The following is a 49,122-nucleotide window of genomic DNA, read 5'->3' as shown; positions in this document are numbered from 1 at the left end:
AGTGTTTTCTTTCTTTTTTTTTTTTTTGGCGCCTCGGGCGGCGGCCCCCCCCCCCCCCCCCCCGCCATTACTTGAGGGTGATGGTGGTATTCAGAACGCCCGTCTCATCGTCTTCAAACCAGCGCTCAGTGACAGTTTTGGTTTGGGTGTAGAACAGAATCACCTGCTTGCCGTATGGGCCCAGATCCCCGAGCTTGGAGGCTCGGGAACCGGAGAAGCTGAACAGTGGAACCGGTACCGGAATCGGTACGTTGATGCCGACCTGGCCCACATCGATATCCTCCTGGAAGCGACGGGCTGCAGCGCCGGAGCTGGTGAACAGCGCCGTGCCGTTGCCATTGGGGTTGGCATTGATGATGGCGATGGCTTCATCCAGATTGGCCGCGTTCATTACGCCAAGTACCGGGCCAAAGATTTCCTCTTGGTAAATGCTCATCTGCGGGGTGACGTCGGTGAAGATGGTCGGGCCGACGAAGTTGCCCTTCTCGTAACCCGGAACCGTCGGGTTGCGACCGTCGAGGACCAGGGTTGCACCCTCTTCAACGCCCTTGGCAATCAGGCCATTGATACGATCCAGTGCCGAGCACGACACCACTGGCCCTACATCGGTGCCCGCCTCATGGCCAGCATTGACCTTCAGCGCGCGCGCCTTTTCCACCAGCTCAGGCAGCCACTTCTGCGCCTCACCCACCAGGATCACCACCGGCAGCGCCATGCAGCGCTGACCAGCAGCACCGAAGGATGCACCCAGCAGGTTGTTCAGGGTCTGCTGCTTGTTGGCGTCAGGCAGGACAATGCAATGGTTCTTCGCTCCCATCATGCACTGTGCGCGCTTGCCGTTGAGGCTGGCGCGGTTGTAAACGTGGGTGCCAACCTTGGTTGAGCCTACGAACGACACAGCCTTGATATCCGGGTGGTCGCACAGCAGGTTCACCGCATCAACGCCGCCGTGAATCACGTTGAGCACGCCCTTCGGAATACCGGCTTCCAGCGCCAGCTCAACCAGACGCATGGTGACCATCGGATCCTGCTCGGACGGTTTGAGAACGAAGGTGTTGCCACAGGCGATGGCCATCGGGAACATCCACAACGGAATCATCGCCGGGAAGTTGAACGGGGTGATGCCGGCACACACGCCCAGCGGCTGCAACAGGGTATAGGTGTCCACACCGGTGGCCACGTTGTTGGCCAGCTCGCCCATCTGCAGCGTACCAATGTTGGCCGCATGCTCAACCACTTCCAGCCCGCGAAATACATCTCCCTCAGCGTCCGGCAGGGTTTTGCCCTGCTCGGCAGTCAGAATGGCCGCCAGCTCCTTGATGTTTTCGCGAATCAGTTGCTGGTATTTGAGGAAAATGCGCGCACGCACGCCAATAGGAGTCTTGCGCCAGGTCTTGAATGCCTCACTGGCCGCGGCCACTGCAGCGTTCATTTCTTCAGCAGTGGCAAACGGAACACGAGCCAGAACTTCCTGGGTGGCCGGGTTCACCACATCGCGCCACTGGGTCGTCTTGGATTCTACGAACTCACCATTGATTAGCAGTTTTACGGTCGGTACTGCGTTGGTCATTGTTTTTATCTCGCCTGAAAGCCTGTGGAAAACAGCGCCCTCCCGACTGGGAGTCGTTGGATGGATGCTATCAGTGTATTTCTGTTCATCAAGCTCAAGCATTTGCAATATTATTGTGCAAATTTGCACAGCATGAGTTCATTATGGACTGGAACAACCTGCGTTTCTTCCTTGAAGTCGCCCGTACCCGCCAACTCACGGCCGCTGCACGAAGCCTTGCCGTAGAACACACCACAGTCGCCAGACGGATTCAGGCACTGGAAAAGGATTTGGGTCAGCAGCTTTTTGCTCGCGGCAACACCGGCTATCGACTGACGGAAGCCGGCCGCCGCCTGCTACCCAAGGCCGAGGCCATGGAAAGTGCCTTCTCCGCGATCGAGCGCAGCAGCAGCGATCAGCAGCATATGATGTCCGGCCAGGTGCGGATCGGTGCTCCGGATGGTTACGGCGCGGTGGTTCTGGCACCGCAGCTCAGCGCCCTGACCCGGCAATATCCCAATCTGGGTGTTGAACTGCTGGCAGTGCCGCGCACGGTTCACCTGTCGCGGCGCGAAGCGGACATCGTTATCACCCTGGAGCGCCCGGAACGCGGCCCATACATCATCACCAGGCTGAGCGACTACGTGCTCAAGCTCTATGCCAGCGCGGACTATCTGCAGCGGCATGCGCCGATCACCTGCCTGGAAGATCTGCGCGAGCACACTTTCATCAGCTACATCGATGACCTGCTCTACAGCAAGGAGCTGTTCTACCTTGAGGAAATCGGCAAGCCGCGCCATGTGGCCTTGCGCAGCACCAGCATCCTGGCCCAGCAGGAAGCCGCCGCCGCCGGAGCGGGACTGGCCATCCTGCCAGCCTTTTCCGCAGCCCGGGATAAAAATCTGCACTGCGTGTTAAGCGAGCAGATTGTCTTTACCCGGACCTTCTGGATGCTGATGCCGATCGAGCTGAAGGACATCGCCCGGATGAAAATCACCTGGAACTTCCTACGCAGCCAGGCCGATGCCAATCAGGCACTGATGATGCAGGGTACACCCACTTAAACCCCACCCTTGCCGGTAGCGCACGCGCTGCCGACCACCGATCTCCCACACACAAACTTGCACGACGCATCTTGCGCTGAACGCGGGCTCGCCATACCCTGAAATTCAAAGCAGTCCGTACTGTTTTTTAGAATAAGAACAAGATAAGGAACAGCCTAATGTCCGCAAGCCCCGTGCTAGAGCATCTGTTTAAACCCCTGCAGCTTGGCAAAAAGCAGCCTGCGCATTCGCGACAGCAACCTTCTGCGGCTCAAGGCCGGCCTTCCCGACTGAGCACCTCGCGGTCAGTACAGACGCCGACGTCTCAGACAAATTGCCTACGCTGACAGCAACGGCCGCCAGAGTCGCACCGCGGCCATCAGCGCGGCGCGTAGGCGAATACGTCTGCACGCATCTGATGGGCATCCATGCCGGCTTCGACCAGCGCATCGAGCGTGGCATAGACCATCGCCGGCGAGCCGCTGGCGTAGACGTGCAGTGAGCCGAGGTCGGGGAAGTCCTCGCGTACCGCCTCGTGCAGCAGGCCGCAACGGCCCTGCCAGCCACACTGGTCGCTGACCACCTGATGCAGGTGCAGATTGCTCAGACGCTGCCACTCGGCCCAGTGCGGCAGCTCATAGAAGTCCTCGGGCCGGCGTGCACCCCAGTACAGGTGCACCGGATGGGCGAAGCCGCTGGCGCGACAATGCTCGATCAAACTGTGCATCTGCCCCATGCCGGTACCGGCAGCAATCAGTACCAGCGGTCCATCCGGCAACTCGGCCAGATGAGTGTCGCCGTAGGGCATCTGCACCCGGGCGATGCCGGTCTCACGCAGATGTTGCAACAGCGCCAGCGTGCTGTCTTCGCGCGCCAGGATGTGCAGCTCCAGCTCACGACCTGAATGCGGTGCCGATGCCAGGGAAAAGGCCGCCATATCTCCATCCGGGCGCTGCAATAACAGGTACTGTCCGGCGTGGTAACGCGGCGCCCGGCCAGCCGGTGCCCGCAGCAGCACGCGGAACACGTCACCACCGACCTCGACACAGTCGATCAATTGGCAGCTCAGTTCGCGTACCGGCAACTCGCCGGGAGCAAGCACACCATCCCAGTGCAGCACGCAGTCTTCCAGCGGCTCAGCCAGACAGGTGAACAGCTCGCCATGATCCAGCTCGACACCGTTCTGCCGCACCCGCCCTTCCACCAGCAAGGCGGCACAGATATGGCAGTTGCCGTTACGGCAGCTTTGCGGGCACTCATAGCCCAGGCGCCGGGCACCATCGAGAATGCGCTCGCCCGGCTGTAGCACGAGGGTGACTCCGGAAGGTTGCAAGGTGACGTTCATCAGTCGATTCCCAGCTCACTCCACAACGCGTCGACACGCGCCACCACCGCCGGATCGCGCTCGATGACACGACCCCACTCGCGACTGGTCTCCCCCGGCCACTTGTGAGTGGCATCCAGGCCCATCTTCGAGCCGAGCCCGGAAATCGGCGAGGCAAAGTCGAGATAATCGATCGGCGTATTGTCGATCATCACCGTGTCGCGCTTGGGGTCCATGCGCGTGGTGATGGCCCAGATCACGTCGTTCCAGTCGCGCGCATTGATATCGTCGTCGGTGACGATAACGAACTTGGTGTACATGAACTGTCGCAGGAACGACCACACACCGAGCATTACGCGCTTGGCGTGACCCGGGTACTGCTTTTTCATGGTCACCACCGCCATGCGGTAGGAGCAGCCTTCCGGCGGCAGGTAGAAATCGGTGATCTCCGGGAACTGCTTCTGCAGGATCGGCACGAACACTTCGTTCAGCGCCACACCAAGAATCGCCGGCTCATCTGGCGGCCGGCCGGTGTAGGTGCTGTGGTAGATCGGCTCGCGGCGACGGGTAATGCGCTCGACGGTGAACACCGGGAAGGTGTCGACCTCGTTGTAGTAACCGGTATGGTCACCGTAGGGGCCTTCCGGCGCGGTTTCGCCCGGATGGATAACGCCCTCGAGGACGATCTCGGCGCTCGCCGGCACCTGCAGATCACTGCCGACCGCCTTGACCAGCTCGGTGCGATGACCGCGCAAGAGCCCTGCGAAGGCGTATTCGGAGAGGGTATCGGGCACCGGGGTGACGGCGCCGAGAATGGTCGCCGGGTCGGCGCCCAGGGCCACGCAGACCGGATAGGGTTTGTCCGGATGCTTCTGGCACCACTCGCGATAGTCCAGCGCACCGCCACGATGGCTGAGCCAGCGCATGATCACCTTGTTGCGGCCGATCACCTGCTGGCGGTAAATACCGAGGTTCTGCCGCTCCTTGTTCGGCCCTTTGGTGATGGTTAGGCCCCAGGTTATCAGCGGCGCCACATCGCCCGGCCAGCAGTGCTGGATCGGCAGCTTGCCAAGATCAACGTCGTCGCCCTCCTCGATCACCTCATGGCAGGGCGCATCCTTTAGCACCTTGGGCGCCATGGAAAGGACCTTTTTGAAGATCGGCAGCTTGCTCCAGGCATCCTTCAGCCCCTTCGGCGGCTCCGGCTCCTTGAGAAAGGCCAGCAGCCTGCCAATCTCACGCAGCGCCTCGGTACTCTCTGCGCCCATGCCCAGGGCAACTCGTTGCGGCGTACCGAACAGATTGCCAAGTACCGGAATGTCGTAGCCGCTCGTTTTTTCGAACAGCAGCGCCGGCCCCGCCTTGCGCAGGGTACGGTCGCAGATTTCGGTCATCTCCAGCACAGGCGAAACCGGGGTGCTGATACGCTTGAGCTCACCGCGCTGTTCCAGCTCACGGATGAAGTCGCGCAGGTCGCGATACTGCATGAGGTGCCTCGTGTCGGGCGGGCTTGACGCCGGGGCGCAAAGTTTAGCGCCGATGAGAGGCTTTCAGAAGGCTTGATGGCCTATGTGGAAACCACAAGGCCGGGCTCCCCGACCTTTTGGTAGTGCCATCGGATCGTAGCGTGCGAAGGTCAGGCAAGGCGCAACGACCAGCGGGAGTAACTGCCAAAGACTGGCCCGAAGGCGAGAGAGCGGCATATACGAATGTACATGAGCCTCTCGATCGGACTCGTGCCCGAGTCTGTATTTAAACGCAGCATCACCTTCGCGCAGCAGATCCTCTTACTTGCGCTTCATCGACAGGAAGAACTCGTCGTTGGTCTTGGTCGCTTTCAGCTTGTCGATCAGGAACTCGATGGCAGCGATCTCGTCCATCGGGTGCAGCAACTTGCGCAGGATCCACATGCGCGACAGCTCTTCCTCACCGGTCAGCAACTCTTCGCGACGGGTGCCAGACTTGTTGATGTTGATCGCCGGGAAGGTGCGCTTCTCGGCCACGCGGCGATCCAGGATCAGCTCCATGTTGCCGGTGCCCTTGAATTCCTCGTAGATCACCTCGTCCATCTTCGAGCCGGTCTCGATCAGCGCGGTAGCGAGGATGGTCAGACTACCGCCCTCCTCAATGTTACGCGCCGCGCCAAAGAAGCGCTTGGGCTTCTCCAGGGCATGAGCGTCGACACCACCGGTGAGCACCTTGCCCGAACTTGGAATCACGGTATTGTAAGCACGCGCCAGACGGGTGATGGAATCGAGCAGAATGACCACGTCCTTCTTGTGCTCAACCAGACGCTTGGCTTTCTCGATTACCATTTCGGCAACCTGCACGTGACGGGTCGGCGGCTCGTCGAAGGTCGAGGCCACCACTTCGCCGCGCACGGTGCGTTGCATCTCGGTTACTTCTTCCGGACGCTCGTCGATCAGCAGGACGATCAGGTGCACTTCCGGGTTGTTGCGGGTGATGTTGCTGGCAATGTTCTGCAGCATGATCGTCTTGCCCGCCTTCGGCGGCGCGACGATCAGACCACGCTGACCCTTGCCGATCGGCGCGCACAGGTCGATCACACGGCCGGTGATATCCTCGGTGGAGCCGTTGCCGGCCTCCATCTTCAGCCGCTCGTTGGGAAACAGCGGGGTGAGGTTCTCGAACAGAATCTTGTTCTTGGCGTTTTCCGGGCGGTCGAAGTTGATGCTGTCGACCTTGAGCAGAGCGAAGTAACGCTCGCCTTCCTTGGGCGGACGAATCTTGCCGACGATGGTGTCACCGGTACGCAGGTTGAAGCGGCGGATCTGGCTGGGAGACACGTAGATGTCGTCGGGACCGGCCAGGTAGGAGGAGTCGGCGGAGCGAAGGAAGCCGAAACCGTCCTGGAGAATCTCCAGCACGCCGTCACCGGAAATCTCTTCGCCGCTTTTCGCGTGCTTCTTGAGCAGGGCGAAGATGATGTCCTGCTTGCGCGAACGGGCCATGTTTTCCAGACCAGCCTGGTCGGCCATATCCAGCAGTTCGGCAATCGGCTTTTGCTTGAGTTCGGTCAGATTCATAGGAATGACATGATCATTAAGAGGAGAAGGAAGCTGTTAGCTTGAGAAGCCGCGCGCCGTAGAGAAGGCGACAGGATCGCGAACGAATTCGTATGGAAATGAATCGGCGATGGCGTGCAGAAAGCTGCACGGAGGATGCAGCGACTCCAAATCTAACACCGACAATTGCCGGCGTCCAGCCCATCTGCGAAAAACTGCCGCTGACGCAATAGCGGCGGTCTGCAATCTGCCCAACTGGACTCTGTGGCACGGCCCGCCAATGCGGGCCGTGCTCCCCTGTCGAAGCATTTGTCTCGACAGGGTAGGCCCCTTACAGGCCAGACATTTTCTTGATGACTTCAAGCAGCTCGTCATCAGAGCAGTCGTTGCAGGTGCCTTTCGGTGGCATGGCGTTGATGCCGGAAATGGCCTTCGCCAGCAGGCCGTCGAGACCGCCCTGATGATCCGCGCGCTCTTTCCAGGCTGCGGTTTCGCCGATCTTCGGAGCACCCAGTACGCCAGTACCGTGGCAGGCGTTGCAGTGCTTGACAATGATGTCGTCAGCACTACGTGCGCCACCACCTGCCGTTGCAGCCACAGCCTCAACGCCCTTGCATTCCTGACCCGCGATGCAAACCTCACCTACCGGCTTCAGGCGCTCGGCAATGGCTTCATCGGTCGTGGCCTGAGCAGTCACTGCCCACAGGGCCAATACGGCAGCCGGTACTGCCAGCATTTTTTTCATCGGATTCACGGTATACCCTCTTCGTGGCTAGTCACGCCCGCGGCCACGGTTTCGCGAGCGGGCGACAGTATAACGGCAAGGTTGCAAGGCCGAAACAACCCAGATCGTCCAGATTGTCGCAGCCAGCTGCCCGATTACCGGCAGCCCGGCCGCCCGGGCCGGGCGTCTGGTCAGAAGTTTGCCGGTGTAGTAGCGCTGATAAGACGCGCCGGAACATCGAAGGGATTGCGGAAACGATGCGGCCTGCTGCTCTCAAAGTAGTAGCTATCGCCCGCCTCGAGGACGAATACCTCATTGCCGACGGTCAGCTCCAACCGCCCTTCCACCAGCATTCCGGCCTCCTCGCCTTCATGGGTGTACATCTCATCACCGGTATCACTACCGGCCGGGTAGGTTTCATCGAGGAAAGCAATCGCACGGCTGGGGTGCGCCTTGCCGATCAGCTTCATGGTGATGGCGCCGCTGCAGATGTCGGTCAGCTCGGAAGCCCGGTAGACCACCTGGGTCTGATTCTCCTGCTCCATGTCGAGGGAGAAGAACTCGACCAGCGACATGGGAATGCCACTGAGCACCTTCTTCAGCGAACTGATGGAAGGACTGACACTGTTCTTCTCGATCATTGAGATGGTGCTGTTGGTAACGCCCGCACGCTTGGCGAGTTCACGCTGGGATAGGCCTTTGAGCTTGCGAATCGACTGCAGTCGAACACCGACGTCCAATGCTGGAGTCCCCCTTTGGGTGTGGTACGGAAAGTGTCGGTATCATGGCACAGCGTTCAGAATTTACAACACTCGTTTTCACGAGCAGCTCCACAGTTCGTCGACCAAACCGCCACCTTCCACAGCACAACGCAGGGCGCCCGGCTCGAGCGCCCATCACCACTCCGGGCTCACCCCTGATAGTGCAGAGGCACGCGACGCAGGTTGCAGAAGATCTGGTAGGGAATGCTACCGGCGGCCATCGCTACGTCACTGGCCAGCACCTGCTTGCCCCACAGCTCGACCCGGCTGCCCAGACCGGCATTCGGCAAGTCGGTCAGATCCACCGTCAACATGTCCATGGAGACACGACCAATCAGGCGAGTCATTTGACCATCGACGGCAACCGGCGTGCCGCTCGGCGCATGACGCGGGTAACCATCGGCATAGCCCATGGCAACCACTCCCACACGAGTGGGGCGCTCGGCCACGAAACGCGCGCCATAACCCACCGGCTCACCGGCAGGCAGCTCGCGCACACTGATGATCTTCGACTCCAAGGTCATCACTGGCTGCAGACGCGCGGCCTGCGCCTGATCCACCTCGAAGGGGGTAGCACCATACAGCATGATGCCCGGGCGTACCCAGTCACTCGGCACCTGCGGCCAGCCCAGCACGGCGGGCGAGTTGCGCAGGCTGACCTCGCCATCCAGACCGACACTGGCCTGCTCGAAGGCGCTTAGCTGCTCCAGAGTGCGTTCGCAGTCGGGCTCATCGGCACGGGCGAAGTGACTCATCAACACAACCTTGCCCACATTCGCGCAAGCCTGCAGACGACGGTAGGCCTCGGCATACTCGGCCGGATGCAGCCCCACCCGGTGCATACCACTGTCCAGCTTGAGCCAGACGGTCAGCGGCTTGCCAAGGCGCGCCTGCTCGATAGCCTGCAGTTGCCACTGGGCGTGCACCACGCACCAAAAATCGTGCTGCTCGATCAACGCCAGCTCGTCCGCCTCGAAGAAACCTTCCAGCAGCAGGATCGGAGCACGAATGCCCGCTTCGCGCAGTGCCAGTGCCTCTTCAATACAGGCCACGGCAAAGCCATCGGCTTCCTCCTCCAGCGCATGAGCACAGCGCACCGCACCGTGGCCATAGGCGTCGGCCTTGACCACAGCTAGCGCCCGGGCGCCACTCAGTTCACGGGCCAGACGATAGTTGTGACGCAAAGCTTGCAGATCAATCACAGCACGAGCAGGACGCATAACGGATTTCCTTCTAACTATTGTTCTAGACCGGGTTGCGCGGCAGAGCCTCTTTGAAACGGCCCATGACCGCGCAAAAAAAACCCGGCGGGAGAGCCGGGCGAAAAGCCAACACAAAAACGGTTCGGAACCGCCTGCGCGATTCCGCGGCAGGATTCTGGGCAGCAGCGTCAGAGCGCTGCCACCACGCACATTTCCACCAGTACGTCCGGACGGTACATCCGCGCCTCGACGCAGGCCCGTGCAGGTGCAGCGCCATCGGCAACCCAGGCATCGTACTCAGCATTCAGTCCGTCGTAGTCGGCCATGTCACGCAGGAAGATGGTCAGCGACAGAATCCGGCTCTTGTCGGTACCGGCCTCAGCCAGCATGCGGTCGATGTTGGCCAGGGTCTGACGGGTCTGCTCGCGGATGTCGCCATCGAAATCGTCGGCCAGCTGACCGGCGAGATAGACGGTGCCGTTGTGAATCACCACTTCGCTGTAGCGTTTCTCGACGTGCATGCGCTGGATGGACATGGAAGGCTCCTTGGTACTGATGGCACCCGCTTCAAAGCCGGTGCCGGCATCACTCAGAAATTCGGTTTGGTTTCAACACCGCGAGACTTGATCGCGGCTCGGTGGCGCATCCAGCTAAAGCCGATGGCCAGAATCAGGGCAAAGCCCACGTAGCCCAGCAGCGGATAGACGGTACCAACCAGCTTGCTGAAGCCGCCCAGGCTCAGAGCTAGGCCGATGCAGACGGTCACCGCACTGAACACCTTGAAGCGCCCCGACTCAGGCTTAGCGAAGCGAGCACTGAAGGCAAAGAACATCCCTACCGCAGTGCTGTAGACCATGCACACCAACGCTACCGACATCACCACCGAAAGCACCGGAGAAACACGCTCGGACAGCGCCAGGGTCGGCATTTCCACGCCCTGCAACTGGTTGATGTTGGCGAACAGGCCAATGTTCAACACCAAAATCAGCACTCCCAGGCCCAGGCCACCCAGCACGCCACCGAAAGCGGCAGCCCTGGGCTGGCTGGTCAAGCCACCAATCACCGCGAGCATGGGGAAGCCCACCGCGATGTTGAAGGAAGCGTACAGCAGGGCACCGACCAACCAGTTGCCGCTGACCGTCTTGTTGTTCTCCCGGGCGACTGCATCGAGCGTCTCGATGGAGGCGTTGTAACTGAAGATGGAGTAGGTGGTGATGATCAGCACCATCGCCAGCAGGAACGGCATAACGGCACTGATCAGGTCGATGATGCGCTTGACGTTGAGACATAGGGTGGCAATGACCAGCGCGCACATCAAAGCACCGCCGAACAACGGCGGCAGACCGTATTGCTGGGCGAAGATCGAACCGGCGCCAGCCAGCATGACCACGCCGACACCGTAGAGGAAGAACGACAACACAACGTCAATCAGCCAGCCGACACGCTTGCCGAACAGGCTGTAAAGAACTTCCTTGTGCGAGTCTGCCTGCATCTGCGAGCTCATGCGGGCAATCTGCATGCCCAGAAAGGCAAACAGCACTCCGCTCACCAAGGTACCGGCAACACCAATCAGACCGTAACCGGTGAAAAACTGGAGTACTTCCTGACCAGACGCAAAGCCACCTCCGATAACAACGGACATGTAGGCAAGTGCAATCTGGATCGACTGTTTATTCATTACGACAACTACTCTTTCTTGGACTTATAAAGGCAAAGGCGCCGAACGGCTCTTGCCGCTATCTCATGAGAGGAAAAGCCATCTCCCTGCAGGTTTACTGGACAATAGCGGCAGGCCACAGATTGCACCTGCGCGCCGACGCCGACCCGAGGGCCAGCGCCGATCAATGTGAAATGTCGGTGACAGTCACGCCTGCCACTTAATGGGCGGGAGCTGCACTCTCGAGGCCGGCCTGCTTTGTGCGGGAGCCGTAGCGAGAAATGTCCAGCCCCTCGGTGCTGATCTGCGGGCGCTTGTTGGCCATCAGGTCGGCGAGGTAACGACCCGAACCGCAGGCCATGGTCCAGCCGAGGGTGCCATGACCGGTATTGAGGAACAGGTTACGGTAGGCGGTGGCCCCGACAATCGGCGTGCCGTCCGGCGTAGCCGGACGCAGACCAGTCCAGAAAGTGGCCTGTGTCACATCGCCGCCTTCCGGATAGAGATCGTTGGTGATCATTTCCAGGGTGGCACGACGCTTCGGATTCAGGCTCAGGTCAAAACCGGCGATTTCGGCCATGCCGCCAACACGGATGCGGTCATCGAAACGCGTGATGGCCACCTTGTAAGTTTCATCGAGGATGGTCGAGGTCGGCGCCATGTTCGGGTTGCTGATCGGCACGGTCAGCGAATAGCCCTTGAGCGGATAGACAGGCGCGCGGATACCCAGAGGCTTGAGCAGTTGAGGACTGTAGCTGCCAAGTGCCAGTACATAGCGGTCGGCAGTCTCCAGCTTGCCATCGATCCAAACACCGTTGATGCGGTCGCCAACGGCATCCAGACGCTGGATGTTTTGCCCGAAGCGGAACTCCACACCCAGCGCCTTGGCCATCTCGGCCAGCTTGGTGGTGAACATCTGGCAGTCGCCAGTCTGGTCGTTGGGCAGGCGCAGAGCACCGGCCAGTTTGTGCTTGACGCCGGCCAGGGCCGGCTCGACGCGGGCGATACCCTCACGATCAAGAACTTCATAGGGCACACCGGAAGCTTCCAGTACGGCGATGTCCTTGGCGGCGGCATCAAGCTGGGCCTGGGTGCGGAACAACTGGGTAGTGCCGAGCTGGCGACCTTCGTAGGCAATGCCGGTTTCGGCACGCAGCTCGTCAAGGCAGTCGCGGCTGTACTCGGACAGACGCACCATGCGTTCCTTATTCACCGCATAACGGCTGGCAGTACAGTTGCGCAGCATCTGTGCCATCCACAGGTACTGGTCAATGTCGCCGGTAGCCTTGATCGCCAGCGGCGCGTGCTGCTGCAGCAGCCATTTGATGGCCTTCAGCGGCACGCCCGGTGCAGCCCAGGGAGAAGCGTAACCAGGAGAAACCTGGCCGGCATTGGCGAAGCTGGTTTCCAGCGCCGGACCATTCTGACGGTCGACCACTACCACCTCGAAGCCCTGACGAGCAAGGTAGTAAGCACTTGCGGTACCAATCACACCGCTGCCGAGAACCAGAACACGCATCTTTATCTCCCCGCCGCGCACATGACGCAAGCGTTACAGGTCATTGTTGTCGATGCGGGGAGTATAGGAAGACTGCCGCAGTGCTTTTCACCATATACACAGCTATATTTGGCGAGAATTCTTGGCAAAAAGCCGTTTTGCAGAGGCGGATTCCCCATGAGAACACAACATCAAAGCCGTCGAGAGCTGGATAAAATCGATCGCAACATCCTGCGCATCCTGCAGGAGGACGGTCGTATCAGCTTCACCGAACTGGGCGAGCGCGTCGGTCTTTCCACCACTCCCTGCACCGAACGGGTACGCCGCCTGGAGCGCGAAGGCATCATCATGGGCTACCACGCCCGCCTTAACCCCCATCATCTGAAGGCCAACCTGCTGGTGTTCGTCGAAATCAGCCTGGACTACAAGTCCGGCGATACCTTCGAAGACTTTCGCCGCGCCGTGCTGAAGCTGCCGCACGTACTGGAATGCCACCTGGTGTCCGGCGAATTCGACTATCTGGTCAAGGCCCGGATCAACGAGATGACCAGCTATCGCAAGCTGCTCGGCGACATCCTGCTGAAACTGCCGCACGTGCGCGAATCGAAGAGCTATATCGTCATGGAAGAGGTGAAGGAAACCCTGGCGCTACCGGTGCCGGAATAAGCAGAGAGGCAGCCTGACGGCGCGAACCGCTGCCTCAACTGTCCGCGGGGCTCCTCCCGGCACTTGGCGTCGGCGCAACTCGCGCTTATGCTGCGTTTAATTTTCCAAACAATAAAATCAGGATTTCGCACATGAACGCCCCCGTTCACCAGCCCGTCCACAGTCCTCAACACGCCGCTTCCTACTATGCCGCCAGCGTCAATCGCCAGCAGGCCTACCCTCCCCTGGACACTGAAGTAGTCGTGGACGTGTGTGTTGTCGGCGGCGGCTTCAGCGGCCTGAATACCGCCATCGAGCTGGCCCAAAAGGGGTTGACGGTGGCCCTGCTGGAAGCACGCAAAATCGGCTGGGGTGCCAGCGGACGCAACGGCGGTCAATTGATCCGAGGCGTAGGCCATGATGTCGAGCAATTCGAGTCCATCGTCGGTCGCGACGGCGTACGCCAGTTCAAACTCATGGGGCTGGAGGCCGTAGAGATCGTCCGCCAGCGCGTCGAACAGTTCGGGATCGACTGCGACCTGACCTGGGGCTACTGCGACCTGGCCAACAAGCCGGATCACTTCGATGGCTTCAGCAAGGACAAGGCCGAGCTGGAGAGCCTGGGCTACCGTCACGAGTTGCGCCTTGTGCCGAAGGAGCGCATCCACGAAGTGGTCGGCTCCGACAACTATCACGGCGCCATGATCGACATGGGCTCGGGTCACCTGCACCCGCTCAACCTGGCGCTCGGCGAAGCCGCGGCGGCGCAGTCACTGGGCGTACGGCTGTTCGAGGAATCACCGGTAACACGCATTGACTACGGTAGCGAGCTGCGCGTGCACACACCACAAGGCATGGTGCGCGCAAAGAATCTGGTACTGGCCTGCAATGCCTATATCAACGATCTCAACCCGACACTGAGCGGCAAGGTACTGCCCGCCGGCAGCTACATCATCGCTACCGAACCACTGTCCGAGGCTCAGGCACGCCAGCTGATCCCGCAGAACATGGCGCTGTGCGATCAGCGCGTGACGGTCGACTACTACCGCCTCTCGGCGGATCGCCGCCTGCTGTTCGGCGGTGCCTGCCATTACTCCGGACGCGACCCGGCGGACATCGCGGCCTACATGCGACCGAAAATGCTCAAGGTATTTCCGCAACTGGCCAGCGTGCGCATCGATTACCAATGGGGCGGGATGATAGGCATCGGCGCCAACCGCCTGCCGCAGATCGGCCGGCTCAAGGATCAGCCCAACGTGTTCCACGCCCAGGCCTACGCCGGCCACGGCGTCAATGCCACGCACCTGGCCGGCAAGCTGCTGGCCGAAGCCATTGCCGGACAGGAAAGCCGCGGTTTCGACCTGTTTGCTCAGGTGCCGCACATGACCTTCCCGGGCGGAAAGCATCTGCGCTCGCCACTGCTGGCCCTAGGCATGCTCTGGCACCGCATGAAGGAACTGCTCTAGGTTCCGGCCCACCACAGGCCGGACAGCAAGACATATGCTCCGAAGCGCTACACTCTCGCAGACCGGCAGACATCCGAGTCTGCCGGCCTGCCACCCCAGACAAGCTACTGTACAAGCACTGAGGCAGAATCTTTGACTGCGGACGGGCGTCAGAACGATACGGGACGCCTCACAGGGAGATCAGCGTGCGCCATGTTCTGCTTCTCTGCCTGCTGCTGGCCGTAAGCGCCTGCAGCACCACCCCGGCGATCCACACCAGTCAGGCCCTGGCACCGCAAGCCTCGGACTTCGGCCGCCATCTACAGCGCCTGGCCGAGCGTCATCCGGGGCAATCCGGCTTCTACCTGCTTGATGACAGCGAACAGGCCTTCGCCGCACGAGCCGAGTTGATCCGCGCCGCCGGCAGCAGTCTCGATCTGCAGTACTACATCATGCACGACGGTCTCAGCACCCGCACCTTGATAGACGAAGTGCTGCAGGCTGCTGATCGCGGCGTACGTGTGCGTATCCTGCTGGACGATACCGCCAGCGACGGCCGCGACTACGAAATCTCGCTCCTCGCCGCACACCCCAACATTCAGGTTCGGGTATTCAATCCACTCCATCTGGGCCGCACCATCGGCGTTACCCGCGTCCTGGGCCGGGCGCTGCAACTGGGCCGACAACATCGGCGCATGCACAACAAGCTGTGGCTGGCCGACAGCAGTGCCGCCATCGTCGGCGGACGCAACCTCGGCGACGAATACTTCGATGCCGAGCCCACGTTCAACTTCACGGACATCGACCTGCTCGCCGTCGGCCCGGTAGCCGAGCAGCTGGCGCATAGCTTTGACCAGTACTGGAACAGTGCTCTGAGCAAGCCAATCCGGCAGTTTCTCTACTGGCCGGCAAGCAGCCGCGACCTGAGGCAGGCCCGCAAGCGGCTGCAGGCTTACCTGACTCGCGCCAGTCTGAAACAGCCAGAGCTTTACCAGCAGTTGCTTGGCTACCGCGAGCAACCGCGTCTGCCTCAGTGGCTGGAACAACTGACCTGGGCACCTGGCTGGGCATTGTGGGATGCCCCGGCGAAGGTACTGGCCGACGGCGAACCAGATGCGCAACTGCTGATGGCCAGTCAGCTAGAACCGAAACTAAGCGACCTGAGTCAGGAACTGCTTCTCGTCTCGGCCTACTTCGTCCCCACCCGCGACGGCACCCGCTACCTTGTCGATCAGGCCAACCGCGGGGTGGCCGTGCGTATTCTCACCAACTCGCTGGAAGCTACCGATGTGCCGGCGGTTCATGGGGGTTATGCGCCCTACCGGCGCAAACTGCTGGAACATGGCGTACGCCTGTTCGAGATGCGGCGCCAGCCGGGCAACGGCGGCAGCGCTCCCTACAGTTTCAGCGGCAGTTCTGAATCGAGTCTGCACAGCAAGGCCATCGTGCTGGACAGACGCTATGCCTTTATCGGCTCGCTCAATTTCGACCCGCGCTCGATTCTCTGGAACACCGAAGTCGGCGTGCTGGTAGACAGCCCGGAACTCAGCGAACAGGTTCGCCGCCTGGCTTTGGAAGGCATGCGACCGGGGATCAGCTACGAGGTGCTGCTGGTCGAGGGCACGCTGCGCTGGCGGGCGGAAGACAACGGCCAGGTGCACGAGTTGTCTCGCGAGCCGGGCAGTCTCTGGCGGCGCATCAATGCCTGGTTCGCCGAGCGCATCGGCCTCGAACGCATGCTCTGACCGAACAGCCGACTATTGCTGGCGGTTATCGACTCTGCTCCGCCAGCGGCATCAAACCATTGCCACGCCAGGCCAGCCAGACGAACACCAGAGCACCAAAAGCCATCATCATCGGCAATGCATGGCCGCTGAGCCATTGGCTGACAGCTCCGGTCAGCAGCGGCCCGACCAGGCAACCAAGCCCCCATAGCTGGGCGACATGGGCATTGGCCCGCACCAGTTCATCATCCCGGTAGCGCTCGCCGATCATGATCAGCGACAGGGTGAACAGGCCACCGGCCGTGGCTCCGAAGGCCACCAGCAACGGCCAGATCAGCGGGGTATGCAGCAACACCGGGATCGACAGACTGGACAACAGCAGCACCAGGCCACAGCAAAGGAACAGACGCTGCCGCGACATACGGTCAGCCAGCCAGCCGATTGGCAGCTGCAGCACCGCATCACCAACCACCACCACGCTGACCATGAACAAAGCCACCTCCTGGGTGAAACCCTGGCGCAGGCCGTAGATCGGCAGCAGAGTCAGCATCATCGCCTCAAAGGCGGCAAACAGCATTACCGCCCAGGCAATGGCCGGTAGTCGTCTGCAGAACTGCAGCAGACCACGGCCAGAGCCACTGTGCGCGTCCACCGTGGGGGCACCGGTACGTCCCAGCAGCACCAGCGAGCCACCGATCAGCAAACCGACGCCCGTCCAGAAGCCGCTGTCGGTGTCGGTGCCCAGGGCCGTCAGTAGCAACGGACCACACAACTGGCTCAGCGCATAGCCGGAGCCATACAACGCCACCAGCCGGCCACGCCATTTCTCCACCACTAACTGGTTGATCCAGCTCTCGCCCAGGATGAACACCACGGTCAGCGCCACACCGATAAACAGACGCAGTGCCAGCCACACGGCATAGTTCTGCAGCAACGCCAGACCGGCCACCGACAGTGCACCAAGCAGCAGGCACAGCTGCATCAACAGCGTGGTACCCAGACGCGCTGCCAGGCGACCGGCCAGCGAAGCACCGAGCAGCACACCGACTGCCGGCGTGGCCGCCATTACGCCGATGGAGAAGGCGTCATAGCCCCAGCTTTCCAGGCGTAGCGAGACCAACGGCATGGTCACGCCGAGGGCCAGGCCGATACTGATGACTGCGGCACATACCGCGAAATAGGTACCCCAACGCATTGCCGGAAGTCCTTGCGCGAAAACCAAGCGGCCGGGCTCCAAGGAAACCCGGCCGCAGGTGTGGCTCACAGAGCCGGCCCGGAGGAGCGGGCCTTAAAAGCAGACGACAGGCCTACCTCGACGAGGCCCATCACCGGAAAGATCTTCTGGGCTAGGGTCAGACAAGGCGCCCCGCAGCTTTTAAGCGCAGCGTACTGCTGTACGTGAGCATTGAAAGCGAGGACGCACGCCGTATGGCCGACGACCAGGAGATCGTCCTGCAATCGTTAAAGCTTGATCCAGGTAGCCTTCAGCTCGGTGTACTTGTCAAAGGCGTGCAGCGACTTGTCGCGGCCGTTGCCCGACTGCTTGAAGCCACCGAACGGCGCGGTCATGTCACCACCGTCGTACTGGTTGATCCACACGCTGCCGGCACGCAGAGCCTTGCCTACCAGGTGGGCACGCGACAGGTTGCTGGTCCATACCGCAGCAGCCAGGCCGTAGATGGTGTCGTTGGCGATGGCCACGGCTTCTTCCTCGCTGTCGAAGCCGATCACCGACAGCACCGGACCGAAGATCTCCTCGCGGGCGATACGCATGGCATTGGTCACACCGTCGAACACGGTCGGCTCGACGTAGGTACCACCGGTTTCCTCCAGCACGCGGTTACCGCCGGCCACCAGCTTGGCACCATCTTCCTTGCCCGCCTCGATGTAGCGCAGCACCTGATTCATCTGGGTGGTATCCACCAGCGCGCCGACGTTGGTCGCCGGATCCAGCGGGTTGCCCGGTTTCCAGGCCTTGATCGCTTCGACCACCATGGGCACGAACTGATCCTTGATCGAGTTTTCCACCAGCAGACGCGAGCCGGCGGTGCAGACCTCACCCTGGTTGTAGGCGATGGCACTGGCGGCGGCCTGGGCGGCGGCCTTCAGGTCAGGGGCGTCGGCGAAGACGATGTTCGGGCTCTTGCCGCCGGCTTCCAGCCAGACACGCTTCATGTTCGACTCGCCGGCGTAGATCATCAGCTGCTTGGCGATCTTGGTCGAACCGGTGAACACCAGGGTGTCGACATCCATATGCAGGGCCAGGGCCTTGCCGACAGTGTGGCCGAAGCCCGGCAGGACGTTGAACACACCGGCCGGGATGCCGGCCTCGATCGCCAGCTGGGCAATGCGGATGCCGGTCAGCGGCGATTTCTCGGAAGGCTTGAGGATCACCGAGTTGCCTGTGGCCAGGGCCGGGCCGAGCTTCCAGCAGGTCATCAGCAGCGGGAAGTTCCACGGCACGATGGCGGCGACCACACCGACCGGTTCACGAGTGACCAGTCCCAGTTCGTTATGGGCAGTGGCGGCCACTTCGTCGTAGATCTTGTCGATGGCCTCGCCGCTCCAGCGGATGGCGCGGGAAGCAGCCGGCACGTCGACGGCCATGGAATCGCCGATCGGCTTGCCCATGTCCAGGGTTTCCAGCAGGGCCAGCTCCTCGGCGTGGGCATCGATCAGGTCGGCAAAGCGGATCATGATCTGTTTGCGCTTGACCGGTGCCAGACGCGACCACACGCCGGATTCAAAAGTGGCGCGAGCGTCCTTGACGGCCAGTTCGGCGTCGGCGCTATCGCAGCTGGCCACCTGGCCAAGCAGACGGCCGTCGATCGGGCTGATGCAGTCGAAGGTGGCACCGGACTCGGCCGCCCGGTACTCACCATGAATAAAGGCGCGGGTTTCGATGGTCAGGGTCTTGGCGCGCTGTTCCCATTCGGCACGAGTCAGGCTAGTCATTCCGGCATCCTCTAAGGGGTGAAGGGGAATCCCGCAGGACCCCACAGTCATTGATTCTGCTAAAGCCAGCGAACTGGCGACACTGCTCGCCACACTAAACCAGAGCGCCAGAACTTTTCAATATTTTTGACAAAGGCAAGTAAATGCCCTTGTCATGTTCGTTATATTAAACATAGACTGCGGACGCATCGCGCCTGCCGCGGCTCTGCCGCCAGGCGATTGCCGTCACCGACCCTTACGGAAAAGCCAGATGAATATTGAACAGATCGTCGACTTCGCCCAGGCCGGAACGGCCGCCGAACACTACCGTCCCGCAGCGGAGAAAGTGCTCAAGGGCGACCCCGAACAAAGCGTGCGCAACCACTACTCCAGCCCCTGCGGCCAATTCAGTACCGGTATCTGGGAAGGTGCCGTGGGACACTGGAAGGTGAACTACACCGAACACGAATACTGCGAAATTCTCCAGGGCGTCTCCGTCCTGCGCGACGCTGAGGGCAATGCCAAGACGGTACGCGCTGGCGACCGTTTCGTGATCCCGGCCGGCTTCTCCGGCACCTGGGAAGTAGTGGAAAACTGCCGCAAGGTCTATGTGATCTTCGAACCCAAATAACGGAAGGCGCCCTGCGCCCTCCATCCGGATGCTTGTCACTCTTTGACCCGCCTGATGCGGGTCTTTTTCTACCTGCAAACCGCGAACAAAAAAGGCCCGCACCAGGCGGGCCTCAAAGGTAACGGGCGCATGAAGGGATGCGCCCGGCAGGCTTACGCCAGCTCGTCGAAGCACTCAGCGACGATGGCGATGCCTTTTTCCAGTTGCTCATCGGGAATGGTGACGGGCATCAGGAAACGGATAACGTTGTAATAGGTGCCGCACGACAGCAGGATCAGGCCTTTTTCACGGGCACGCGCAACGATCTTGCCAACCAGCTCGGCAGCCGGCTTGTGCACGTCGCCGCCTTCGAACAGCTCGATGGCGACCATCGAACCCAGGCCGCGCACGTCGCCGATGACCTTGTGCTTGGCGGCAATGTCGCGCAGGCCAGCCTTGAGCTTCTCGCCCACGGCATTGGAGCGCTCAAGCAGGCTTTCCTCCTCGAACACCTTCAGCACGGCCAGAGCCGCAGCGCAGGCGATGGGGCTGCCAGCATAGGTCCCGCCCAGACCACCGGGGGCGATGGCGTCCATGATCTCGGCCTTGCCGCACACACCGGAGATCGGGAAGCCGCCACCAACCGATTTGGCAAAGGTGGTCAGATCCGGAACGATGCCCAGTTGCTCGGTAGCGAAGAAGGTGCCGGTACGGCCGGCACCGGTCTGTACTTCGTCGGCGATCAGCAGAATGCCGTGCTGGTCGCACAGGGCGCGCAGGCGCTGCATGAAGGCCGGCGAGTTGACGTAGAAGCCACCTTCACCCTGCACCGGCTCGATGATGATCGCGGCGATGTCACTGGGCTGGGCGTCGTTCTTGAAGATGCGCTCGATACTGGCGATGGCGTCGTCTTCGCTGATGCCGTGCAGCGGGCAGGGAGCCAGGGCGCGGAAGATGCCACCCGGCATCAGGCCCATGCCTGCCGAGTAGGGCACGACCTTGCCGGTCAGACCCAGGGTCATCATGGTGCGGCCGTGGTAGGCACCGGTAAAGGCAATCACTCCAGCGCGGCCAGTGGCGGCACGGGCGATCTTCACGGCGTTCTCAACCGCTTCGGAGCCGGAAGTAACCAGCAGGGTTTTCTTGGCGAAGTTGCCCGGTACGCGCTTGGCGATCTCTTCGCACAGCTCGATGTAGGGTTCGTAGGCCAGGACCTGGAAGCAGGTGTGGCTGAGTTTGCTCAGCTGCTCCTGAACGGCGGCTACCACCTTCGGATGCAGGTGACCGGTGTTCAGCACGGCGATACCGCCGGCGAAGTCGATGTACTCGCGGCCTTCGACGTCCCATACGGTGGCGTTCTCGGCACGCTCGGCGACGATCGGGTGAATCTGACCCACGCCGCGCGGTACGGCGGCTTGGCGGCGTTGCAGCAGGGATTCGTTGGTCTTGCTCATGGTGTCCTCATGGCCGTCATCGGTCGGCTCGGTTGAAGGATGAATGTTCCGGGCGGTGGATCGGCTCAGCATACGATGATCGACTGGGCCGGGCCGCCGGGAACGCAATACGTCAGGTGTTGCAAACCGGGGCGCCGCACGCTCTTTCGTACCTTGCCCCGTCTGGAAACCGAAGTTTCCGAATCAGATGCCGCCCAGGCACATGTACTTGATCTCGAGGTAGTCCTCGATACCGTACTTGGAACCCTCGCGGCCCAGGCCCGAGGCCTTCACGCCACCGAATGGCGCCACTTCGTTGGAGATCAGGCCAGTATTGATGCCCACCATGCCGTACTCCAGCGCTTCGGCAACGCGGAATACCCGACCCAGATCACGGGCGTAGAAGTAGGAGGCCAGGCCGAACTCGGTGTCGTTGGACATGGCGATGACTTCAGCCTCGTCCTTGAAGCGGAACAGCGGCGCCAGCGGGCCGAAGGTTTCGTCCTTGGACACCAGCGCATCCTTCGGCACGTCGACCAGGATGGTCGGCTCGAAGAAGGTGCCACCCAGGGCGTGCGGCTTGCCACCGCTGACGATCCGGGCGCCCTTGCTCACCGCGTCGGCGATATGTTCCTGCACCTTGGCCACGGCCTTCTCATCGATCAGCGGGCCGGTAGTGATGCCGTCCTCCAGACCGTTGCCAATCTTCAGCTTGGCTACAGCCGCCTTGAGCTTCTCGACGAAGGCGTCGTAAACGCCGTCCTGAATGTACAGACGGTTGGCGCAAACACAGGTCTGGCCGTTGTTGCGGTACTTGGAGATCAGCGCCCCTTCCACGGCGGCATCCAGGTCGGCGTCGTCGAACACGATGAACGGCGCGTTACCGCCCAGTTCCAGCGACACCTTCTTGATGTCGTGGGCACACTCGGCCATCAGTTGGCGACCGATCTCGGTGGAGCCGGTGAAGGTCAGCTTGCGCACGATCGGGTTGCTGGTCAGCTCACCGCCAACTTCACCGGCGCTGCCGGTAACCACGCTGAACACGCCTTTCGGGATGCCGGCGCGCTCGGCCAGTTCGGCCAGAGCCAGGGCGGAGAACGGGGTTTGCGAAGCGGGCTTGAGCACCATGGTGCAGCCGGCGGCCAGAGCAGGGCCGGCCTTGCGGGTGATCATCGCCGAGGGGAAGTTCCACGGAGTGATGGCGGCGGTCACGCCGATCGGCTGCTTGATCACGATCAGGCGCTTGTCCGGCTGGTGGCCGGGGATGACGTCGCCGTAGACGCGTTTGGCTTCCTCGGCGAACCACTCGATGAAGGAAGCGGCATAGGCGATCTCGCCCTTGGCCTCGGCCAGCGGCTTGCCCTGCTCGGTGGTCATCAGGCGCGCCAGGTCGTCCTGGTTGGCCATGATCAATTCGAACCACTTGCGCAGCTTCTGCGCGCGCTCCTTGGCAGTCAGCGCACGCCAGGCCGGCAGGGCCTTCTCGGCGGCTTCGATGGCGCGACGGGTCTCGGCGCGGCCCATCTTCGGAACATGACCGATGATTTCGCCGGTCGCCGGGTTGTTTACGGCGATGGTCTGACCGCTGTCGGCATCCAGCCACTGGCCGTCGATATAGGCCTGTTGGCGCAGCAGCTGGGGATCTTTCAGTTGCATGGCAGTCTCCTTCAGTTCCGACACCCGGGCGTCGGCATAAGTCGTTGGAGTCATGGGACTAGTCCCGCAGGCCCGTTGGGTGAGCGAAGCAGAACCTGATTAAGGGATTCATTGCCGTTAGAGCACGGCCGGACGCACCGTTTGAAATCTCAAACGAATCCTAGGGTCGAAGGGGGTAAAGGGCAATAGCTCGTTCGAAAAAGTTAACAAAAATATCAACGCTCCTATGGGCGAACCAGAAATCGGTAGAATTTGCACGAACGTTCAAAATTGCGAACGCTTGCGAACGTGGACGCCCAGCCTCCAGATGCGTATGATTGCGCCCCGCAATGCCTCCCTCTTCACTCCGGAACATCCCGGCTTGAGAAGAGATACGGGCGATGGTCAAATAGCCCGCCGCAACGCATACGCACCTGTAGCTCAGCTGGATAGAGTATTGCCCTCCGAAGGCAAGGGTCGTGGGTTCGAATCCCGCCAGGTGCGCCATCTCTTAATTGACTGGCAAACCCCTTCTCAAGGTCTCGCCGATCAAACCTCTGGGTTGATTCACGACCCGAACCGCTCTCAGCCTAATTCTCAGAGCGTCACTAGAGCCGCCCTCTGCAGCGCTTTCGCCCGTTCGAATAGAGAGCGCTTGCAACCGCGTTTACTGCGTACGGCTGCGTAGGACTCGGCGCAAATGCACCGCTTATAGAAAGGCGCGCCTCAATCAGCCTTAGTCGGCGCTTCGCCGAACAGCTCGGCGAGGCGGGCGCGGTCGGCGTCGAAGCCGGCTTCGGCCTTCTCGCGCGCCTCCCGGTAGCGGTCGATGTCGCGCTGCAGACGCTCAAGCTCACTCTTCAGGCTGTCGATCTGCGTCAGCAGATTCTCCGGCACCGGGCGTCCAGCGCGCTCGTGATTGGCGGCCTGACTCTGCAAATTGGCCTGCTGAGTGCGCACAGACTGGAGATTGCCGCGCGCCACACTGGTCACACCATCAAGTTCGGCAAGCTTGCGCTCGCGGGCCCGGTCGACGTCCTCCAGGCTGGAGTACAGACGCAGCAACTGTGCGTCACTACGGGCCCGGGCCTTCTCGGCCTTCATGCGAGCCAACTCTTCGGCGGTAGGCGCCGGCGGCACGACCCGCAGCACGCGCCCCTGGTTGTTCAGCACCTCATAGCCCCTGCCAACGAACTCGGGCGGTACACCCTGCCGGCTGAGCACCGTCACCCCGTTGTCATCGATGTAGCGATACAGCTCGGTAGCCATGCCCGACAGTGGCAGTAGCAGACCCAACAGCAGCGTACAGCGAGTCAGGAACGGGGCGGGCATAAGGTAACCTTGTGCTAGATACCGTACTCTGCGCGATAGGCTTCGACGGCTGGAAGATACTGCTTAAGTTCAGCATCCCCGGCCAGATATTCCAAGACCTGCTCTAGTGACACGATGCTCACTACGGGCATCCCGAAGTCGCGTTCCACCTCCTGGATAGCCGACAGCTGACCTTGTCCGCGCTCCTGACGGTTGAGGGCGATCAGCGTACCGGCAGCCTGCGCTCCCTGGTTCTGGATGATCTGCATGACCTCGCGGATTGCCGTACCGGCGGTGATAACGTCGTCCACGATCAGCACCCGACCCTGCAACGGCGCCCCAACTAGTGTGCCGCCTTCACCATGATCCTTGGCCTCCTTGCGATTGAAGCACCAGGGCAGATCACGGCCATGGTGCTCGGCCAGCGCTACTGCAGTGGCGGCGGCCAGCGGAATGCCCTTGTAGGCCGGACCAAACAGCACGTCAAAATCGATGCCACTGTCGACGATCGCGGCCGCGTAGAAACGGCCCAGCTGAGCCAGCGCCAGACCGCTGTCAAACAGGCCTGCATTGAAGAAATAGGGACTGGTACGCCCGGACTTGAGAGTGAACTGACCGAAACGCAGCACCCCGCGTTCAATGGCAAAACGAATGAAATCGCGTTGGTACGCTTGCATGACGAAAGTCCCGAACGGCACAGTTTTAGCTAAATGGAGAGAGCTCGGGTATCATACACGCACGTGTTTTTGGGGGCCATTTATGCGGATCATCAGTGTGAACGTGAATGGTATTCAGGCTGCGGCCGAGCGTGGACTGCTCAGCTGGTTGCAAGCCCAGAATGCCGACGTGATCTGCCTGCAGGACACCCGAGCCTCCGCCTTTGAACTGGACGACCAGGCCTTCCAACTGGATGGCTATTTCCTTTATGCATGCGATGCGGAAGTGCCTAGCCAAGGTGGCGTGGCACTCTATTCGCGGTTGCAACCCAAGGCGGTAATCACCAGCTTAGGCTTTGAAATGGCCGACCGCTATGGACGCTACCTGCAGGCCGATTTTGACAAGGTAAGTATTTCCAGCCTGCTCCTGCCATCGGGCCGGGGCGGTGACGAGAACCTGAATCAGAAATTCAAGTTCATGGATGACTTCACCCATTATCTGGACAAACAGCGCCGCAAGCGCCGCGAGTTCATCTATTGCGGCTCGCTGTACGTGGCGCACCAGAAGATGGACGTGAAGAACTGGCGAGACTGCCAGCAGTCTCCGGGCTTTCTCGCGCCCGAACGCGGCTGGCTGGACGAAGTAATCGGCAATATGGGCTATGTCGACGCGCTGCGCGAAGTGAGCCGCGAAGGCGACCAGTTCAGTTGGTGGCCGGATAGCGAGCAGGCGGAAATGCTCAACCTGGGCTATCGCTTCGACTACCACCTGCTGACACCCGGTATGCGCCGCAGCGTGCGCAGCGCCCGTCTGCCGCGCCAGCCACGCTTCTCCCAGCATGCACCGCTGATCATCGACTACGACTGGATACTCACCGTCTGAGCAACAGACAGAAAAAAGCCGGCGAGCTGCCGGCTTTTTCATTCCCTGCGCGCTACTTCACCAGACGCCAGCTAAAGGGATAGCGGTAGTCCTGGCCATCATTGGCCTTGATGCCTGCGATAATGGTCAGCACCAGAGCCGCCAGACATACCAGCAGCAGTAGCGGGAAGCCGATCACCACCACCATCAGGACAAAGCACAGCAGCGTCGCCAGCGCCACGCTGATCTGGAAGTTCAGCGCCTCCTTGCCCTGCGCATCGACGAACGGATCAAGATCCTTCTTCAGTTGCCAGACGATCAACGGCCCGAGCAGGTTGCCAAAAGGAACGATCAGCCCGAGAAATGCGGCGAAATGGCAGAACATCGCCCATTGCCGGGCCTCGCGGCCAGGCGTCGGTTGCGGAACCTGGAACTCTTCACTCATGCGTCACCTCCTTGCGTTGCGGTAAGGCGCATCAGCCGGCCAGAGCCGCCTGCTGCAGGGTGAAGATCTCGCTCATACCCTTCTGCGCCAGCGCCAGCATGGCATTGAACTCCTCCGGCTGGAAGGGCGCCCCCTCGGCGGTGCCCTGTACCTCGATGAAACCTCCGGCACTGGTCATCACCACGTTGAGATCGGTTTCCGCGGCAGAATCCTCCAGATAGTCCAGATCCAGCACCGGCTCGCCCTGGTAAATGCCGACCGACACGGCGGCGATCATCTGCTTGAGCGGCTCACCCTTCAGTGCACCGCGTTTTTTCAGTACGCCCAGCGCATCCACCAGTGCCACCATGGCCCCGGTGATGGATGCCGTGCGGGTGCCTCCGTCGGCCTGGATCACGTCGCAGTCGACATACAGGGTATTCTCGCCCAGCTTGCTCATATCCAACGCAGCGCGCAGCGAACGACCGATCAGGCGCTGGATCTCCAGGGTCCGGCCACCCTGCTTGCCGCGGCTGGCTTCACGCTGGTTACGCTCGCCGGTCGCCCGCGGCAGCATGCCGTACTCGGCGGTCAGCCAGCCCTGCCCCTGTCCTTTGAGAAAGCGCGGCACACCGGACTCAACACTGACGGTGCAGATCACCTTGGTATCGCCAAACTCCACCAGCACCGCCCCTTCGGCATGCTTGGTGTAGTTGCGGGTGATACGGATCGGGCGCAACTGATCGGCGGCGCGGCCACTGGGACGTTTCATCGAGCGATACCTGCTTCGTTAAGTAAAAAACAGCCCACATTATAAAGGCCGGGCAAGTACCGGACACTTGCAAATCACACAGGTGCTGCTGGCGCCTCCTCGGAAAGACCTCCAGCCCACACCATCCGGGCCTTACAGCGATACCGCCGCAGGCGACAGTGCACCACGACCACAGGCTGAATTGGGCTGGCCGGCACACTGCGCTACAATCCTGCGTTTTTCCAGCCGACTTCCGCGAGGTATCCATGGTTCACAGCATGACGGCCTTTGCCCGCAACGAGCAGGCAACCGCTCACGGCACCCTGAGCTGGGAGCTGCGCTCGGTCAACCATCGCTACCTGGAGCCGCATCTGCGTCTACCCGAGGCCTTTCGCGAACTCGAAGGCGCCGTGCGTGAAGCACTACGCCAGGGACTGTCGCGCGGAAAGGTGGAGTGCACCCTGCGCTTTGCCGAGGAGGCCGGCGCCAAACAGCTACAGGTCGACAACGAACGCGCCCGCCAACTGATCGCAGCCGCCGAGCACGTAGCCGCACTGATCGCTCAGCCGGCGCCGCTCAACCCGCTGGAAGTGCTGGCCTGGCCTGGCGTACTGGTGGCCGATGCCGCCGACCCGCAAGCCCTGAATGCCGCGGCCTTGCGTCTGTTCGGCCAGGCTCTGGAAGAGCTCAAGGCCGGTCGCGCACGCGAAGGCGCAGAGCTGGCCAAACTGCTCAACGAGCGCCTTGATGCCATCCTCCAGGAAGTAGCCGCACTGCGTGAACTGGTGCCACAGATGCTTGCCGGCCAACGCGCCAAGATTGAGGCCCGCTGCGCCGAAATGCAGGTCGAGCTGGATCCGCAGCGTCTGGAGCAGGAGCTGGTACTACTGGCGCAGAAGAGCGATGTGGCCGAGGAGCTGGATCGCCTGACGACCCATGTCGGCGAAGTTCGCCGCGTCCTCAAAGCCGGCGGTGCCGCCGGACGGCGCCTGGACTTTCTCATGCAGGAGCTCAACCGCGAGGCCAACACGCTCGGCTCCAAGGCCTTCGACCCGCGCAGCACACAGGCGGCGGTCAACCTCAAGGTGCTGATCGAACAAATGCGCGAGCAGGTGCAAAACATCGAGTAACCGCAGCTCCGGCTGCTATCTTTCGTCCAACGTTTCTTCCAGGATTTTCTTCATGGCCACCACCGGCACCCTCTACATCATTTCCGCCCCATCGGGCGCCGGCAAGACCAGCCTGGTCAAGGCGCTGGTCGACAGCGAACCCCTGATCCGCGTCTCGGTGTCGCACACCACGCGCGCCATGCGCCCGGGCGAGGTGGACGGGGTCAACTACCACTTCGTCGACCACGCGCAGTTCAATGCCATGCTCGAGCGCGGCGAATTCCTCGAGCATGCACGGGTCTTCGACAACCTTTACGGCACCTCGCAGAAGTGGGTCGAACAGACCCTGGCCGAAGGCTTCGACCTGATTCTGGAGATCGACTGGCAAGGCGCCCAGCAGGTGCGCCGGCTGATGCCGCAGTCCCGCTCCATCTTCATCCTGCCCCCGACCCAGGAAGCCCTGCGCCAGCGCCTGACCAACCGCGGCCAGGACAGCGGCGAGGTGATCGAGCGACGCATGCGCGAAGCAGTCAGCGAAATGAGTCACTACGTCGAGTACGACTACCTGATCATCAACGACGACTTCACCCACGCCCTGAACGACCTGAAGGCGGTCTTGCGCAGCAACCAGCTGCTGCAAGCCCGGCAACAGCAGCGTCACACCGGCTTGCTACAGGAGCTGCTGGCGTAAATCAGCGCTTCCATTGTCGCTGGTGATTTTTTAGACTATTCAGTCCGCTCGCCCGCTTGGGCCAAGCTTATCCGCACATGTTACGAGGAACACCATGGCTCGCGTTACCGTCGAAGATTGCCTGGACAACGTTGATAACCGCTTCGAACTGGTCATGCTCGCGACCAAGCGTTCGCGCCAGCTGGCCACCGGCGGCAAAGAGCCGAAGGTAGCCTGGGAAAATGACAAGCCCACCGTAGTCGCCCTGCGCGAAATCGCAGCTGGTCTGGTGGACTATGAAGTCGTCGCTCAAGAGGACATCGTCGAGGAAGAGCCGCTGTTTGCCGCCTTCGAGGAAGAGGCCAACGAGCCTCTGTAAGACGATGATGCCCGGTCGAAGTCGCTGGCCCGCAGCCAGCCATGCGGGGAGTTCCATATGGCTGGCATAGAAGCACTTGCCGAGCGGCTTTCGACCTACCTGGGCCATGACCAGGTCAATCTGGTTCGTCGTGCCTACTTCTACGCCGAACAAGCACACGATGGCCAGCGCCGCCGCAGTGGCGAAGCCTACGTAACTCATCCACTGGCCGTGGCCAGCATTCTTGCCGACATGCACATGGATCATCAGAGCCTGATGGCCGCCATGCTGCATGACGTTATCGAAGATACCGGCATCGCCAAGGAAGCACTCAACGCGCAATTCGGCGAAACCGTGGCCGAGCTGGTCGACGGGGTCAGCAAGCTGACCCAGATGAACTTCGAAACCAAGGCCGAGGCGCAGGCCGAGAACTTCCAGAAGATGGCCATGGCCATGGCCCGCGACATCCGCGTTATCCTGGTCAAGCTCGCCGACCGCCTGCACAACATGCGCACCCTCGATGCCATGCCGCACGAGAAGAGCCGGCGCATCGCCAAGGAAACCCTGGAAATCTACGCACCAATCGCCAATCGCCTGGGCATGCACAACATGCGCGTGGAGTTCGAGGACCTGGGCTTCAAGGCCATGCATCCGATGCGCTCCGAGCGCATCCGCGCTGCCGTACGCCGGGCCCGCGGCAACCGTAAGGAAATCGTCGTCAAGATCGAGGAGTCGCTGACCGCCTGCCTGCAGCGCGAAGGTCTGGAGGGCGAGGTGAGTGGCCGCGAGAAGCATCTCTACAGCATCTACAAGAAGATGCGCGGCAAGCGCAAGGCGTTCAACGAAATCATGGATGTCTACGCCTTCCGCATCGTCGTGGACAAGGTCGACACCTGCTATCGCGTGCTCGGCGCCGTGCACAACCTGTACAAGCCACTGCCCGGCCGCTTCAAGGACTACATCGCGATCCCCAAGGCCAATGGCTATCAGTCGCTGCACACCACGCTGTTCGGCATGCATGGTGTGCCTATCGAAATCCAGATCCGCACCCGCGAGATGGAGGAAATGGCCAATAACGGCATCGCCGCACACTGGCTGTACAAGTCCAGTGAAGGTGAAACGCCAAAAGGCAACCATGCCCGCGCGCGTCAGTGGGTCAAGGGTGTGCTGGAACTGCAGCAACGCGCCGGTAACTCCCTGGAGTTCATCGAGAGCGTGAAGATCGACCTGTTCCCGGACGAGGTCTACGTGTTCACGCCCAAGGGCCGCATCATGGAGTTGCCGAAAGGCTCCACTGCGGTCGATTTTGCCTATGCGGTGCATACCGACGTCGGCAACACCTGTATCGCCTGCCGCATCAACCGCCGCCTGGCGCCACTGTCGCAACCGCTGGAAAGCGGCTCGACGGTAGAGATCGTTACTGCGCCGGGAGCCCGCCCGAACCCGGCCTGGCTCAATTTCGTGGTCACCGGCAAGGCACGCACCCACATCCGCCATGCACTCAAGCAGCAGCGCCGCTCCGAGTCCATCAACCTCGGCGAACGCCTGCTGAACAAGGTGCTGGCAAGTTTCGACACGCACCTAGACAAGATTGCCGCCGAACGCGTGCAGGCGGTACTGGACGAGTACCGTCTGGAGGTTATCGAAGATCTGCTGGAAGACATCGGTCTGGGTAACCGCATGGCCTATGTGGTCGCTCGCCGTCTGCTGGCTGAGAGCAGCGAGGATGCTCTGCCCAGTAGCGGAGGCCCACTGGCTATCCGCGGCACCGAAGGCCTGGTGCTGAACTACGCCAAGTGCTGCACACCGATTCCGGGCGACCCCATCGTCGGCCATCTTTCCGCTGGCAAGGGCATGGTGGTTCACTTGGAAAACTGCCGGAACATTCTCGATATCCGCCACAATCCTGAAAAGTGCATCCAGCTCAACTGGGCCAAGGACGTCACTGGTGAGTTCAATGTCGAACTGCGCGTCGAACTGGAACACCAGCGCGGCCTGATTGCCCTGCTGGCTAGCAGCGTCAACGCCGCCGATGGCAACATCGAGAAGATCAGCATGGACGAGCGCGACGGCCGCATCAGCATCGTACAGCTGGTAGTCAGCGTGCATGATCGTGTCCACCTGGCCCGCGTAATCAAGAAGCTACGCGCGCTCAAGGGCGTAACCCGTATCACCCGAGTGCGCGCCTGAAATAACCTCCCTTTTATTTACCCCGTAGGCTGGGGGCTCGATCCAGCCAGTTCTCATAAGGAGCGATTTATGAGCAAGACTGTCATCAACAGCGACAAGGCCCCGGCGGCCATCGGCACCTACTCCCAGGCCATCAAGGCCGGCAATACCGTTTACGTTTCCGGCCAGATTCCCCTGGATCCAGTCAGCATGGAACTGGTTGAAGGCTTCGAAGCCCAGACCGTACAGGTGTTCGAGAACCTCAAGGCCGTGATCGAAGCCGCCGGCGGCTCGTTCAAGGACATCGTCAAGCTGAATATCTTCCTCACCGATCTGTCGCACTTCGCCAAGGTCAACGAGATCATGGGGCGCTACTTCGAGCAACCCTACCCGGCCCGTGCCGCCATCGGCGTAGCGGCTCTGCCGCGCGGCGCTCAGGTGGAAATGGACGCCATCGTGGTGCTCGACTAAGCCACCCCCGGCGGGGCCTGCGCCCCGCCCCTCGTTTCAGGGACGGAGAACGCCATGCGCCTGCTTCCCTTGCTAATCTGCAGTATCCTGCTGGCCGGCTGCGCCAGTAACGCAAAGCACACCCCCGACGGGATCTGGATCAATCAGGCAGCCATCGACGCCGCAGCCGAAAGCGGTCGTCTGCGCGAGTCCCTGCTCGCCTATGGGCCGAACCTGGAATGGCAGATCGCTTCCCAGCACCAGCAGGCCAGTTACAGCAACGGATTCGAGCTGGCCGAAGGTCACCTGACAGCACTGGCTGATGGCCACTGGCAGGTCAGCTTCTATGGCGACTACCAGGAACAGCTGCATGTAGCGGGCAACCGACTGACCCAGATCGCCAGCGGCTACTGGCCCGAACAACACTTCATCCGCCTGACTGATTCGACCGGCACTCCACCGCCTCTGGGCGCCAGCTTCGAACAGACCCTGTACCGAGCCTATCTGGGGGGTGACTGGCTGATCGAACAGGGCCCCGGCCAGGGAGGACTGGTGCGCTTCTCGCCAAAGGGGGAGGTTGCGGGACTGCCGGGTGCCGAGCGCTACGCCCTGTGCCTGGCCGGCGACTGCGCGGCAATGAGCGGTGAACATGACAGTATCTGGCTGCAACTAGGTGATCAGGGCAGTCCCTGGCTGTTCGTCCACGAAGGCAATCAGCTGCGCATTTTCGAGGCGGAAAACCGCGCTCAATTCGACGAAATGCCGCAATATCAACCCGGTCCGCAGCGCTGGCGACTGAAACGTCGCTAGCCCCCTTCAGCGACCGGCCAAGATCTCCGCATAACCCTCGCGGTAACTCGGATACCGAGGCTCCCAGCCCAAAGCCCGGGCACGTGCGTTGCTGCAGCGCTTGCTGCCGGCCCTGCGTACGCGCTGCTGCTCACTCCAGTGACTGACGCCCAGTTGCTCGCGCAACCAGCCCACCACCTCATGCAGCGCCGCCGGTTCATCATCGACGCCCAAATAACAGTCGTCCAACGTCACGCCTCGGGCTGCAGCCTGCAACAAGGTGGCCAGCAGCCCGGCAGCATCCTCGACGTGGATGCGGTTGGCATACAAGGGTGGCTGTGCGTCGACCCGATAGCCCTGACGGACCTGCCCCAGCAGCCACTCCCGGCCCGGCCCATAGAGCCCGCTCAGCCGCACCAGCGTAGCCGGGATACCGCTGTCCAGAGCCACTCGCTCGGCCTCGCGCATCACTTGCGCCGCATAACCCTGCGCCTCGGCTGTGGCGTTCTCATCGATCCACTCACCCTCCTGTTGCCCGTATACCCCTGTACTGGAGGTGAACAGCAGGCGCACGGGGCGCTGCCTGTGCTGCGCCAGCCAGCCCAGGACGCGCTGCAAGCCCTCGACATAAGTACTGCGGTAGCCGGCCTCGTCGTGCTGGCTGGCCGCTGCGGCATACACCACATAGTCCAGCGGCTCCTCAGGCCAGGCAAGTGGGCAGGCATCGACGTGCAAGTCGCCGGCCAAAGGAAGAATGCCTGTCGGCAGCACAGCAGCATTGCGACGCAGACCGTACACGCGCCAGCCCTGCGCCTGCATGCGCAGGGCAAGGCGACTGCCGACATCACCGCAACCGGCAATCAATAGAGAAGCAGGGGTAGCCATTGGAGACTCCAGGCAAATGACTTGGGCGACAACGTTCGATTATCACCGACGACAACATCGGGTGGAGCAAAAACACCAGAGTTACTATATAAATAATTATGTGTTAGATTCTCATTCAATAATCAATCTCAACAACCATTGCGATGCAACGCTCCTCTGGCATCGATCATTGCTCCGGGGCCCACGCTATGAAATCTCCTATCCTTGCTAATGCTCCCCTACGTCTGCTGGCCGCCCTGCTGTTTGGCCTAACCCTGTCCACCAGTGCCCTGGCCGAGAACATCACAAATACCTCCCAGACGCCAACCGAGCAGGCGTCGCTCGCCGCAGGTCCGGCCCCTGCTGACACGACAGATCCAGCCGTCGGGCCCATGGCGGAAACACAACAGGCAGCCATGGCGCACGACCTCTCGCCCTGGGGCATGTACCAGGGTGCCGACCGGGTGGTAAAAGCCGTAATGATCGGACTGCTGCTGGCCTCGGTACTCACCTGGACCATCTGGCTGGCCAAAACCTTCGAGCTTGGTGCCGCCAGGCGCCGCCTGCGCCGGGAGCTGCCATCGCTGCAGTCCGCTCGCAGCCTGCAGGATGCAGGCAAGCGGATGGATGGTGATGTGTGCATCTCCCATCGCCTGGTACAGGATGCCTTGGAAGAAGTGAAACTCACCGGTGTTGTCCTCGAAACCGATGGACTCAAGGAACGTATCGCCTTTCGTCTCGAACGCCTGGTTGCCGCCAGCGGCCGGCAGATGAGCCAGGGCACGGGTGTACTGGCCACTATCGGCGCCACCGCTCCTTTCGTCGGCCTGTTCGGAACCGTCTGGGGCATCATGAACAGCTTCATCGGCATCGCCAAAACGCAGACTACCAACCTGGCCGTGGTCGCCCCGGGAATCGCCGAAGCACTGCTGGCCACGGCTCTGGGCTTGGTTGCGGCGATCCCGGCTGTGGTGATCTATAACGTTTTCGCCCGCTCCATCGCCAACTACAAGGCGCTGGTCGGAGATGCCTCGGCCCAGGTACTGCTATTGCTCAGCCGCGACCTTGATCGCCGCCCGAGCGAACGCCAGGCGCCACATATCGCCAGGGTGAGCTGAAACATGGCTCTTCATCTGCACGAGGGCGACAGTGCCCTGGAAAACAGCGAAATCAACGTCACCCCCTTTATCGACGTAATGCTGGTGCTACTGATCATCTTCATGGTGGCCGCGCCGCTGGCCACAGTAGATGTTCCCCTAGACCTGCCCGCTTCCAGCGCCAAGCCGGCGCCACGCCCGGACAAACCGATCTACCTCAGCCTACGCAACGATGCCAGTCTCTATCTGAACAATGAAGCGATCACTCAGCAGCAACTGGCACAGGCTCTGGATCAACTGACCGGCGCCGATCGCGACAAGACCATCTTCGTGCGCGGTGACAAGGCCGTGGAATACGGCCACCTGATGGAAGTCATGGATACCTTGCGCAGCGCTGGCTACCTGAAGGTAGGCCTGGTGGGCCTGGAGACGGTCGGCAAACCATGAGTCGCGTGCGCACGCTGTCCGGCTGGAGCCTCAGCCTGCTTCTGATACTCAGTCTGCATGCTCTCATCGGCCTCTGGGCCATGTACTGGACCGTGCAGGCCGAGCCGCTCGAGTTGCCGCCCGCTGCCATGATGATCGAGCTGGAACCGCTGCCGGCCCCGCCTCCGGCGCCTACGGCTGTGCCGGAACCAGAGCCGGAACCACTACCGGAAGTGGCCGAGGCGCCCAAAGCGCCCCTGGCCGTGCCGCCCAAGCCCAAGGTGCAACCCAAACCGCAACCACCCAGGCCCAAACCGACAAAACCGGAGCCCCCTCAGAAACAGGAAGCCGAGCCTGCTCAGGAAGTGGCCAGCCAGCCCCGCGAAACGCCACGTGATAACAGGCCGGCTGCGCCGCAAACATCCTCTGCCAGCACTCCCAGTGACGCGGAGCGTAGCTGGCAAAGCCAGTTGTTCAACCACCTGGCGCGCTACAAGCGCTATCCCGAGGATGCTCGCCGACGCGGTCTGAAAGGTATCAACCGGTTACGCTTCGTGATTGACGGAAACGGTCGGGTGCTGAGCTACGAACTGACCGAGAAAGCTGGCAGCGCCGTTCTGGATCGCGCCACCCTGCAAACCATTCGCCGCGCCCAGCCGCTGCCGCGTCCGCCCGCCGAGCTGCTGAACAATGGCACGCTGGAAATCGTCGCGCCCTTCGTCTACGCACTTGAACAGCGCTGAATACAGCCCTTCGTCCAGACTGGCGAAGGGTGCTTGGTTCCATTGACTACACCCGCTATGCTTGTGGCGGTTCAATGGATAAAGACTATGACTCTCACCGAACTGCGCTACATCGTCACCCTCGCTCAGGAACAGCATTTCGGCCGGGCAGCCGAGCGCTGTCACGTCAGCCAGCCGACCCTATCGGTCGGCGTAAAGAAGCTGGAAGACGAGCTTGGGGTGCTGATTTTCGAGCGCAGCAAGAGCGCGGTACGCCTTACCCCGGTTGGAGAAGGCATCGTCACCCAGGCACAGAAGGTGCTGGAGCAGGCGCAGGGTATCCGCGAGCTGGCCCAGGCCGGCAAGAACCAGCTGGCCTCGCCACTGAAGATCGGCGCCATCTACACCGTCGGCCCCTATCTGTTTCCGCATCTGATTCCGCAGCTGCACCGGGTCGCACCGGACATGCCGCTGTATATCGAGGAAAACTTCACCCACGTCCTACGCGACAAACTGCGCACTGGCGAGCTGGACGCGATCATCATCGCTCTGCCGTTCCAGGAGGCCGACGTGCTGACCAAGCCTCTGTACGACGAGCCGTTCTACGCGCTGCTGCCGGCCGGACACCCCTGGGCATCGATGGAGACCATCGACACCAAGCTGCTCAATGACAAGAGCCTGCTATTGCTGGGTGAAGGCCACTGCTTCCGCGATCAGGTGCTGGAAGCCTGTCCAACCCTGCGCAAAGGCGGTGATGATCACGGCAAGCACACCACAGTGGAATCCAGCTCACTGGAAACCATCCGCCACATGGTGGCTTCAGGCCTTGGCGTATCCATCCTGCCGTTCTCTGCAGTGGACAGCCATCACTACGCACCTGGCGTGATCGAAGTGCGTCCACTCAGCGCACCCGTGCCTTTCCGCACCGTGGCCATCGCCTGGCGCGCCAGTTTTCCCCGGCCCAACGCCATCGAGGTGCTGGCCGACTCCATTCGCCTGTGTTCGGTGGCTCGCTCGCAGGCCAAGGGCAGCGCCTGAGGGCAACCGTGAGCGAACTCGCCACTATCCCGCTTACCACGCTCAAGGGCGTGGGGGCGGCCATGGCCGAGAAGCTGGCGCGGGTCGGCCTGGAAAACCTGCAGGATGTTCTCTTCCACCTGCCACTGCGCTATCAGGATCGCACCCGCATCACCCCCATCGGCGCACTGCGTCCCGGGCAGGATGCGGTGGTTGAAGGCATCGTTGCCGGAGCCGACGTGGTCATGGGCCGTCGGCGCAGCCTGCTGGTGCGCCTGCAGGATGGCAGCGGCACCCTGAGCCTGCGCTTCTTCCACTTCAGCCAGGCACAAAAGGAAGGTCTCAAGCGCGGCACGGCACTGCGCTGCTACGGCGAGGTGCGTCCGGGTGCCACCGGGCTGGAGATCTACCACCCCGAGTACCGTGCGCAAAGTGTCACGGAGCCGGCGCCTGTGGAGCAGAGTCTGACGCCCATCTACCCGACCACCGAAGGCCTCACCCAGCAGCGCCTGCGCCAGCTCAGCCAGCAGGCACTGGCGCGTCTCGGCCCGCACAGCCTGCCAGACTGGCTGCCACAGGAACTGGCCCGAGACTACCGCCTGGCACCACTGGATCAGGCGATCCGCTATCTACACCGGCCACCACCGGACGCCAATCTCGAAGAACTCGCTGAGGGCCGCCACTGGGCCCAGCACCGCCTCGCCTTCGAGGAGCTGCTGACACATCAGTTGTCGCTGCAGCGTCTGCGCGAGCAGGTACGTGCCCAACAGGCGCCGGTTCTGCCGCCAGCGAAGAAACTGCCGCAACAGTATCTGCAAAACCTCGGTTTTGTCCCCACCGGCGCGCAACAGCGGGTCGCCGCCGAAATCGCTTATGACCTGTCCCAGGCAGAGCCCATGCTGCGCTTGGTGCAGGGCGACGTTGGCGCCGGCAAGACAGTAGTCGCCGCACTGGCCGCACTGCAGGCGCTGGAAGCCGGCTATCAGGTTGCGCTGATGGCACCCACCGAAATTCTCGCCGAACAGCACTTTCTCAACTTCAGCAAATGGCTGCAACCACTCGACATCGAAGTAGCCTGGCTGGCTGGCAAGCTCAAGGGCAAGGCTCGCGCAGCGGCACTGGAGCAGATTGCCGGCGGCTGCCAGATGGTGGTCGGCACCCATGCGCTGTTTCAGGATGAGGTGAAATTCAAGCGCCTGGCTCTGGTGATCATCGACGAACAGCACCGCTTCGGCGTGCAGCAGCGCCTGGCTCTGCGTCAGAAAGGCATCGACGGCCGCCTCTGCCCGCACCAATTGATCATGACGGCCACGCCAATCCCGCGCACCCTGGCCATGAGCGCCTACGCTGATCTGGACACCTCGATCCTCGACGAGCTGCCGCCCGGGCGCACACCGGTGACTACCCTGGTGATCGCCGACAGCCGCCGCCTCGAAGTGATCGAACGGGTACGCAACGCCTGCCTGCAAGGCCGCCAGGCCTACTGGGTATGCACTTTGATCGAGGAATCCGAGGAGCTCACCTGTCAGGCCGCCGAGACCAGCTTCGAAGAGCTTTGCGTCGCGCTTGGAGAACTTCGGGTTGGACTTATCCACGGTCGAATGAAGCCGGCGGAGAAGGCCGCAGTAATGGACGAATTCAAGCGCGGCGAGCTGCAGCTGCTGGTGGCCACCACCGTCATCGAAGTCGGCGTCGACGTGCCCAATGCCAGCCTGATGATCATCGAGAACCCCGAGCGCCTCGGCCTGGCCCAGTTGCACCAGTTGCGCGGCCGAGTCGGCCGGGGCAGCGCCGTCAGCCACTGCGTACTGCTCTACCATGCGCCGCTGTCGCAGCTGGGACGCGAGCGCCTGGCAATCATGCGCGAGACCAGCGACGGCTTCGTCATTGCAGAAAAGGATCTAGAGCTGCGCGGCCCAGGCGAGATGCTCGGCACCCGACAGACTGGCCTGCTGCAGTTCAAGGTGGCGGATCTAATGCGCGATGCCGACCTGCTACCTGCCGTACGTGATGCCGCACAGCGATTGCTGGAACACTGGCCACAACATGTGGCTCCATTACTGGAACGCTGGTTGCGCCATGGCCAGCAATACGGTCAGGTATGATTTCTCTCACAGGGCAATCCGCCCCACCAAACGCCGATTCTCTGTCTGCTGGTTATACTCGAGGCAGATGCGCCAACGCCGGGTACCCATATGATTGATGCTGCCTTAGTGCCGAACACCAACCTGCAACCGCCGGCCGTGATCGTGCAACTGCTGGAGAAACTCGCGATTCCCTTCCAGGTCTGCCTGGAGCAGGCGGATCTACCGGACAATGCACGGCTGCAGGCCGTGTTACTGGAAGATGCGGTAGGTGCCCTGCTGGTACTTTTCCCACGCGACCACATGCTGGATCTTTCGAGCCTGAGCGAACTGACCGGGCGCCAGCTGGTGGCCGTCAGACCGGAGCGCATGGAGCGCATGCTGGCCAAACACAACCTGTCACTACTGCCAGGCCTGCCGCCGCTAACCAGCTCGCCTTGCCTCTATGAAGAGCGCCTGCTGTACCCCCCCGCCCTGCTGGTGGAGTCCGGACAACCGGGTGTCCTGCTGGAAATCCCCGTCGAAGCCTTCCGCAGCCTGCTGAGCAAGGCCAGCGCTGCGCGGTTCGGCCAGCCGGTCAGCTCCATCCGGCCGAACCTCGACCGTCCGGACGACGACCGCGCCGAGATCACTCAGGCGGTTCGAGCCTTCACCGCACGCCGGATCCAGCAACGCCTGGAGGAAACCATCGAGATTCCGCCACTGGCCAAGACCGCACAGCGGATCATCAAGCTGCGTGTGGATCCGGACGCCACTCTGGACGACATCACTGGCGTAGTGGAAACCGATCCGGCACTGGCAGCCCAGGTGGTCAGCTGGGCCGCCTCACCCTACTATGCCGCACCAGGCAAGATCCGCTCGGTGGAAGACGCAATCGTCCGCGTGCTGGGCTTCGACCTGGTGATCAACCTCGCCCTCGGCCTGGCCCTGGGCAAGACCCTCAGCCTGCCCAAGGACAATCCGCAGCACGCCACACCCTACTGGCAGCAGGCCATCTACACTGCTGCCGTGATTGAAGGGCTGACCCGTGCCATGCCACGGGCACAGCGCCCGGAGACCGGGCTGACCTACCTGGCCGGGCTGTTGCACAACTTCGGCTATCTGGTGCTGGCCCATGTCTTCCCGCCGCACTTTTCGCTGATCTGCCGACACCTGGAGGTCAATCCGCATCTGCCACACAGTTATGTCGAACAGCACCTGCTGGGCATCACCCGCGAGCAGATTGGTGCCTGGCTGATGCGTCATTGGGACATGCCGGAGGAAATTTCCTGTGCCCTACGCTTTCAGCAGGATCCCGGGTTCTCCGGCGAACATGCGGTGTTCCCCAACCTGGTGTGCCTGGCAGTCAGCCTGCTGCGCAATCACGGTATCGGTGCCGGCCCCCAGAGTGAGATCGATGACGAGCAGTTCGATGCCCTGGGCCTGACCCGGGAGAAGGCCGAGGAGGCGCTAAACCGGGTGCTTAGCGCGGAAGTCGCGCTGCGCGAACTGGCCTCGCAATTCCACGGCTCTCACTGAGGCGTCGGGCGCGCACTGGTTGCAGTACGTAACCGCTCACGACGCTCACCGAACAGCAAAGGCACAGCTTCAAGGCTGGCGCCAAGCAACTGACTGACACTGGGGTGTTCGTACAGCGCGGCATATTCTGTCAACTGATCGCTGGGCATCTGCCGGTAGGCATAAAGCATGAACGACTCGACGCCTTGGGCGCTGGACTCGCGCAGCGCCCGCGCCTGCTCCTGGGTACGGGTCTGCAGTTCAGCCTCGTCGAGATCCTCACCCTGCGCCAGCAACACCAGCAGCGCCTGGGTCTTGCCCACTTCGTAGCGCAGCAGGCTGGCCAGCTCGGTGGTGAGCGCCGCCGCATCCAGCCGCCGCACCAACTCCAGGCGCACACCGCGTGGAGGCTGCTGGCTGAGCCTCTGGCGGTATTCGCTCAGCCCCCGCGGATCCTCGCCCACTGCCCGCTCCGCTGCCGTGAAGCGTCGAGCCAGTGGACTATCAAGAAGACTGTGCACCTGTTCCACTGCAGCGGAATCGACCGACCCGCTCACCCGACGGGCCAGATCTAGGCACAACTCCTCCGGGACGAACAGGGGCGCCAGCTGTTGTTGCTCGACCGTCTCCAGTCCACGCTGCAGCAACGGCAGGCTCTGCTCACAGAGCAGATACACACCAGCCAGCTCGAACAGCGGCAGCAAGGCTTGTGGCGGAACCGGTTCGGCACGCACCGGAACCATCAGCAAGGACAGCAGGGGCAACAGAGCGAAGCGCATGGCCTGGTTTTCCGTAAGGCACATCACCAGCCTAGCCAAAGCCGTAGCAACGGGCCAGCAGCCATGGTGCAGAAGCGATCTCAGGCCGCCTTTTTCGTGCTCTCGGTATTCTTTTTCGGCGCCAGATACTTGGTCAGTCCCTGAAACCACATGACCAGCGCCGGATTGCCCTGAATCTGGATGTCCTTGTTCTGGATGCCCTGCATAAAGGCCAATTGCTTGTTCTTCGCCGTCATGGTAGCAAAGCCGTAGACCGCATCGCGAAAACCGATGGCAAAAGCCGGCTCGCTGGCCGGCCCACGACGGCTGCTGACACGCTGACCGGAAACAATGAAGTGCCGCGCCACCTTGCCGTCGAGGGTGTACAGCTGAAACACCAGATCGCGCCCTTCGAGCTGCTGGCGGAATGCGGCGTTATCACGACTGGCCTTGGCCATCAGGCGGCCCAGCATCCACAGAAGAAAACGAAATTTCATGCACGGCCCCTCAGAATCGAAGATGATGGGCGCACATTGTAGTGCTTTTTCCTCACGACTACATCCGCTTCACCCCACCGAAATGGCGTCAGGGAAGCGAAGAAAAATGCATCGGAAAAGACAGGTACGAACAAGCCGCGGCAAATCGCCCGGCAGGAAACCCGGAGCCGGGCGGCTCCGGGCAGGCGGGCTCAGTTAACTGCGTCCTTCAGGGATTTGCCCGGTTTGAAGGCAACGGTATTGCTGGCCTTGATCTTCACCGGCTGACCGGTTTGCGGATTTTTCCCCGTCCGCGCGCCACGGTGGCGCTGAACAAAGGTGCCGAAGCCAACGAGAGTCACGCTGTCCTTGCGGTTCAGTGCGGCGGTGATTTCTTCCAATATGGCGTTGAGTACACGATTGGCCTGATCCTTGGTCAGATCGGCCTTTTCGGCGATGGCGGCGGCAAGTTCCGGTTTACGCATACATGGATGCCTCTTTGACGGTTTTTTGTTGTTGTGTCCGTGCTGTTCTTCCAGAACAGCGCCCAAGGCGCCGCAACAGCTCTGCGCTGCGGCAGACCCAGGGAGGATGGCATGACGTTCGACGCGACGCCAGCCTCACCCGACAGTTTGATGGGACAATTTCGCGGCGTATCCGACAGAACGACCGCCGATCATGCCAGCACGGCAGGCAACTCCCGGTTGAGCGCCAGTCTGTCCTGCACTGCCGCCCCAGTCAGGGCATATCCCAGCAGAGCACCGGACTCGTCCCGACACAGCGCCCGGATGTTCTCACCGGCTCCCTCCACCGTCCATTCACCGTGACGAGCGCGTGGCGGCGGGGAGACCACCAGCGGACAGGCGGGAGTTTTCACCGTGACCGGCATGGGGCCGTAGGCGACCGCCATCGGTTCACCAGCCAGGGTGCGTGCCAGAGCCCGTGCGCAGGCCATCAGCGGCATCACATAGAGCAAATTGAGGCCGTCCACCTCGGCGCAATCACCGAGCGCGTATATGTTGTCGTGGGAAGTGCGCAGCTGGCGATCCACCACTATCCCACGATTAACCTCAAGGCCTGCCGCTGCAGCTAGAGCGATACGTGGGCGCAGACCGACTGCCGAAAGTACTGCATCGCACTCGATCATTTGGCCATCGGACAACCTGCCCAGCAAGGCGTCCCCCGCATGATCCAGGCTGGCCAGCATCGGCCCAAGATAAAAGCGCACGCCGATCCCCTGCAAACCGGCCTGTACAGCCGTGGCGGCCGACGGGGGCAATAGTCCGGGCATCACCTGCTCACAGGGGGCCACCACATCCACTTCGTAGCCACCGGCACGCAGGTCGTTGGCAAACTCACAGCCGATAAGTCCGGCGCCGAGTATCAATACCCGGCGCTTGCCAGTCAGTGCAGCGCGCAAGCGCGCGTAGTCCTCCAGATCATTGAGCGGGAAGATCGAGTCCTGAGCATCACCCGCCACCGGCACGCGAATCGGCTCAGCCCCCCAGGCCAGGATCAGATCGCGATAATTCACCACCTCCTCGCCAATCCACACTCGCCGCTGTCGCGGGTCGATACCGGTTACGGATGTGTGAGTACGGATCTCCGCCACGAGCTGCTCGGCCATGGCACCGGCTTCGCTCATCACCAGCCCCTCGGCGTCCTTGTTCTTGGCGAAGCCGGTGGACAGCATCGGCTTGGAATAGAAGCGGCCGTCATCGGCACTGATCAGCAGCAGCGGCGTCTGCGTATCGAGCTTGCGCCACTCCCTGGCCAGGTTATAGCCGGCCAGGCCAGTTCCGATGATCACGACGGGGGCACTCATGCGTTCATTCCTCACAACAAAACTCTGCGGCACTACACTGGCTGCCACTACCGGAAGAAGCACACCCTACTGGATCAGTTCACGCCTGGCCAGCCGGCACCCGCACTACTCTTCTAAAGCGTCCCACAGCCCTGTTCCCGGTATACGGTTACTGTCCTATCCGAGGCGGAGCACCTTGGCCAGCACCACCTTGGGGCCCTTCATTTTCTTGACGATAATGCGCAACCCCTCGGTTTCCAGCACCTCATCCTCCTCCGGCATACGCTTGAGGCTGTCATAGATCAATCCGGCCAGTGTCTCCGCCTCGATGTGATCCAAATCGACACCAAGCAGACGCTCGACCTTGGCCAGCGGCGTATCCCCCCGCACCAGCAGCTTGCCCGGCTGGTAGGCAAGGATGCCGCGCTCGGCCTTGCGGTGCTCATCCTGAATGTCGCCAACCAGCGCCTCCAGCACATCCTCCATGGTCAGGTAACCGATCACCTTGCCGTCGGCCTCCTCGACCACCGCGAAGTGCGCACTACCCTGGCGGAAACGTTCGAGCAACTGGGTCAGCGGCATGTGTCGGTTGACTCGCTCCAGCGGGTGCATCAGCTCATCCAGCTCAACGGACTGCGGCCGCGTATCCAGACGCGACAGATGCAGCAGCAAATCCTTGATATGCAGCACCCCGATAAATTCGCCAAGGTCTTCATCGAAGATTGGGTAGCGGCTGTATTTGTGTCGCCGCAGTACCTCAAACACCTCGTCAAGGCTTGCGCCAAGCTCGATGAACACCAGATCCTCACGCGAGTTGGCCCAGTCCACCACCTCCAGCTCACTCAGCTCCACGGCCGAGGCGAGTACACGCATGTCCTGATCCTCGCTGGAACTGGCGCGACTGGAATGCAGGATCAGCTTCAGTTCCTCGCGACTGTAGTGATGTTCGTGGTGAGATCCCGGCTCGCCCTGCCCGGCAATACGCAGGATGGCGTTGGCACTGGCATTGAGCACGAAGATGGCCGGATACATCAGCCAGTAGAAGGCATATAGCGGTACCGCCGTCCACAGCGAAAGCATTTCCGGCTTGCGAATCGCCCAGGACTTGGGTGCCAGCTCGCCAATGACAATATGCAGATAGGAAATGATCGAGAACGCGGTAAAGAAGGCAATGCCATGAATCACCTGTGGCGACTCGATGCCCAGCGCGTAGAGCAAGGGAGTCAACAACTCGGCGAAAGCCGGCTCACCGACCCACCCAAGGCCCAGTGAGGCCAGGGTAATACCCAGCTGACAGGCCGACAGATAGGCATCCATCTGATTGTGAACGGTGCGCAGTATGCGCCCACGCCAGCCGTGCGCCTCCGCCAGGGCTTCGACCTTGGTGGCACGCAGACGAACGATGGCAAACTCGGCGGCGACGAAGAAGCCGTTGAGCACGACCAGGAAAAGGGCAAACAGCAGCAGACCGAGATCGGCCCATAGCGTGGAGACGGAAAGACTGGTAGACGGATCCATGAACGTAGGTAAAGGCCAATGACCGTCCTAGGTTGGAGGCAGTACACAACGATTGCAAGCAAAGGCAGCTTCAATGCCTGTCAGGCACCACCTGCGCAGAGGCAAAATGACAGCTGAAGATGCTGCCGCGTCCGACCTCGCTGACAACCCTCAACTGACCACGGTGGCGCAACAATACGTGCTTGACGATTGCCAATCCCAGCCCGGTGCCACCGGTGGTGCTGGCCCGACTCGAATCAACCCGGTAGAAACGCTCGGTAAGACGCGGCAGGTGCTTGGCCTCGATACCGATACCGGTATCTTCGACCAGCAGTTGCGCGCCATCTTCGTCGGTTCGCCAGCAGATACGAATTTCACCACCCGCCGGGGTGTACTTCACGGCATTGAACACCAGGTTGGAAAAGGCACTGCGCAGCTCACCCTCGCTTCCCTTCAGACACAGCAACGGATCGGCATCCAGCTCAATCCGATGCTGCCCGGCCGATAGGGCCTGCGCATCATGCACGACCACCTGCAACAGGCGGTGAACAGCAACCGGCTGGTTGTCAGAGGGATAATCGGTAGCCTCCAGCCTGGCCAGCAGCAACAGATCATTCAGTAACGCCTGCATCCGCGTACTCTGCTGCTGCATCTGCTGCAATGCCCGCTGCCAACGCGGATTGACCTCCTCGACATTGTCCAGCAGCGTCTCCAGATAGCCACTGATCACCGTCAACGGCGTACGCAGCTCGTGTGAAACATTGGCCACGAAGTCCTTACGCATCTGCTCCAACTGGTGCAGCCGCGTCACATCACGTACCAGCAACAGGTGCTCCTGATTGCCGTAGCGGGTAACGTACACCTGCAAGCGCAGGCGATCATTTAGTGGCGAAGGGATTTCCAGCGCGTCGGCATACTGTCCACGCTCGAAGTAATCCTTGAAGCGGGGATTTCGCACTAGGTTGGTGATGGGCTGACCACTGTCCTGTGGTGTCTTCAGACCGAGCAGGGTCTCCGCAGCGCGGTTCCACCACTCCAGATTGCCCTGGCTATCGAGCATCACCACTGCATCCTTGAGCGCCGCGGTAGACTCCTGAACACGGTCGATCACTGCCTGCAGGCGCCCACGCGCCTTCTGGTTGCGCCGCTGCAGATGGTAGATGCTGTCGAATACCTCCCCCCAGAGGCCGTAACCATCAGGCGGCGGCTCATCCGGACGATGCTCAAGCAACCATTTGTGCAAACGCAGCAATTGGCTAAGCGTCCAGCCGAGGTGAAGCGCAAGCCCTGCCGCCATGGCCCAGCCATACTCTCCGGTGATAAAGCCGAGCAGTAGGCAGCCAGCTATCAGCAGCAACATTCGGCGCACCATGGCGCCACGCCAATCCTGATTCAAGATGAGGCGCATCCTTGTGGGACAACGGGCCAGCCAGACACTAGCTCAGGCTCAGCCCTTGGTGGAGAAACGATAGCCGGTGCCACGCACGGTCTGCACCAGATTCTCGTAGTCACTACCCAGCGCCTTGCGCAAACGCCGGATATGCACGTCGACAGTACGTTCTTCGACATAGACGTTGCCGCCCCAGACCTGGTCAAGCAACTGACTGCGGGTGTAGGCACGTTCCTGGTGAGTCATGAAGAACTGCAACAGGCGGTATTCGGTCGGCCCCATCTCCGCCGGCTGACCGTTGATGGTAACGCGATGGCTGAGCGGATCGAGCACCAGCCCGCCAATCTCGATTGGAGTCTCGTTGTCACCAGCCCCTGCACGTCGCAGCACCGCCTTCAGGCGGGCCACCAGCTCACGAGGCGAGAAGGGCTTGGTAATGTAGTCATCGGCGCCCACTTCCAAACCCTGAATCTTATTGTCCTCCTCGCCTTTGGCCGTGAGCATAATGATCGGGATGTCCCCGGTCAGCTCATCGCGTTTCAGCCGTCGGGCAAGCTCAATGCCTGTGGTGCCAGGCAACATCCAGTCGAGCAGGATCAGACTGGGCTTGCGGTCGACGATGGCGGCATGAGCCTGCTGGGCATTCTCAGCCTCCAGGCAGACGTAACCGGCCATTTCCAGCGCCACCGCAATCATCTCGCGAATCGGCGCCTCGTCGTCAACGATCAGGATGTTCTTGCCAACCATGGGGTTGAGCCTCATTCATAAAACTGTCGTAACCAGCATTAGATAACGAAAATATTGCAGCGGTATGACAGCTATAGGGCGCATCAGGCGCCTAGCGCATAGTCCAAGGCAATGCCAAGGAAAATCGCCAGACCGGCCCAGTGGTTGTGCAGGAATGCTCGAAAACAAACCAGCGGCTCGCGTCGGCGCGTTACCCAGAACTCCCAGATAAAGCAGCCAGCAGCAACCAACAGGCCGAGATGAAAGTACAGGCCAAGATCGAAGCGGGCACCGGCCAGCAGCAGACACAGCAGCGACAGCCCCTGCAATACGAGGATGATCAGACGGTCGGCCTCGCCAAACAGAATGGCGGTGGACTTCACCCCGATCTTCAGGTCGTCCTCACGATCTGCCATAGCGTAATAGGTGTCATAGGCCACGGTCCAAAGCAGGTTAGCGATGTACAGCAACCAAGCCTCCGGTGGCAGACCACCAGTCTCGGCAGTGAAGGCCATCGGCATACCCCAGGAGAAAGCCGCACCAAGTACTACCTGTGGATAGAAGGTGTAGCGCTTCATGAATGGGTAGCAGGCCGCCAGAGCGAGCCCACCGAAGGACAGCCATAGGGTAGTGCTGTTGGTAAACAGCACCAGCACGAAGCTCAGTGCCACCAGCACGGCAAACAGCAGCAACGCTTCTCGTGGCGTTACCCGACCGCTGGCCAGCGGACGTTCACGGGTGCGACTGACATGACCATCGAAGTTACGGTCGGCATAATCGTTGATCACACAACCGGCCGCACGCATCAGAATCACTCCGCTCACGAAGATGAACAGATTCTTCAGGCTCGGCATGCCTTCAGCTGCTACCCAGAGCGCCCAAAGCGTAGGCCACAGCAACAGATAGATGCCGATGGGCTTTTCCAGGCGCATCAGCTGGATAAAGTCCCAGGCGCGTGGATGCAGGCGGTTAATCGATTGCAGCAGGCGGGTATACATATGGCGTCTCCGAACCGGTTGAGCCGATTATACGGAGCCTGGCGCCCTCGAGGCATTGGGCACCATCGTAAAGCCCTATGGGGTAGCGCCGATCACCGTCCAGAACTCCGGCAAAAACACCTCGGTCACCAGCACACCGAGACTGGCACGGCTGAAGCATGAGCGCCGGCCCCAGAGCCTTGACTGACGCACCTCAGGAGGCAGCCAGTCCGCGGGATAGTGGCAGACCTGCAACTGGCCACGCTCGAAAGCGCGATCGCTGAACAGCAACTCGCCCAGCGAGCGACTGCCCAACTCGGCCAAGTTGAGGCCGGATCCCTCCAGAGCAGCTCGTGTAGCTACGCTACGGGCAAATACCCAAGGCTGACCGTGGCCACGCAGATATACCTCTCGCACCCAGCCCTGGCAAGACTCGCTCACCCCCAGAGCGGCACATTCATCCCCGCGCAGCAATTGCCAGCCTTCGTACAGCGGGGTGACGGAGAAAGCGCCAACAGACAGCGCCGTCAGGCGGCGGGTCAGTGAATCCTCATTGAACAACCACTCGCAAACATCCTCGACTGGCAAAGGCTGAAGCTGCGCAGCAGTCAGCCAGCAGGGCGAATCGGTGGAACCAGCATGCGGCACGAGAAAGTCACCACGCATTTAAAGCGCACAAGTCTAACACGCCGGGCCATCACTCAACCGTCCGACGTACATAGCATGCGCCTTCGACTCCAAGAGTTCTTTGGCTGCATCAGAACTGCATTGGATCGCTTCGACGATCAGGGCCCAGAGAGTTGGCGGCGGCGCGCCATCGGGGCTCGACAAGCGGTTTGACGCCCCGCCGCATTTTTTGCGCAGACAGAAGAACGCCCAGTCTGCGTTAGCAAACTGGGCGTTCGTATAGGAGCTTGACGATGACCTACTCTCACATGGTGAAGCACCACACTACCATCGGCGATGCGTCGTTTCACTTCTGAGTTCGGGATGGGATCAGGTGGTTCCAACGCTCTATGGTCGTCAAG

The 49,122-nt window shown here is 61.4% G+C and carries 46 protein-coding genes, 1 tRNA gene and 1 rRNA gene; 19 read left to right on the top strand and 29 right to left on the bottom strand.

All coding sequences use genetic code 11. The annotated features are described in order from the left end of the window. Positions 1-67 precede the first annotated feature (67 nt). Complete coding sequence (locus NCCP436_RS16135; RefSeq protein ID WP_220804989.1) at positions 68-1,570, bottom strand: CoA-acylating methylmalonate-semialdehyde dehydrogenase; 1,503 nt, start codon at positions 1,568-1,570, stop codon at positions 68-70. 143 nt (positions 1,571-1,713) lie between these two features. Between NCCP436_RS16135 and NCCP436_RS16130 the strand changes: the two genes are divergently transcribed. Beyond that, positions 1,714-2,613, top strand: a complete 900-nt coding sequence (locus NCCP436_RS16130) for a LysR family transcriptional regulator (RefSeq protein ID WP_220804988.1) — start codon at positions 1,714-1,716, stop codon at positions 2,611-2,613. 358 nt (positions 2,614-2,971) lie between these two features. On the opposite strand, the gene NCCP436_RS16125 is transcribed toward NCCP436_RS16130, so the two are convergent. The 9 genes from NCCP436_RS16125 to dadA all read right to left on the bottom strand — a co-directional run bounded on the left by NCCP436_RS16125 (position 2,972) and on the right by dadA (position 12,805). Continuing rightward, a complete protein-coding gene (locus NCCP436_RS16125) occupies positions 2,972-3,937 on the bottom strand; it encodes a CDP-6-deoxy-delta-3,4-glucoseen reductase (RefSeq protein WP_220804987.1) in 966 nt (321 codons plus the stop codon). Next, complete coding sequence (gene ubiD / locus NCCP436_RS16120; protein WP_220804986.1) at positions 3,937-5,403, bottom strand: 4-hydroxy-3-polyprenylbenzoate decarboxylase; 1,467 nt, start codon at positions 5,401-5,403, stop codon at positions 3,937-3,939. Before ubiD ends, NCCP436_RS16125 begins: the two co-directional genes overlap by 1 nt. A 300-nt stretch (positions 5,404-5,703) precedes the next feature. Next, positions 5,704-6,963, bottom strand: coding sequence for a transcription termination factor Rho (gene rho / locus NCCP436_RS16115; RefSeq protein ID WP_220804985.1), 1,260 nt, complete (start codon positions 6,961-6,963; stop codon positions 5,704-5,706). 310 nt (positions 6,964-7,273) lie between these two features. Further along, positions 7,274-7,696 carry a cytochrome c5 family protein gene (locus NCCP436_RS16110; protein ID WP_220804984.1) on the bottom strand — a complete coding sequence of 141 codons (423 nt, stop codon included), beginning with the start codon at positions 7,694-7,696 and terminating at the stop codon, positions 7,274-7,276. A 161-nt stretch (positions 7,697-7,857) separates the two neighbouring features. Further along, a complete protein-coding gene (locus tag NCCP436_RS16105) occupies positions 7,858-8,406 on the bottom strand; it encodes a cupin domain-containing protein (RefSeq protein WP_220804983.1) in 549 nt (182 codons plus the stop codon). Between the two features lie 170 nt (positions 8,407-8,576). Continuing rightward, positions 8,577-9,647 (bottom strand): alanine racemase, encoded by a 1,071-nt coding sequence (alr, locus tag NCCP436_RS16100; protein ID WP_220804982.1) that lies wholly within the window; start codon positions 9,645-9,647, stop codon positions 8,577-8,579. 170 nt (positions 9,648-9,817) lie between these two features. Further along, positions 9,818-10,165 carry a RidA family protein gene (locus NCCP436_RS16095; protein WP_220804981.1) on the bottom strand — a complete coding sequence of 116 codons (348 nt, stop codon included), beginning with the start codon at positions 10,163-10,165 and terminating at the stop codon, positions 9,818-9,820. Between the two features lie 53 nt (positions 10,166-10,218). Beyond that, complete coding sequence (locus NCCP436_RS16090; protein ID WP_220804980.1) at positions 10,219-11,307, bottom strand: hypothetical protein; 1,089 nt, start codon at positions 11,305-11,307, stop codon at positions 10,219-10,221. Between the two features lie 199 nt (positions 11,308-11,506). Then, on the bottom strand, positions 11,507-12,805 hold the full coding sequence (dadA, locus tag NCCP436_RS16085; RefSeq protein WP_220804979.1) for a D-amino acid dehydrogenase: 1,299 nt from the start codon (positions 12,803-12,805) through the stop codon (positions 11,507-11,509). A gap of 156 nt (positions 12,806-12,961) precedes the next feature. On the opposite strand from dadA, the gene NCCP436_RS16080 reads away from it, so the two are divergent. From NCCP436_RS16080 to NCCP436_RS16070, 3 genes are all read left to right on the top strand, one after another. After that, on the top strand, positions 12,962-13,450 hold the full coding sequence (locus NCCP436_RS16080; protein WP_220804978.1) for an AsnC family transcriptional regulator: 489 nt from the start codon (positions 12,962-12,964) through the stop codon (positions 13,448-13,450). A 131-nt stretch (positions 13,451-13,581) separates the two neighbouring features. Next, entirely contained in the window at positions 13,582-14,895 is a 1,314-nt protein-coding gene (locus tag NCCP436_RS16075) for an FAD-binding oxidoreductase (protein WP_220804977.1), read from the top strand. Between the two features lie 179 nt (positions 14,896-15,074). Beyond that, positions 15,075-16,619, top strand: a complete 1,545-nt coding sequence (locus tag NCCP436_RS16070; protein WP_220804996.1) for a phospholipase D family protein — start codon at positions 15,075-15,077, stop codon at positions 16,617-16,619. A 25-nt stretch (positions 16,620-16,644) separates the two neighbouring features. On the opposite strand, the gene NCCP436_RS16065 is transcribed toward NCCP436_RS16070, so the two are convergent. Next, a complete protein-coding gene (locus NCCP436_RS16065; protein WP_220804976.1) occupies positions 16,645-17,793 on the bottom strand; it encodes an MFS transporter in 1,149 nt (382 codons plus the stop codon). A 266-nt stretch (positions 17,794-18,059) separates the two neighbouring features. After that, entirely contained in the window at positions 18,060-19,553 is a 1,494-nt protein-coding gene (locus NCCP436_RS16060; RefSeq protein WP_220804975.1) for an aldehyde dehydrogenase, read from the bottom strand. A 250-nt stretch (positions 19,554-19,803) separates the two neighbouring features. On the opposite strand from NCCP436_RS16060, the gene NCCP436_RS16055 reads away from it, so the two are divergent. After that, positions 19,804-20,163, top strand: a complete 360-nt coding sequence (locus NCCP436_RS16055; protein ID WP_220804974.1) for a cupin domain-containing protein — start codon at positions 19,804-19,806, stop codon at positions 20,161-20,163. A gap of 152 nt (positions 20,164-20,315) precedes the next feature. Here the strand turns inward: NCCP436_RS16055 and gabT are convergent, their stop codons facing one another. Together gabT and gabD are read right to left on the bottom strand one after the other, a co-directional pair. Next, entirely contained in the window at positions 20,316-21,596 is a 1,281-nt protein-coding gene (gene gabT / locus NCCP436_RS16050) for a 4-aminobutyrate--2-oxoglutarate transaminase (protein WP_220804973.1), read from the bottom strand. Positions 21,597-21,779: 183 nt separating this feature from the next. Then, the gene (gene gabD / locus NCCP436_RS16045; protein ID WP_220804995.1) at positions 21,780-23,231 is read right to left on the bottom strand and encodes an NADP-dependent succinate-semialdehyde dehydrogenase; all 1,452 of its coding nucleotides are present in this window, start codon (positions 23,229-23,231) and stop codon (positions 21,780-21,782) included. A gap of 409 nt (positions 23,232-23,640) precedes the next feature. On the opposite strand from gabD, the gene NCCP436_RS16040 reads away from it, so the two are divergent. Continuing rightward, positions 23,641-23,717: transfer RNA gene (locus tag NCCP436_RS16040), tRNA-Arg, on the top strand. Between the two features lie 219 nt (positions 23,718-23,936). On the opposite strand, the gene NCCP436_RS16035 is transcribed toward NCCP436_RS16040, so the two are convergent. Continuing rightward, complete coding sequence (locus tag NCCP436_RS16035; protein WP_220804972.1) at positions 23,937-24,542, bottom strand: DUF4124 domain-containing protein; 606 nt, start codon at positions 24,540-24,542, stop codon at positions 23,937-23,939. Positions 24,543-24,556: 14 nt separating this feature from the next. Next, positions 24,557-25,198, bottom strand: coding sequence for an orotate phosphoribosyltransferase (pyrE, locus tag NCCP436_RS16030; protein WP_220804971.1), 642 nt, complete (start codon positions 25,196-25,198; stop codon positions 24,557-24,559). An 82-nt stretch (positions 25,199-25,280) separates the two neighbouring features. On the opposite strand from pyrE, the gene NCCP436_RS16025 reads away from it, so the two are divergent. Beyond that, a complete protein-coding gene (locus tag NCCP436_RS16025) occupies positions 25,281-26,060 on the top strand; it encodes an exodeoxyribonuclease III (RefSeq protein ID WP_220804970.1) in 780 nt (259 codons plus the stop codon). Positions 26,061-26,112: 52 nt separating this feature from the next. On the opposite strand, the gene NCCP436_RS16020 is transcribed toward NCCP436_RS16025, so the two are convergent. After that, positions 26,113-26,484 carry a DUF4870 domain-containing protein gene (locus tag NCCP436_RS16020; protein ID WP_220804969.1) on the bottom strand — a complete coding sequence of 124 codons (372 nt, stop codon included), beginning with the start codon at positions 26,482-26,484 and terminating at the stop codon, positions 26,113-26,115. 31 nt (positions 26,485-26,515) lie between these two features. Beyond that, positions 26,516-27,235, bottom strand: a complete 720-nt coding sequence (gene rph / locus NCCP436_RS16015) for a ribonuclease PH (RefSeq protein WP_220804968.1) — start codon at positions 27,233-27,235, stop codon at positions 26,516-26,518. Between the two features lie 245 nt (positions 27,236-27,480). Here rph and NCCP436_RS16010 point away from each other — a divergent pair, with 245 nt between their 5' ends. The 6 genes from NCCP436_RS16010 (at position 27,481) to NCCP436_RS15985 (ending at position 32,780) form a co-directional block, all read left to right on the top strand. Beyond that, entirely contained in the window at positions 27,481-28,344 is an 864-nt protein-coding gene (locus NCCP436_RS16010; protein ID WP_220804967.1) for a YicC/YloC family endoribonuclease, read from the top strand. A 52-nt stretch (positions 28,345-28,396) separates the two neighbouring features. Next, entirely contained in the window at positions 28,397-29,014 is a 618-nt protein-coding gene (gene gmk, locus NCCP436_RS16005) for a guanylate kinase (RefSeq protein WP_220804966.1), read from the top strand. A gap of 94 nt (positions 29,015-29,108) precedes the next feature. Next, positions 29,109-29,372, top strand: a complete 264-nt coding sequence (gene rpoZ / locus NCCP436_RS16000; protein WP_003242550.1) for a DNA-directed RNA polymerase subunit omega — start codon at positions 29,109-29,111, stop codon at positions 29,370-29,372. 57 nt (positions 29,373-29,429) lie between these two features. Further along, entirely contained in the window at positions 29,430-31,541 is a 2,112-nt protein-coding gene (gene spoT, locus NCCP436_RS15995; RefSeq protein WP_220804965.1) for a bifunctional GTP diphosphokinase/guanosine-3',5'-bis pyrophosphate 3'-pyrophosphohydrolase, read from the top strand. Between the two features lie 69 nt (positions 31,542-31,610). Further along, the gene (locus tag NCCP436_RS15990) at positions 31,611-31,991 is read left to right on the top strand and encodes a RidA family protein (protein WP_220804964.1); all 381 of its coding nucleotides are present in this window, start codon (positions 31,611-31,613) and stop codon (positions 31,989-31,991) included. Positions 31,992-32,045: 54 nt separating this feature from the next. After that, the gene (locus NCCP436_RS15985) at positions 32,046-32,780 is read left to right on the top strand and encodes a hypothetical protein (RefSeq protein WP_220804963.1); all 735 of its coding nucleotides are present in this window, start codon (positions 32,046-32,048) and stop codon (positions 32,778-32,780) included. A gap of 6 nt (positions 32,781-32,786) precedes the next feature. Here the strand turns inward: NCCP436_RS15985 and NCCP436_RS15980 are convergent, their stop codons facing one another. Next, complete coding sequence (locus NCCP436_RS15980) at positions 32,787-33,644, bottom strand: NAD-dependent epimerase/dehydratase family protein (RefSeq protein WP_220804962.1); 858 nt, start codon at positions 33,642-33,644, stop codon at positions 32,787-32,789. 188 nt (positions 33,645-33,832) lie between these two features. Here NCCP436_RS15980 and exbB point away from each other — a divergent pair, with 188 nt between their 5' ends. The 6 genes from exbB to NCCP436_RS15950 all read left to right on the top strand — a co-directional run bounded on the left by exbB (position 33,833) and on the right by NCCP436_RS15950 (position 40,487). Beyond that, positions 33,833-34,741 (top strand): tonB-system energizer ExbB, encoded by a 909-nt coding sequence (gene exbB, locus NCCP436_RS15975; protein ID WP_220804961.1) that lies wholly within the window; start codon positions 33,833-33,835, stop codon positions 34,739-34,741. Between the two features lie 3 nt (positions 34,742-34,744). Then, positions 34,745-35,167, top strand: coding sequence for a TonB system transport protein ExbD (exbD, locus tag NCCP436_RS15970; RefSeq protein WP_220804960.1), 423 nt, complete (start codon positions 34,745-34,747; stop codon positions 35,165-35,167). Beyond that, positions 35,164-35,889 (top strand): energy transducer TonB, encoded by a 726-nt coding sequence (locus NCCP436_RS15965; protein WP_220804959.1) that lies wholly within the window; start codon positions 35,164-35,166, stop codon positions 35,887-35,889. The genes exbD and NCCP436_RS15965 overlap by 4 nt, the downstream gene beginning before the upstream one ends. 87 nt (positions 35,890-35,976) lie before the next feature. Next, entirely contained in the window at positions 35,977-36,906 is a 930-nt protein-coding gene (locus tag NCCP436_RS15960) for a hydrogen peroxide-inducible genes activator (protein ID WP_220804958.1), read from the top strand. 8 nt (positions 36,907-36,914) lie between these two features. Continuing rightward, positions 36,915-38,990 (top strand): ATP-dependent DNA helicase RecG, encoded by a 2,076-nt coding sequence (gene recG / locus NCCP436_RS15955; RefSeq protein WP_220804957.1) that lies wholly within the window; start codon positions 36,915-36,917, stop codon positions 38,988-38,990. A 90-nt stretch (positions 38,991-39,080) separates the two neighbouring features. After that, positions 39,081-40,487, top strand: coding sequence for an HDOD domain-containing protein (locus NCCP436_RS15950; protein ID WP_220804956.1), 1,407 nt, complete (start codon positions 39,081-39,083; stop codon positions 40,485-40,487). Here the strand turns inward: NCCP436_RS15950 and NCCP436_RS15945 are convergent. The 10 genes from NCCP436_RS15945 to rrf form a co-directional block, all read right to left on the bottom strand. Further along, the gene (locus NCCP436_RS15945) at positions 40,481-41,245 is read right to left on the bottom strand and encodes a hypothetical protein (RefSeq protein WP_220804955.1); all 765 of its coding nucleotides are present in this window, start codon (positions 41,243-41,245) and stop codon (positions 40,481-40,483) included. The two genes, NCCP436_RS15950 and NCCP436_RS15945, sit on opposite strands and share 7 nt — an antisense overlap. 80 nt (positions 41,246-41,325) lie before the next feature. Further along, positions 41,326-41,721, bottom strand: a complete 396-nt coding sequence (locus tag NCCP436_RS15940; protein ID WP_220804954.1) for a helicase — start codon at positions 41,719-41,721, stop codon at positions 41,326-41,328. A 191-nt stretch (positions 41,722-41,912) separates the two neighbouring features. Beyond that, a complete protein-coding gene (locus tag NCCP436_RS15935) occupies positions 41,913-42,185 on the bottom strand; it encodes an HU family DNA-binding protein (protein ID WP_220804953.1) in 273 nt (90 codons plus the stop codon). Positions 42,186-42,376: 191 nt separating this feature from the next. After that, positions 42,377-43,525 carry an NAD(P)/FAD-dependent oxidoreductase gene (locus tag NCCP436_RS15930; RefSeq protein WP_220804952.1) on the bottom strand — a complete coding sequence of 383 codons (1,149 nt, stop codon included), beginning with the start codon at positions 43,523-43,525 and terminating at the stop codon, positions 42,377-42,379. A 156-nt stretch (positions 43,526-43,681) separates the two neighbouring features. Continuing rightward, the gene (locus NCCP436_RS15925; RefSeq protein ID WP_220804951.1) at positions 43,682-45,022 is read right to left on the bottom strand and encodes a hemolysin family protein; all 1,341 of its coding nucleotides are present in this window, start codon (positions 45,020-45,022) and stop codon (positions 43,682-43,684) included. A gap of 70 nt (positions 45,023-45,092) precedes the next feature. Beyond that, positions 45,093-46,409, bottom strand: coding sequence for a phosphate regulon sensor histidine kinase PhoR (phoR, locus tag NCCP436_RS15920; RefSeq protein WP_220804950.1), 1,317 nt, complete (start codon positions 46,407-46,409; stop codon positions 45,093-45,095). A gap of 39 nt (positions 46,410-46,448) precedes the next feature. Further along, on the bottom strand, positions 46,449-47,138 hold the full coding sequence (phoB, locus tag NCCP436_RS15915; protein WP_220804994.1) for a phosphate regulon transcriptional regulator PhoB: 690 nt from the start codon (positions 47,136-47,138) through the stop codon (positions 46,449-46,451). Between the two features lie 83 nt (positions 47,139-47,221). After that, positions 47,222-48,115, bottom strand: a complete 894-nt coding sequence (gene ubiA / locus NCCP436_RS15910; RefSeq protein WP_220804949.1) for a 4-hydroxybenzoate octaprenyltransferase — start codon at positions 48,113-48,115, stop codon at positions 47,222-47,224. A 75-nt stretch (positions 48,116-48,190) separates the two neighbouring features. Next, the gene (locus NCCP436_RS15905) at positions 48,191-48,760 is read right to left on the bottom strand and encodes a chorismate lyase (protein WP_220804948.1); all 570 of its coding nucleotides are present in this window, start codon (positions 48,758-48,760) and stop codon (positions 48,191-48,193) included. A gap of 246 nt (positions 48,761-49,006) precedes the next feature. Further along, a 5S ribosomal RNA gene (rrf, locus tag NCCP436_RS15900) occupies positions 49,007-49,122 on the bottom strand.

This window comes from Pseudomonas sp. NCCP-436 (assembly GCF_019656335.1).
In the GTDB taxonomy this organism is placed as follows: domain Bacteria; phylum Pseudomonadota; class Gammaproteobacteria; order Pseudomonadales; family Pseudomonadaceae; genus Aquipseudomonas.
The sequence above is the reverse complement of the archived record's forward strand: the minus strand, read 5'-3'. Positions and strand labels throughout refer to the sequence as shown.

Excerpts from the sequence above, each read along its gene's own strand:
- spoT (WP_220804965.1), top strand. The coding sequence starts at position 29,430 with ATGGCTGGCATAGAAGCACTTGCCGAGCGGCTTTCGACCTACCTGGGC.
- rpoZ (WP_003242550.1), top strand. The coding sequence starts at position 29,109 with ATGGCTCGCGTTACCGTCGAAGATTGCCTGGACAACGTTGATAACCGC.
- NCCP436_RS15930 (WP_220804952.1), bottom strand. The coding sequence starts at position 43,525 with ATGAGTGCCCCCGTCGTGATCATCGGAACTGGCCTGGCCGGCTATAAC.
- NCCP436_RS15925 (WP_220804951.1), bottom strand. The coding sequence starts at position 45,022 with ATGGATCCGTCTACCAGTCTTTCCGTCTCCACGCTATGGGCCGATCTC.
- NCCP436_RS16010 (WP_220804967.1), top strand. The coding sequence starts at position 27,481 with ATGGTTCACAGCATGACGGCCTTTGCCCGCAACGAGCAGGCAACCGCT.
- NCCP436_RS16065 (WP_220804976.1), bottom strand. The coding sequence starts at position 17,793 with ATGCGTTGGGGTACCTATTTCGCGGTATGTGCCGCAGTCATCAGTATC.
- NCCP436_RS16135 (WP_220804989.1), bottom strand. The coding sequence starts at position 1,570 with ATGACCAACGCAGTACCGACCGTAAAACTGCTAATCAATGGTGAGTTC.
- phoR (WP_220804950.1), bottom strand. The coding sequence starts at position 46,409 with ATGCGCCTCATCTTGAATCAGGATTGGCGTGGCGCCATGGTGCGCCGA.
- NCCP436_RS15950 (WP_220804956.1), top strand. The coding sequence starts at position 39,081 with ATGATTGATGCTGCCTTAGTGCCGAACACCAACCTGCAACCGCCGGCC.
- NCCP436_RS16035 (WP_220804972.1), bottom strand. The coding sequence starts at position 24,542 with ATGCCCGCCCCGTTCCTGACTCGCTGTACGCTGCTGTTGGGTCTGCTA.
- NCCP436_RS15940 (WP_220804954.1), bottom strand. The coding sequence starts at position 41,721 with ATGAAATTTCGTTTTCTTCTGTGGATGCTGGGCCGCCTGATGGCCAAG.
- NCCP436_RS15905 (WP_220804948.1), bottom strand. The coding sequence starts at position 48,760 with ATGCGTGGTGACTTTCTCGTGCCGCATGCTGGTTCCACCGATTCGCCC.
- phoB (WP_220804994.1), bottom strand. The coding sequence starts at position 47,138 with ATGGTTGGCAAGAACATCCTGATCGTTGACGACGAGGCGCCGATTCGC.
- NCCP436_RS16075 (WP_220804977.1), top strand. The coding sequence starts at position 13,582 with ATGAACGCCCCCGTTCACCAGCCCGTCCACAGTCCTCAACACGCCGCT.
- gabT (WP_220804973.1), bottom strand. The coding sequence starts at position 21,596 with ATGAGCAAGACCAACGAATCCCTGCTGCAACGCCGCCAAGCCGCCGTA.
- NCCP436_RS16060 (WP_220804975.1), bottom strand. The coding sequence starts at position 19,553 with ATGACTAGCCTGACTCGTGCCGAATGGGAACAGCGCGCCAAGACCCTG.
- rho (WP_220804985.1), bottom strand. The coding sequence starts at position 6,963 with ATGAATCTGACCGAACTCAAGCAAAAGCCGATTGCCGAACTGCTGGAT.
- exbB (WP_220804961.1), top strand. The coding sequence starts at position 33,833 with ATGAAATCTCCTATCCTTGCTAATGCTCCCCTACGTCTGCTGGCCGCC.
- NCCP436_RS15985 (WP_220804963.1), top strand. The coding sequence starts at position 32,046 with ATGCGCCTGCTTCCCTTGCTAATCTGCAGTATCCTGCTGGCCGGCTGC.
- NCCP436_RS15945 (WP_220804955.1), bottom strand. The coding sequence starts at position 41,245 with ATGCGCTTCGCTCTGTTGCCCCTGCTGTCCTTGCTGATGGTTCCGGTG.
- NCCP436_RS15990 (WP_220804964.1), top strand. The coding sequence starts at position 31,611 with ATGAGCAAGACTGTCATCAACAGCGACAAGGCCCCGGCGGCCATCGGC.
- NCCP436_RS16090 (WP_220804980.1), bottom strand. The coding sequence starts at position 11,307 with ATGAATAAACAGTCGATCCAGATTGCACTTGCCTACATGTCCGTTGTT.
- NCCP436_RS16025 (WP_220804970.1), top strand. The coding sequence starts at position 25,281 with ATGCGGATCATCAGTGTGAACGTGAATGGTATTCAGGCTGCGGCCGAG.
- NCCP436_RS16080 (WP_220804978.1), top strand. The coding sequence starts at position 12,962 with ATGAGAACACAACATCAAAGCCGTCGAGAGCTGGATAAAATCGATCGC.
- NCCP436_RS15960 (WP_220804958.1), top strand. The coding sequence starts at position 35,977 with ATGACTCTCACCGAACTGCGCTACATCGTCACCCTCGCTCAGGAACAG.
- NCCP436_RS16130 (WP_220804988.1), top strand. The coding sequence starts at position 1,714 with ATGGACTGGAACAACCTGCGTTTCTTCCTTGAAGTCGCCCGTACCCGC.
- ubiA (WP_220804949.1), bottom strand. The coding sequence starts at position 48,115 with ATGTATACCCGCCTGCTGCAATCGATTAACCGCCTGCATCCACGCGCC.
- NCCP436_RS16020 (WP_220804969.1), bottom strand. The coding sequence starts at position 26,484 with ATGAGTGAAGAGTTCCAGGTTCCGCAACCGACGCCTGGCCGCGAGGCC.
- alr (WP_220804982.1), bottom strand. The coding sequence starts at position 9,647 with ATGCGTCCTGCTCGTGCTGTGATTGATCTGCAAGCTTTGCGTCACAAC.
- exbD (WP_220804960.1), top strand. The coding sequence starts at position 34,745 with ATGGCTCTTCATCTGCACGAGGGCGACAGTGCCCTGGAAAACAGCGAA.
- NCCP436_RS15935 (WP_220804953.1), bottom strand. The coding sequence starts at position 42,185 with ATGCGTAAACCGGAACTTGCCGCCGCCATCGCCGAAAAGGCCGATCTG.
- gabD (WP_220804995.1), bottom strand. The coding sequence starts at position 23,231 with ATGCAACTGAAAGATCCCCAGCTGCTGCGCCAACAGGCCTATATCGAC.
- pyrE (WP_220804971.1), bottom strand. The coding sequence starts at position 25,198 with ATGCAAGCGTACCAACGCGATTTCATTCGTTTTGCCATTGAACGCGGG.
- NCCP436_RS15980 (WP_220804962.1), bottom strand. The coding sequence starts at position 33,644 with ATGGCTACCCCTGCTTCTCTATTGATTGCCGGTTGCGGTGATGTCGGC.
- NCCP436_RS15965 (WP_220804959.1), top strand. The coding sequence starts at position 35,164 with ATGAGTCGCGTGCGCACGCTGTCCGGCTGGAGCCTCAGCCTGCTTCTG.
- NCCP436_RS16095 (WP_220804981.1), bottom strand. The coding sequence starts at position 10,165 with ATGTCCATCCAGCGCATGCACGTCGAGAAACGCTACAGCGAAGTGGTG.
- NCCP436_RS16125 (WP_220804987.1), bottom strand. The coding sequence starts at position 3,937 with ATGAACGTCACCTTGCAACCTTCCGGAGTCACCCTCGTGCTACAGCCG.
- NCCP436_RS16055 (WP_220804974.1), top strand. The coding sequence starts at position 19,804 with ATGAATATTGAACAGATCGTCGACTTCGCCCAGGCCGGAACGGCCGCC.
- dadA (WP_220804979.1), bottom strand. The coding sequence starts at position 12,805 with ATGCGTGTTCTGGTTCTCGGCAGCGGTGTGATTGGTACCGCAAGTGCT.
- gmk (WP_220804966.1), top strand. The coding sequence starts at position 28,397 with ATGGCCACCACCGGCACCCTCTACATCATTTCCGCCCCATCGGGCGCC.
- ubiD (WP_220804986.1), bottom strand. The coding sequence starts at position 5,403 with ATGCAGTATCGCGACCTGCGCGACTTCATCCGTGAGCTGGAACAGCGC.
- rph (WP_220804968.1), bottom strand. The coding sequence starts at position 27,235 with ATGAAACGTCCCAGTGGCCGCGCCGCCGATCAGTTGCGCCCGATCCGT.